The following is a 57,223-nucleotide window of genomic DNA, read 5'->3' as shown; positions in this document are numbered from 1 at the left end:
CCTACGTGAGGCCGGTCTTCGTAAGAAGGGTCGTGGACAGGATAAAGGAGACAGGGGCAGGCCCGTTCCTTACCGATACCAACACCCTTTACGTTGGTACGAGGGGCAATTCGGTCGACCACCTGAGGACCGCCATAGAGAACGGCTTTGACTTCGCCGTGGTCTCGGCCCCGCTTATCATCGCGGACGGCTTAAGGGGAGAGGCCGGGACGCCGATAAGGGTACAGGGACGCCACCTCGATGAGGTAAGCATAGCCAGAGAGGTCGCGGCGGCTGACGGGCTTGTGGCTATAAGCCACTTCAAATGCCACGAGCTTACCGGCTTCGGCGGGGTTTTGAAGAACGTAGGCATGGGATGCGCGAGCCGCGAAGGGAAGCTCACACAGCACTCGAGCTGCGCCCCGGTGGTAGACCCCGATGGATGCACCGCGTGCGGGGACTGCGCCTCCGCCTGCCCCTCTGACGCCATAGAGGTCGGGGCCGCGGCTGTCATAGACGACGGGGCCTGCATAGGCTGCGGCCATTGCATAGCCGTATGCCCGCAGGGTACGATAAACGTAAGGTGGAACGAGACCCCGGGAAGGCTTCAGGAGAAGATGGTCGAGCACTTTGAGGGGGCCGTGAAGGGCAAGGACGGAAGGTGCGTTTACTTGACCTTCATAAACCAGGTCAGCCCGGCGTGCGATTGCTACGGGCATAACGACGCCCCGATAGTCCCTGATATAGGGGTGCTCGCCTCAACGGACCCGGTCGCCATAGACCAGGCCGCGGCAGATCTGGTGTGCGCGGCGGAAGGATTCAGGGAGACGGCCCTCGCAAGCGGGCACGCCCCCGGAGGGGACAAGTTCAGGGGCGTACACCCCTTAATCGACTGGGAGGTCCAGCTCGAGTACGCGCAAACCAGGGGGCTTGGGTCGAGGCGATATACACTTGCCGGGGTCTGAAAGACGCCTGCCATATCAAAACGGGGTCATAAGATGGCTGTCAAAAAGATAGGCGAGTTGCTGGTCGAATCCGGCCTTATAACCGAGGAACAGCTTGCCGAGGCGCTTGCCGCGGGCAAGGACCATAAGGGCGTAAGGCTCGGCGCCATACTGGTCAAGATGGGCTACGCGACAGAGATAGACATAGCCCAGACCCTCTCTTACCAGATAGGGCTGCCTTTCGTGGACATGTCCTCCTCTACGGCAGACCCTGAGACATTGAAGCTCGTAAACGAGAAGCTCGCCAAGCAGTATCTCCTCGTCCCGCTCTTCCATGAGAAGAAGGTCTTGAGGGTGGCGATGACCGACCCGTTGAACCTCAACGCCATAGACGACCTGAGGTTCTCTACAGGCATGGAAATACAGCCCTGTGTTGCCACCATCTCCGACGTGACAGCCGCCATCGCAAGGTACTATCACCTGAACGAGCCCATCGAGGACCTCATCGGGGACCTCAAGAAGGACAGGCTCGTGGAGATAATACACGAGACAGAGTCGAACAGGGACCTCTCCGAGCAGGTCAAGAAATCGACCGCCCCGCCCATCATCAAGATGGTCGATTCGATAATTATCCACGGGGTCGACAACAGGGCGAGCGACATCCACATAGAGCCGCAGGAGAAGACCGTAAGGCTCCGTATAAGGGTCGACGGCATAATGCGGGAGACGATGCAGCTGCCGAAGTGGGTGCAGGGGCCTGTCGTATCGAGGATAAAGCTCATGGCCAAGATGGACATCGCCGAAAGGAGGGTGTCGCAGGACGGCAGGTTCAAGGTGAGGCTCGGCGAGAAGAGCATGGACGTGAGGGTCTCTTCACTGCCGACCCAGTACGGCGAGACCGTCGTCATGAGGCTCCTTGACTCCAAGACGTCCATGGTAGACATAAATACCGTCGGGTTCCTCAAAGAAGAGCTCGGAATGGCGCTCGACGTAATAGAGCGCCCCCAGGGCGTGGTGCTTGTAACCGGCCCCACGGGCTCCGGCAAGACATCGACCCTGTACGCGATGCTCAGCCATATAAAGAAAGATGAGATCAACGTAATAACGATAGAGGACCCCATCGAGTATGAGCTAAAGGACGTGAACCAGGTAGCGGTGAACGAGAAGACCGGGCTTACCTTCTCATATACCCTCAGGTCCGTCTTGAGGCAGGACCCTGACGTCATCCTCGTCGGCGAGATGAGGGACAATGAGACGGCCATAATCGCGCACCAGGCCTCTCTCACGGGGCATCTGGTATTTTCTACGCTCCATACAAACGACGCTGTCTCTTCTATAACAAGGCTCAGGAACCTGGGTATCCCTTCGTACATGGTGGCGACGGCCCTCAACGGCATCGTGGCCCAGAGGCTCGTGAGGATGATCTGCCAGTTCTGCAAGGAGGAGTACACGCCCACGGAGCAGGAACTTAAGAAGGCCGGGGTCAAGTGGTCCGGCAAGAGCAAGCTTTACAGGGGCGCGGGCTGCAAGGTCTGCGCTGATACAGGGTACTCAGGAAGGACAGGCATCTTTGAGGTGCTTGTCGTAAACAACAAGATAAAGGCCCTCATCGCCGGCGAAGCGCCGGAGCAGGAGATATTGAGCGCCGGAATAGAAGCCGGGATGCAGCCCATGCACATGGACGGCCTTAAGAAGGTCGCCGCCGGGATAACCACCCTCGAAGAGCTTGCCAGGGTCATCTACATGGGCAGGCACGCTGAGGGGAAAGAAGGGGTCTGCCCGGTCTGCCTTAAGGCGGTGCCAGCGGAGGCCAAGGTATGCCACTATTGCAAGGCCCCTATGGCAACGGGCTGTTCCTGCTGCGGCAGGGAGCGGCAGCCGGACTGGATAGCCTGCCCATGGTGCGGCACAAGGTTCGACGCGGCCGGGGAGGCGCAGTGCGGTTCCGCTTAAGGTCTCGCGGGCATGTCCAATCGGCTTGACCTTTCACCACCTCATCGATAAACCATCCTGATATCCTTTTTTTGCCAGAGACCTTCCGAAATTTTGAATTTGCGAAAAAGTTATACCTGTGCTATTATTTCGACTCATTTTAAAAAAATACTAAACCACAAAAGCGGCTGCTGGATCACGCGAAATGCTGAAGCTCGGACTGAAAAGCCTTATTATGGCCCTTCTCCTGCTCCTTCCAGAGGCCTCCCTGAGCGAGGAGTTTGCCTCTATGGACCCGGCCCCTGCCGACTGGCCCAACTTTGAGTATAAGAAAAAACCAGGGGAATTGAAGAAGAACAGGTACGGCCTCATAGACCCTACCCCTGACGTCATATCCCTTCAGCACCTCCCAGTCGATCAATATGGCTTTGTCGACTGGGCAAAGGCCATCGAAGACGGACTCATCTCGCCCAAAGAGACGATCGACGGCTCTCTCCCAAGGCTCAAGGCCGGCGACAAAGAGGAGTTCGACGGGGAGATCCTCATAAGGTCCAAGATGTCATTCATGCCGGATGTCATATTCCCGCACTCTGCGCATACGGTATGGCTCAACTGCTCCACATGCCATCCGAGGCTCTTCAAGAAAAAGGCCGGAGCAACTCGTATCTCCATGGCCGGGATATGGAAAGGGCGGTTCTGCGGCAAGTGCCACGACAAGGTGGCCTTCCCGACCAGGAACTGCTTCAAATGCCATTCGGCGGTGAAAGAGGCAAGGCAATAGGCGGTACCTTCCATCAAGGAGGTCAGCGTGTCCTTCGACGACCTTTCAAAAGAAGAGCTTGTAACGATACTCGAGCTCATCGAGCGTTCGCAGAAGTGCTCGAGCACCCATGGCCTGAGGGAGCTCATCCTCAAGGCAAGGGAGCTTTTCGAGGCGGAGTTCGCCGTATGCGGCCTTGTCGAAGCCGGCCTGCCGCACGTGAATGCCTTTGTCAACGGCAACTACCCGGAAGAATGGGTCGAGCGCTATTCCTCTGAGAACCTTCATCTGCACGACCCGGTGGTCCGGTTCCATTCCAGATACGCCATGACCCAGCTCTGGTCCGACGTCTTCAGGCACTACGAAGACCCCGGGGCCAGGGCCTTAATAAGGGACGCAGGAGATTACGGCCTGAAGTTCGGCATATCAGGGGCCATATACGTGCCCGTTGCCGACCAGGTCGCGATCTTCAGCTTCTCCGGCGAAAGGGACAGGTTCACAAGCCGCCACAAGAGGATAATAGACATACTTACCATGCACTTCAGCCGGGCCCTTGTAAATTCGGTTAAGCCTGTTGGCGCCGTTCCTCACTGGGACGTGCCCTCGTTAGGTTTTCAGATGAGATGACCTGCTAAAAGGAGGGAAGCTGAGATGGAGTACAAGGACTTCTCCAAAAGAGAGCTTGCCGAGATACTGGACATCATACAGGCATCTCTGGCATGCAGGACCGAGACAGACGTCATCGCCGTGACCGGGAGGATAAAGGAGCTTGTCTCGGCTGACATGAGCGTTTGCGCGCTCGGTGAGACATCTACAGGCAGGCTCCTCAAGGTAGCCAACCACAACTGGCCGGGCGAATGGGCGGGCATGTATACTTCAGAGGAGCTATATAAGGACGACCCGGTCTTCCTTTTCAATTATGAGTCTTCCAGGCCGTACACCTGGGCGGAGGCGATGCGCAGGTACCCGGAGAAGCCTTACGCCGACCTCATGCACAAGGCCTCCGAGTTCAGGCTCCGGTACGGCATATCCAGCGGCATAAGCTCGGACGGCCCAAAGGGGAGCATATTCTCCTTCGCAAGCGACCAGGACAGGTTCAACCCGCACCACCTCAAGGTACTCGACATCGTGACACCCCATGTCCACCTGGCCCTCGTAAGGATCTGCGGCATCCAGTCAAGGGCGGAGGTGGATATATCGGTGAGGGAGAAAGAGGTGCTCGGCTGGATGAAAGAGGGGAAGACGAACTGGGAGATATCGGTCATACTCAGCATAAGCGAGAGGACGGTCAAGTTCCACGTTCAGAATATAGAGAGGAAGCTGAACGCCGTGAATAAAGCGCATGCTATAGCGATCGCCCTTGATAGCGGCCTGGTAGTATAGCAGGCCGAGTGCCGAATCTGCGGCGTCGTCTTCAAGATTCGTCACTGCGGCGTACAAGGTGAGTACGCCTCGTCCCTCATTTCCCGGCTCCTTGCGTATTGGCCTTTTTGAATAGCCTGAATATGATCTGAGTCCTTCAGCGATCTGCCGGTCATCCACTCATAGTACTCCGGCCTTTTTATCGAGGCCTCGGTTTCGAACCTGCGCCAGTCGAGCATGCAGACCGCGGCCTTTACCCCGTCTGGCATCGTTATGAAGCTTCCGACGGCCTCAACCGGAAGGCACGCGAGCCTCAATATCCTGTAGCACCTGTTGTCGACCACCATCGCGGAGTATCTTACGCCGTTCATAAGGTTCCAGTGATAAAGGCCCTTGTAGAGGAGAAAAGTGATGTTCGGCTCGCAATTGCTCGAGCGGAACTCTTTTTTGACGCAGAGCCTGGTTATTTCGGCGACCTCCGGGGTGCGCTCTATGCTGGCCCCCTCAGGCATGAGGCACGCGAATTCCTTGTCTATCATGAAGGGCCTTGGCGCCTTTATCATCCTCAGGCTTCCTACCGGCTCCATGCCGGGGCCCAATACCCCGATCGTCTCGGAGAAGCTGTCGTAGCTATCGACCTCGACCCCGTTCGGGTCTTCAGGGACCCACTTGAGCTCCCCGGCGAAGACGTCGTGCCGGAGCCTCCACACCGCCGCGAACTCCTCTGGCGCTGAGACCTTCTTGACTACAAAGCCCGATTCCTCGAATAGTATATCCATGCCCTGGTTTTAACAGGCAAAGGGCATGCAACGTAACTGACTAGGATATCAGTTTTTTTTTAACCGGCATAGATGTAAAATATAAAATTTAGCCCGGAAGGCCCCTGTACCAAAGTGCAGGGGAAAGGGGATGGCGACCGGCTGTATAATATGGACCGAAAGCCATTCCATGCACGGACGGATCGGTTCCTGAGGCAGTCGCGAAATAGCCTCTTGAGAGGAAAGGCAAATACTACCCGGATGATCGCACGATGAACGCTGATCCCTCAAAAGAGCGGAACGACTTGCGCTCGCGCTTCAAGGCCGGAGGGCCGGTGCGGTTGTGCAAGGAGGAGATACTTGAGCTTATCGTCTCCTATGCCGCTCCGAGAAAGGACCCAGTGGCCGCTTCAGCCCAGCTGCTTAAGAGGTTCAGGAACTTAAGGGGCGTCATGGATGCCGCCTCTGATGAGCTTAAGGGCGCGGCCTGCCTTGGGGATAACGCGGCCATCTTCATAAAGCTGCTGAAAGAGGCAGCCGGGGCGTACCTCAAGGAACGAGCGCTCGGCAGGAGCGTTGAGACCGATCCGGCGGGCCTCCTTGATTACTTGAGCCTGACGCTTTCAGGCGAGAGGGTCGAGAAGTTCCTGGCTGTATACCTTGGCCTTAAAAAAGAGGTGGTCGCAGTCGAGGTGCTCCACGAGGGGACGATAAACCAGACCGTGGTCTATCCCAGGAAGGCGATAGAAAGGGCCTTCAGACATAACGCACACGGCGTCATTTTCGTACACAACCACCCGAGCGGGGACCCGACGCCATCGGGCATGGACAGGCAGCTTGCGAAGGTGCTGGACAGGGCCGCCGCCGCCGTAGACCTTTTTGTCCACGACCATCTCATAATAGGCAGGAACAGCCGCTTCAGCGCCCGTGAGCACGGCTGGATGATGGGCTATCCTCTTCACCACAGGGCGGCAAGCCCTTGAGAGGCTCAAATATGTTCATTATTGCAATTGCGAGTAACTTTTTTACGATGAAGCAATCTCTAGGGAATTCTGAATAATGTCTCACAATGGGATTTAAAATCCCTCGCCATGAGATTTTCAAGCTTACGTCCTATGCCAGGCTGAAAGCGCGATATCAAATGGAAGCGATGGATATTCCCGGTCCCCCTCTTTCCTAAAGGGGGGTTTATAATCCCCCTTAGTCCCCCTTTGGAAAAGGGGGAGATTCAGCCGACTGTTTTTCGAACCTGCCGCCTTCCAGGCGGTAGTGTTCAAATAAATCATGGCCCGCCTTGTTTGATCCCGAGTGTGTCTACTACCGCTTTGAGAAGGCTTGAGACCGAATAGGGTTTCTTAAGAATGACGTGCCGCCTGGCTTTAACCGGAGGCTCTTCCTTCTCGATATGGTTGATGGTCAGGATGACCTTTATATCAGGGTTTTTCTCGCGTACCTCTGCCGCGAGCTGCAACCCGCTCTGGTCGTCGAGCACAACATCGCTCAGGAGGAGTTCGAACGCCCCGTCCTTTTTTTCCATGGCATCTAAAGCTTCCCTGGCGCTGGCTGCCGTTGTGACCATGAAGCCGTGCTCCGCAAGGGCCACGCTCGTGAACTCCCTGGCGTGTTGTTCGCCATCTACCAGGAGTATCTTTTGGCCTGACCCGCCGGGGAGCTTCGGTGGGGGCGCTTCGCCGCCGCGCTTTTTTGTTATAACAGGAAAATATATCTTGAAGGTCGCGCCCTTGCCGTGCTCGCTCGATACGGTTATCCAGCCGTTGTGCTGTTTTACGATGCCGTAGACTATAGAGAGGCCGAAGCCCATCCCCTTGCCCGCCTCTTTGGTCGTGAAAAAGGGCTCGAAGATCCGGGGGATAAGCTCTTTTTCGATGCCTGCGCCCGTGTCGGCCACCGTAAGGCATATGGCCTCGCAAGGGAGCGCCTCCGGGATGGCAGCGGCCTTCTTCTGGTCTATGATGACGTTCTCGGTCGAAATCGAGAGTCTTCCGCCTTCGGGCATGGCGTCCTTCGCGTTTACGGCGAGGTTCATCAGCACCTGCTCCATGTTGCCCTCGTCGGCCTCGATAAGGCATAAGTTGGGCGCGAGGTTCGTCGAGATGATGATATCCTCGCCTATTATGCGGGTTATCATCATGAGCAGGTCCTCGATGAGCTTATTCATATTCAACGGCACGAGCTCAAAGGGCTGTCCGCGGCTGAAGAGCAGGAGTTGCCGGGTGAGCCTGGAGGCGAGCAGGACCGATGTCACTATGCCTTCGAGCTTGGGGTAGAGTGGGTCTGTCTTTTTCATATCCTCAAGGGCGAGTTCGGCGTTGCCGCGGATGGAGGTAAGTATGTTGTTGAAGTCGTGCGCTATGCCCCCGGCGAACCTGCCGATGGCCTCCATCTTCTGCGACTGGCTCAGGCGGGACTGTATCATCTCCCTTTCCCGCTCCGCGCGCTTCCTCTCGGTTATGTCCCGGATCATGGCCGTGAAGTGGATGATGCCGCCCAGGGTGAAGTTATTGAGGGCCAGCTCAAGGGGGAAGACCTCTCCGTTCTTCCTTATGCCCTTGTATTCCATTATCATGCCCTGTATCTTGCTATCGCCCGACTCAAGGAACCTCTTCAATCCCTCCTTGTGCGCCCTTTTGTAGCGATCAGGGATAAGTATGGTCACCTCCTGGCCCACGAGCTCGTCCCTGGTGTAGCCGAATATCCTTTCGGCGCTTTCGTTGCAGTCGATGATCCTGTCCTGGGCGCTGGCGATCATTATCCCGTCAAAAGCGGTATTGTGCACAAGGCGGTAGCGCGCCTCGCTCTCCTTCAAGGCCGCCTCCGTGCGCTTCCTTTCCGTTATGTCCTCGCCGGAGCTTAGCGTGCCCGTGACCCTGCCGCTCTCCTTTAGTATTATATTGTGCCAGAGGACCGTCCTCTCGGCGCCGCTCCTTGTGAGCACAGGGTTCTCGAAATACCCTTCAGACTCAATATCCCCTGAAATAAGGTGTGAGAACTCAAGGAAGACCTCTTCCCTCAGCCTTCCCGGTATGAAGTTGTCGAACCAGTTCCTGCCAAGTATCTCGTCCTCACTCCAGCCGAGCACGTCGCAGCCTTTCCTGTTGATGAGCTCTACCCTGCCGTCCCTGTCAAGGACGACGACGATTACGCCAGCTACCTTGAGATAACGCTGGAACCTGTCTTTTTCCCGCAGGAGGGCCCGCTCCGCCTCGCGGCGTTCCTTTATGATATGAAGAAGCGGGCGAAAGATGAACAGGAACAGGACCGGGGATAGTATGATGATGTGCAATGGTACGTCAAGCAAGGCGATATAAGGCGGGGAAACGCGATCTTTAAGCAGATGGAGTATTATCTTCACGCAAAGTTCGGAGAAGAGGATTGAAAGGATTATTACAGTCAGGATACCCCATGGCGATTTGTACAGCTTGAGCTCTGGTATTACGCTCTTTCCCCTGTTTCCGTCTCTGGGCCTATTATCGTCCATTGCCGGTCCTGGCTCGGTATTTGAATTTGGGGCGCGGCTATCCCGCGGAACGGAAGGCGTTCCTGCTCCCCCATACTGAATATTCTTTATTTCTTGGCTTTCGTCAAGCTTGACAGGTTCAATTTGGCGTGTAAATTTATACAATAACCCGTTTTGACAGCCTAAATCCCTTTCCATAATCGGAAAAACAGGAGGTAAGCGTGAAGAAAACAGTTTTTTTAGCGCTCTCGGTAATGCTCGCGCCCGTTGGCGCTCTCGCCTATCCGAACGGGACCCCGTTTTACTTGACCGATACCGGACCCTTTTGCGCCTCCTGCCATTCAGCGGCAAAGGCCGAGTACATGCCTGAATTGCCGCCCGAGGCAGCCAGGGCAGAGCTGCCGGAGACGAAGCACTATAGCCTTGTGCGAGCGCCACTTCCGCCTTCGCCCTATATAGAGCTTACAAAGGAGCAGAAGGATGAGGTTATCAGGATAGCGAAGCTTATAGACTCAAAATCTTCCGTAACGCTCTCGGCGCCGGGGGAGGTCAAGGCCGGGGAAGAGCTGACCGTCACTGTAAAGGTCAGGGGTGGCAATGGCCCGGCGGTCTGCCTGATGCTGGTCGACAGGGCCTTGAGGTTCCAGGCAAGGCCCGTGGCATCAGATGGCTGGAGGATAATCGGCGAGCCGGAAGTGGTGGGCCAGGACGGCAAGATACAAAAGGGCTGGCTTGAAAAGAGGGGCAAGGGGCTCCCGAGGGACTTGAACTATATAACCATAGAGAAGCAGCAGTTCGATCCGGGCAGGGACCTTTTCCCGGAAGGCACCGTAACGTTCAGGCTCAAGGCGCCGGTAGAGCGCGGGGCTTACACGATGGCCGCGGCATTCCTGTACGGAACGGAGAACGCGGAGACCGCGGGCTTTTTCCAGAGGCCTTCCGGGCGCATACTCTTCTCAGAAGAGCTTAATATACGGGTCGAATGAGGACGGGACGGTTATTTTCAACGCGTGTTGATTTTTTTGTTTACAACCAGCCCCAGTTTGGGTAAATTGTCTGAATTAACCGGCGCGACGCAAAAGCTCTTTTAACCCTGGCTTTAATATAGGCCAGGGTTTTGTGAATGTTGCCTTTCTGGCGCGGCTTCCCGGGTTATTAGTCTTGTCAATCGATCCTTTCAGGTGTTAACAGTTGGCTGGCCCATAGTATGATCCGCTTTAAGGGCTGGTTTGACAAGACTTGTCTGTACAGCTATGATTGTCCTATAATTTCAGCTATCCTTTTCGGTACAGCCGTTAAGGATTTTTTTGTAGAAGGGAAAATATATGCGCCTACTCGTTCGAGGTGAAGTAGGCCCCTTGGAAAGGAGGCGGATCGCACCTTTCAGGGGGGTTTAAAAAACCATTCGTCAACGATAGCAAGTCAGAAAAAAACATTTAAAACAGAAGGAGAAAGTAAAAAATGAAAAAGCTCGGATTCGCTCTCGTAGTAGCCCTGTTCGGTTTCTCAACCCTCGTCGTGGCCTGCAAGAAGCAGGAAGCGCCGGCCCCGGCTCCCGCAGCCCCGGCTGAGCAGCAGCCCGCCGCCCCTGCAGCCCCGGCTGAGCAGCCTGCCGCTCCCGCGCAGCCCGCTCCCGCCGAGCCCGCGAAGTAAGAGGCTTCAGGCGGCGTATCAGCCGCCTTGTTGTCAAGGTCAAAGAACCGGCGGACCGGAAAGGGCGCAATCCCTTACCGGCTCCGCCGTGTTTTTTTTAGCATGCTGCTGAAAAAGTCCATCTGCATCGTTGGCTTCAGGAGCTTCTACTACGGCGTACCAAAGAAGTACGCCTCATTCATCAAAGCCTCGCAAATGGAGCATTTGAACAGCCTGACAAAATCTGGTTAAATCCGGCCGTTCCCATACAGGCGGCAAATGCCGCGCTAAAGGAGGGAGCCGTGGATGAGGAAGGTGTATTCATAGCTACTTCCGGCTGGCAATACGGGCACTGGATAGGCCCGTTCTATCCTGAAGATATCCGCAAGACCAGGCTCTTCGATCACTACTCCAGCCGCTTCAATACCGTCGAAGTAAATAACACGTTCTACAGGCTCCCCGAAGAAGAGACCTTCACGCACTGGAAGGAAAAAAGCCCGGAGGGCTTTATCTTCGCCCTCAAGGCGAGCCGCTTTATAACTCACGTCAAAAGGCTTAAGGACCCGGAAGGGCCTGTCAGGAACTTTATCGAGCGGGCTGATATCCTCGCAGAGAAGCTCGGTCCCATATTATTTCAGCTTCCGCCAAGGTGGAACGTAAATACCTTAAGGCTCGGCGCTTTCCTCGAGGCGTTGCCAAAAGGGTACAGGTTCGCCTTCGAGTGCAGGGACCCGAGCTGGTTCGACCCCGGCGTCTACGGTCTTTTAAGGGAAAGAAACTCAGCCTTTTGCATCTTTGATTTCGACTTTTTGCTTTCGCCCCGGGAGGTCACGGCTGACTTTATCTACATCAGGCTCCACGGCCCTGCCGGAAAGTACAGGGGGCAGTACACCGACGAGGCTTTAAAAGATTGGGCCCGGTTCATAAGGGGTTGGAAGAAGAAGGTCAAGGCCGTATACTGCTACTTTGATAACGACGAGGCAGGGTACGCGGCTACCGACGCTTTAAGGCTTAAAAAGATGCTGGGGCGCTAAGAGAGGTCAAAAGCGCCCCGCGCACACTATCCGGCGTGTAAAAACCTAACGGACATTTCCCAGGCAATCCCCGTTCCATACCTTCATGCCCTTGAGGAACTGAACGGATTTCCTCGCCGCCTCTTCAGGCCTCAGCGGGTGCGCGTAGAGGTCCAGGGTTATGAAACCATGATACGAGTTCTTCTGGAAGAGCGAGAGGATGTGTCGGAAGTCCATCTCCTCTGCGCCGGGTGTAGTCTGTCTCCTCCCTTTTATCTCCTCCAGACGCACGTGGAAGATCTTCCCTTCGAGGAGGTCGAGCGTGGATGCCGGCTCTTCGCCGAGCAGGTGGCTGTGCCCAAGGTCCAGGTTGGCGCCGAGGGATGATGAGCCGATCTCGTTTATGAGGCAGACAAGCTCGGAGCTCGACTCGATGAGCAGGCCCGGCTCGTACTCAAGGCCCACGAAGACCCTTTTTTCCTCGGCGTACCTGACGATGCTCTTAAGCGACTTCTTAAGGAGCTCTATGCTCTCCTCCGGCGTGGTCTCCGGCTGAATGGGCCCGGAGGTGACGCTGACGTTCGCGGAACCGAGATGCCTGGCGAGGTCCACGCATCTTTTCGTGTAATCGACCCGCCATTCCCTTATTTCGCGGTCCGGGTCTGTGAGGCACGGCTCGAAAAGCGGATCTCCGTGGCCGGACTCCGAGTAGCCGCGCACGGTATTGGCGTTTATATTCGATACCTTTATCCCCGTCCTTGAAATGGCCGTTTTGAGCTTTCTTATGTCTGCTTCCTTTACGTCGTGCATGTACAGATGTGGTGTGTCGGCCAGAAGCTCCACGCCCTCGTACCCGGCGGCGGCTATCTTCTCCACCGCCTCGACTACCGAATTCCGTATAAACGCATTCGTGCTGAATGAGAACCTCATGTGTGCACTCCGTTATGTTGCGCCTCTTTCGTGTATTGAAAGAGCATGTGGGACTGCTCGTAGAACAGGTGCTCGTCAACCCCTATCGGCGCCTTGAAAAACGAGGCGAGCTGCCGCATTATCCCGGCCTCACCCCTTCTTTTCGCCAGCTCGGAGAGCCTGGCGAGGTCGAGGACCAGAGGGGCCGCGAGCATTGAATCATACCCCTGCCAGGTGAACTGAAGTGACATCTTCGTTCCCAGGAAACCTCTGAAGTGGATAAAGTTCCAAGCCGTCTTCTGGTCGTCGAGGGATGGGACGTACTCGATGTGCACCTTTGAATGGGGGGTGTAGCCCAGCGACTTGGAGAGTATCCCGTCCTTGCTGATTATCTTGGACTCCCTGTTCTCCGGGTCGCTTAAGACCTTGCCGTCCATGTTGCCCAGGATATTGAAGCCCTCCCATGAAAGGACGTCGAGGTTCCTGTACATGAACATGGGTATAAGGGCTGATTTGACCAGTGTCTCGCCTGTCTTGCCGTCATTTCCCATGACCGGGACGCCGGTTTTTTCGGCGAGCTCTATGAGCGCCGGCAAAAGGGCGGCGTTGGACGGCGTAAAGTTTATGTACGGGCAGCCTTCAAGTATGGCGGCGTAAGCATAAAGCGTGGAGGCCCGGACTTCCGTGGACCGGTCATCCTCGATAGATGCCTTGAGCCCGGCAAGGGTGGCGTGGGCAGGGCAGGCCTCGATCGGCGGCTCGGTGGAGGCGAGGTTCACTACTATCACGCACTGAAGCGAGTTCCGCTCCCGGAAGCCGTTTATATCGCCCCTTAGCCGGTTGACCTGGGCCGCGAGCGTCATCGGCTCCTCCGCGCCGGCAGATAAGGACTCTATCGTCTTCCCGCAGTTGGTCGTTATGCCGCGGCATATGTTCCGGGAGATTTCCATGAGATCTCCCTTAATGTGCGGGAGCAGCTCTTCAGAAGGGAGCTGAGAGCTTTTGAAGAAGTTGCAGGCGCTCTCAAGCGGCGTGGCGGACCTTATCTCCCACCCGCCGAAGGCCATCTCGGCTGGATCGGCAAGGGCGAGGCCTGAGAACTCCGGCAGGCCGGTGACCATGCCGGTCCGTCCCGATATGCCTTTCCTGATGGCCAACGCGCCAGCCATCACTACGGTAGCGATATATCCGGAAGCGCCGATGAAGAATATGCCTGTCTTACCCATGATGACGAGGCGTCTCTATGAGATCGGGGGCGTGGAAGGCTGTGTTTCCGGCCTGAGCTTGATAGAACCCTTCCATCGTATGCTTATCGGATCGCCTGGATATGGCAGAAAGCATCTTCTTCCTCCTTGGGGAAGGCTCGATAGAGTCCGGTTTTATAAGGTGTACTCAGATCAGGCTTACGGAAGTGAAAAGCGCGTCTCGGAAAAGTTTTCCCCTATGAGGATTCTATGGCAATAACGATGTTTGTCAAGACGCGTTAAAGACAGATCCAGCGGGGGTGAGACGTATTGGAAGAAATGGACGGGCTTGACGGGAAAATCAGGGGGCGCGGAAGCTTCCGCACCCCGGAGATAAGCTTCAGGCGTTGCCTTTTTCAAGGTTCTTTACCATGTCCGTGAACATGTCGCCCTTGATAGTGGTCTGGTCTTCGCACTTGGGGCACTTTACGACAGCGCCGTCCTTGAGGTCGCGGGCTTTTTTCTTGAAGACGTTCTGGCAGCTCGGGCAGGTTATGTCTATCGTCAGGTCAGCCATTTTTAAAGCTCCTTCGCTTGAGTCTTATTTAGATTATTACCATAACTGCCCATGTAAAGGCAATATGGAAGGGAAGAAGAGTGGGCAACAAGTCAAGCGGGTCAACTAAAAAGGGGTCAGGCGAATTCGCCTGACCCCTTGATTTTAATGGTGGCCAGGGAGGGAGTTGAACCCCCGACACGGGGATTTTCAGTCCCCTGCTCTACCGACTGAGCTACCTGGCCGCTAAAAAGGAACAAATAAAATAATATTAACGCCTCCGGTTGTCAAGGCTAAATTGTCGGTCGTCTTTAGTTATGCTGTTTGGGACCTGGTAACAGGAAAGGGGCGGCTCCTGGCGACGAAAGGGACCATGCTCACGTCCGCGCTCATAGAAAAGCTGCTGAACCTCAACCGGATAGACCCGATAAACGGACCTGTCCACGTGCTCGTGAAAGACTAATTAAGGTCCCCGAGCGCGTGCTGAACGATTGAGAGCACCGCCACCGCGGCGGTCTCGGCCCTTAATATGCGCGGGCCGAGGCCCACTTTCCTGAAGCCTTTCGTTTCAGCCTCGCGAGCCTCTTCATTGGAAAGCCCGCCTTCGGGGCCAACGAGGACCGCGACTTTAAGAGCGCCATTCGCCGCAGCAAGGGTATCTTTTAACCCGGCCGCGCCAGTCTTCTCCCAGAGCTGAAGCCTCAGGCCGTCTGAACAGCTTTCCAGCGCCACCTTGAGGTCAGGGGCGAGCCTTATCTCCGGCAGCACGCTCCTTCCGCACTGTTTCGCGGCCTCGATGGAGACCTTCTTCCACCTGTGGAGCCTTGTCCCCGCCCGCTCGGCCTCGACCCTGGCGACCGTCCTGGGCGTCTGGTAGAAGCAGACCTCCTTCACTCCAAGCTCTGTCGCCTTCTGCACTATGAAGTCGGGCTTATCGCCCTTGATGAGGGCCTGAAGGAGGACGAGCGAAAGAGGGCTTTCCTTGACGGAGTCTGCGAGACCCTCAATTACAACGACCGCCGAGCTTTTGCCCAGCGTATCTATAACGCCTGTAAGCTCAAGCCCCCTGCCGTTAAAGAGCCTGACGGATGCGCCCCTGTCGAGCCTCAATACCTTGTTGAGGTGGTAGAACTCATCGCCCGTAAGCTCCACTTCCGTTGAGCGTTCGTCCATCTCTTCTACAAAGAACCTTCTCATGGACGGTCCTTCGGGCTTAAAAAGACAAGGGCGGTCCACTCTTTTGAAGAGTAGGCCTTCACGAGCCTCATTCCCTCTTTTGAATATGCCTCGGCTACTTTTTCTTTTTCATGGGAGAGTATGCCTGAAAGGATGAGCCATCCGCCGGGGCTCACGCGGCCGCTTATCGGACTGGAGAGCTTGATAAGCTCTTTGGCGAGTATGTTGGCGGCAACAACCGCGAAGCGCCCCTTGACGGACTCAATGGGTGTCCCGCTGATCGTGACTTGGGCCCTGTTGAGCCGGGCGTTCTTCCTCGCAACCTTAAGCGCTACCTTGTCTATGTCTGTGCCTATGGCCTTTTTGAAGCCGAGCTTTTTGGCCGCTATCGCCAACACCCCTGTGCCGGTGCCGACGTCAAGGATGTGCGGCGCGGCAGGCAGTTTCTTGTCCTGCGAAAGCCAGAGGATGGCCGCCAGGCACATCCTGGTCGTGGCGTGGCCGCCTGTGCCGAAGGCCATGCCAGGGTCTATTCCGATTATCTTTTCCCCGGGCTTTCTCCTGGATTTATTCCAGGTGGGTTTTACGACGATTGTAAGACCCTTGCGGCTGACCCTCACCGGGCGGAGCCCTTTTTTCCACTTCTCCGACCAGTCGGTCTCCTTGAGAAATGACGTCGCAACCGACCAATCGATCCTGCCGAGCCGTTCGCTTACGTCCTTAAGTTTTTTTTCGGCGCCTTCCGGCAAATAGGCCTTTAGCGCCGCCACGGTAGAATCGTCTGCCTCTTCAGCGGTCTCATCCTCCCAGCGGCTGAAGGAGACGAGGCGGCCTGAGGCTTCGGCCTTTGTCTCTTCGAGCACTCCGGGGCTTCCGGCAGAAATGAGAGCCGCTGAGGCGGCATCTTTTGCGTCAGCCGGGCCAGTCGCCCGTATCTCTATCCATCCAGCCACCTGGCTTACGACCTCATGTTCATGAACTGGAGGCTTATGTCCATGTCCTTCGCCTTGATGGTCTGGATGGCCTCCTGCAGGTCGTCTATCTTTTTGGCGGTGACCCTTATCTGGTCGTCCATTATTTGGGTCTGGACCTTGAGCTTGCTATCCTTTACGAGTTTTGTTATCTCCTTGGCCTTGTCGGAAGGTATGCCCTGGAGGACCTTGATGACCTGCCTCTTCATGTTGCCTGAGGCGTCCTCCACCTTTCCGTATTCGAGCGATTTAAGGGCTACGCCGCGCTTTACGAGCTTTGTCTGCAGTATGTCGATGACGTTCCTGAGCTTGCCGTCGTCATCGGCAAGTATCGTTATGTCGTCCTTCTTCTCCCATTTTATCTCGCTCTTCGAGCCCTTGAAGTCATAGCGCTGTTGCATCTCCTTGATGGCCTGGTTCACGGCGTTGTCGACTTCCTGTATGTCTGTTTTTGAGACGATATCGAATGACGGCATCTTTACTCCTCCGTTTTTTATTTTTATTTCAGGGGCCGCACTACCTGGGCGCCCTTTGGCGGCGTGAACTTGAAGAGCTTGTCTTTTAAGGGCTCGTTGGTCTTTATATCGTTGAGCTCTATAATGGTCTCTGTCCCGAAGTTGTCTGCCACCGAACTCCTTTTTATAAGGAAGCTTCCCTTGTCCACGTCAAGGAGAAGCGCCTTTAAGCTGGGCTCTGCCTTTTTCGGGGTGAGCTTAAGCCTGTAGAAGCCTTCCTCGGAGCCCGCGAGGGCTATGTGGAAGTCCCTGTTGAGCTCTCCCACGCCGGAGAGGAAATCGGTAGCCATCGAAGAGGCCGCGCCCGCGATCTTTTGTTCAATGACCTGGTTAAGATCGCTCTGGTAGAGCCAGAACGTCCTGCCGTCGCTCACTATGAGGTCGCCTTCGGGGGAGGCGTACTCCCAGCGCATCTTGCCGGGCTTCTTGAACCAGACCCTGCCGCTCGAGAGCTGTTTCTGCTTAAGCCCCTTTGAGGATACCTCCTGCGTAAAAGAGGCCTGCACGGTTGAGATCGCCTCGTAGGCCTGCTGGAGCCTGGCGACTATCCTTGAAGCCTCATCAGCCGCCGCGATAGAGGGCGCAATGATGATGAGCGAAAATATGGTGATAAAGCTCTTTATCATGTGGGTTTACGCAGTAGCACTTCCCTTGGGCGGCTCCCCTGGGCAGGGCCTACGACGCCCTCCTTCTCCATCTTCTCTATTATCCTCGCGGCGGTGTTGTAGCCTATTCTGAACCTCCGCTGTACATACGATGTCGATATCATCTCAAGGGTGGCGGCGAGCGCCACCGCCTCGTCGTATCTCCTCAGGAACTCTTCGCCCAGGTCGGCGTCCTCGTCTATGAGCGCGCTTTCGTTCTCTTCTATGACTATCTCCTCGTATGCCGGGGCGCCCTGCTTCTTCCAGAAATCCGTCACACGTTTTATCTCGGTCTCTGAAACGTAAGCCCCGTGTATCCTCTGGAGCTTCGAGGTGCCCGGCGGCAGGAAGAGCATGTCCCCCTGCCCGAGGAGGGTCTCAGCCCCTCCGGCGTCTATGATGGTCCTCGAATCGGTCCTTGAAGGCAGCTGGAAGGCGATCCTCGCGGGGAAGTTGGTCTTGATAAGGCCCGTGACTACGTCGACCGAAGGGCGCTGTGTCGCTATCATAAGGTGTATTCCAGATGCCCTCGCCATCTGTGAGAGGCGCACTAGGCATTCCTCGACGTCTTTCCCTGATGTCATCATGAGGTCCGCAAGCTCGTCTATTATGACGACTATGAACGGCAGCTTCTTCTCGTCTGATTTGTTGGCGTCCTCGACCATCTGGTTATACTTCTCGATGTTCTTCGCGCCCTTCTCGGCCATGAGCTTATATCGCCTGCCCATCTCCGTTACTATGCTCCTTAGCGCACCTGCCGCCTTCTTGGGGTCGGTTATGACGGGGGTAATAAGGTGGGGTATGCCCTCGTAGGCCGAAAGCTCGAGCATCTTGGGGTCGACCATGAGGAAGCGCACATCCTCCGGAGTCGCCTTGAAAAGGAAGCTCAATATCATCGCGTTTACGGATACGCTCTTCCCTGTGCCCGTCGCGCCGGCTACCAGAAGATGTGGCATCCTCGCGAGGTCCGCCACATATGGAGCGCCGGAGATGTCCTTGCCGAGGGCGAGCGAGAGCCTTGAGCGGCTCTTCGAGAAGGCGGGGCACTCCATCATCTCACGGAGCATTATCATGTCTCTGGTCTGGTTCGGGACCTCGATGCCTACGACCGCCTTGCCCGGTATGGGGGCTATTATCCTTATGGACATCGCCTTCATCGCGAGCGCGAGGTCGTCAGAGAGGTTCGTTATCCTCCCGACCTTTACCCCGGGTGCCGGCTCGAACTCGTACATCGTTACGACCGGCCCCGGCCTTACCTCAAGCACCCGCCCTTCGATGCCGAAGTCAAGGAGCTTTTTCTCCAGCACCTGCGAGTTCGCAAGCAAAGCCTTGTCATCTATAGAGCTGCCCTTTTTGGGCACCGCGTCGAGGAGCGAAAGAGGGGGGAGCATGAAGCTGCCCTTGGGAGGCGTGAACTCGAGCGCCTCTTCCGGCTCTTCCACCGGCCTCTTGTTATGTATCTTCGGGGCGATGATGGCCGGGGCCGCCGCGCCCTTTTCCTTCTCTTTAGGCTTCTCCTCCGCCGATCTTACCTTCTTCGGCGCCGGTTCGTCTTCAGGTTCTTCTTCGACGTCGGCTTCATCTTTCCTGCCCGAGCGCGCCTTGTCCATAATGGCCTTGAAGACCGAGACGGTCGGAGGGAGCGCCTTCAGGGCTATCTGTATGACGGATAGCCCTGTTGCGACGAGGAACGCTATGAGGATGACGGCTGAAAGGAAGATGATCGAGCCCGTTGCCCCGACCAAATCGGCAAGAAGAGAGCTTAGGAACGCGCCGGTAAAGCCGCCCGCCTCCCCTGTGGATGACAGGAGGCTTAGAAGAGACGAGGTGGAAAGGACAAAGAGGATGAAACTTACCGGGACGACTATCCTGAACCGGAAAAAGCGCCTCAGCATCAGGCCAACGGAGAGCAGGGTGAGGATGAACGGGAAGACGTAAGAGGTATATCCGATGGATTTCAGGAAGACGCTGGAGAGTATATCCCCGAGAAAACCGCCCCAGTTGGATTCACTGCCATATGAGAAGAGGCTGATGCCTGAATACATGGCAAAGGCGAAGAGGGCAATGCCCAATATCTCCTGCATGATGCCGTTATCTTTTTCCTGTTTTGGGTTGGCTTTGGCCATTATGGTCCGGGTAAAGTCATTTTTGAAGTTCGCTTAAAAAACGAACGAGTTTGGAAGGCAATTTGCTTTTTGACTTAATAGTACATTCCCAAATTCTAATTACTTGCCAGCCTCGACTTATCAGTTCTTTCGTAACAAGGCGATCCCTTTTTTTGTTTCTTTTCAATTTGTCATTCCAATATTCGATGTTTGAGGCGGGTTTTGTATTACGACATTTATGTCCATGCCAAAAACAGCCGTCCGCAAAAATCACGATTTTCTTCTTCGGAAAGACGAAATCAGGGCTGCCAAAAAGAATGTAATTCCTTCGCCATCCTCGTATTTTGAAGGTTTTGAGAATTTCTATAAGCGCAAGCTCTGTTGAAATATTGCGCTTTGATTTTACAGCCCTCATTATTTGAGAACGCTTAAGTTTCGAGATTCTCTCGGGCATTTTTCTTGTAAACAGTGAACCAAGTTTTATCGAAGCCGATATTTTTGAGAAAAGCTTCTTTATTTGTTTTTTGAGGTGTTTTGATTTTTATTATTGTGCAATCATCTGGCACATCTTCAATGATTGTGAATTGTGAGCCATGCGGCTGCCATGTGAAAATATGCTTTTTGCTGGCTTTTTCATAGCCCTCAAGATTATTCCGTTTATTCCGTTTCCAAAAATATAGTTCAGGGTCATAGCGTATTGTCTCGAATTCGAATATAGCCAGTTCATCCAAAAAATTAGACTTGATTAGCACTACTGTCCTTAAGTGCTTATGAGTTTTCCTTATGCCTGAAACGCGCTCATTCCAAATTGATAGAATTTGTTTGCCTAAATCGTTTTCGTTGATTTTGTCGAAATTGCGTACTCCAAAAGAAAAGGCCGGAGAATTCCGTCCGGAAATCAGGCGTATTCTTTTCTGTTTGGCAGGTTTTGCCGCTTTAACGGTTTTTGCCCCCCATGCGCAGGCATCCAAAACCACATCGTCCAATCCGACGTTAGAGGGTTTCCAAATTGCGCCTATGCAAGTTGCAAAAATTTCTTCCCACTCTGCCCCTTCCAGAACGGGCTTTCCTTTTGTGGCAAGCAAATATACGAGTTCTTTTGCTAATTTATACGGAAAATCTGTTGGAAACTTGTTTAATGGGAAAGGCGGCGGAACCTTAAAAACGGTTCTCAATCGCGGTGTTTTTTCTTCTGCCATGGGTTTCCTTCGATGAGTTCTTTTTAATTAAATCCAGTTCGTTTTTTAGTTTGTGCCAAACGGATTCTAAAACAGCTTTAACGACATTTACCGGCACAGAATTCCCTGCTTGCTTTCTGACTTGCGAATCCGGGACGACCGTTTTAAAAGAATCAGGAAAGCCTTGCAATCTGAGCATCTCCCTCGGCGTCAATCTACGTTCGCCATTAACTAATAAATAATTGTATGAAGCTCCAGCTCTTAAGGCACATGAAAAGGGATACGAACTTATATTGCCAGCCTTGTTCTCATGCCATATCGCAGGCTTATATTTTGATTTGTGCATGGTTTTGCGTTTTAGTAGAATTTTTTCAGAAGCAAAATGCTTTGGATGGACATTTGTTTCCAAGATGTCAGATAGCGGCGTGAAAAGATAATGTTTTTGAGGCCATGTAAATAAAACAGGCGATCTTGGCTTGTAAAAACCCACTATAAAGACTCGCTCTCTTTTTTGAGGTAAGCCGAAATCAAGCGCATTTAAAACTTTATAATCCACCTCATAATCTAATCCCCTTAATGTTTCCAGAATTCTTTTCAATGTTTGACCATTGTTGTGATTCACAAATCTTTTTACATTTTCCAAAATAAAAGCTTTTGGCTTTTGTTCTTTTAAGATTTTGGCTATTTCGAAGAAAAGGGTGCCCCTTGCATCGTCGAAACCTTTCCCGTTGCCGATAATGCTGAACGGCTGACAAGGAAAGCCTGCAAAAAGAATTTCATGTTCAGGGATGTCTTTTGGGTCTTTTTTTGTTATATCCGGGAAGGGGTTGTCGCCAAAATTCGAGGAATATGCAGTCCTGCAATGCGAATCGATTTCGCAAGAGAAAACGCATTTGGCTTTGATGCGGTGGTTGCGAAAAAACTCGTCCGCAGCGATTCTAAAGCCGCCGATTCCTGCGAATAAGTCGATGAACCTTATTTTAGGTTTCATAAACTTTTGAACTGCTTGCTGAGCGTTATGCTCTGATATTGATAGGACGAGCCTATCCTGGGGCCATAGACCTTGTCCGGCACCTCGGCCATGCGCTCGAAGAAGAGCTTGCAGAAGGTCTGCCCGTCGCCGATCATGAACGGCACGTCGTGCGCACGCACCTCGAGGACCGCTTTCGTGCCCTTTACCTCGCCCTTGCCGCCGAAGCCGAAGCCCGGGTCGAAGAAGCCGGCGTAATGGGTGCGAAGTTCTCCTGAGCCCGCTTCATAGGCGACCATCTCGGCTGCGTACCTGGGGGGTATCCTTATCTTCTCCTTTGACGAAAGGATGTAGAACTCCTCGGGTTCGAGTATGAGCGTACCTTTGCTGTTCCGGTGTATCGGTTCCCAGAAGTCGGCGATGTTGTAGTGGTTCTTCTTGGTGAGGTCTACGACGTGGCTGTTCTTCTTGGATTTGTACCCGATTATGCCATCCGGGTTGGCCCCGCTCAAGTCTACCGACATAAACAGGCCCTTCGACACCTTTATATCTTCCTGGGCGAGGTGGTCTTCGCCATTGAAGAGAAGGCGCGAGTCCTTGTGAAGCGCTTTAAGCTTCGAGTCCGTAAGCGCGCACTCGCCGCGTATGAGGCGGAGCTGGACGAGCGAGAGCCCTTCCTTCACCTTGATGGTAAAGGACCTGGGCATGACCTCGAGGTAAAGGCCGCCCTTGTAGCCGCAGGCTATGTCGTCGAACCTGGGGTTCCTGTCGGTCAGCACCCTGGCGAATATATCGAGGCGGCCTGTGGTTGATTTCGGGTTTGCCCTGCCGCGTACGTCCCTGGGCAGGTTTAATTCCTCTATGAGGGGAACGAGGTATACGTGCCCACGCTCAAGGATGCCGCCGTTAGAGATGTCGGTCTCGTACATGACGAGGTCCGAGCCGTAGACGTCATGGGTGTGTATCCTTTCCATGACGCCGTTCTCTTCGGGCAGGAAGCTCGATATGAGCCTGTACGCCTTTGGCCCGAGCCTCAAGTCCATGCTCGCGGGCTGGACCTGCGCTTCTTCGATGGGGAGGCCCATTGAGGCGACGTGCTTGCGGGCTATGGCCCTGGTTATAGTCTGGCAGCTGAATACGCCCTGTTTTTTTTCAGACATAAGTGCGAATATAATACAGGAAAAAGGCAGAGATGAAAAGTTTTTTTAACCTGTGGCCGCCATCCTCTTTTGTATTTACCTTTCAGCCGGCAATATGTTACGTTTAAACACAAATTGGAACCTCCGCCTCGCAAGCCGATAAGATGAAAGAAAGACGAAGCTACTCCATATACCTGTCCCTCATCGCCGCCTTTTTGACCTTTGCCGCATATATTCCCGCGCTTGGCAACTCATTCATCAACTGGGACGATGGCGCCTATGTATACAGCAACCTTCAGATAAGGACTCTTGGGGCAGGTCTCATTAAAAGCGCCTTTACCGGGCCGATGGTCTATAACTGGCACCCGTTGACGATGCTTTCCCTTGCCGTTGACTATGCGGTCTGGGGGCTCGACCCTTTCGGCTATCACCTCACCAACGTTATCTTCCATGCCCTCAATACTTTCCTCGCAGGGATGCTCGCGGCTGCCGTCATCGGATGGGATAGAAGAGGGGCGGTCGCGGCATTCGTTACGGCGGCGCTCTTTGGGCTCCACCCTATCCATGTGGAGTCTGTGGCGTGGATAGCCGAACGGAAGGACGTCCTGAGCGCCTTCTTCTCTATCCTGGCCATCCTCGCCTATCTCGGTTACTTGAAAAAAGGATCAGGAAGGCCCTTTTACTATTCCCTTGCCTTTCTCTTCTTTGCGCTTGCTATCCTTGCCAAGCCCATGGCCGTGACCATCCCCGCGGTCCTCGTCATAATCGACTTCTACTACAGGCGGCCTTTGACAGGATTAATATCCATCATGGAAAAGCTGCCCTTCTTCGCCTTGAGCGCCTTCTCTTCCGTTGTGACGGTCTGGATCCAGGGCGTGGCGTTAACGACCCTTGAGGGGCACCCGCTATCGGCGCGCTTCTGGGTGTCTGTAAAGGGCTACGCGTTCTACCTTTACAAGATGCTCATGCCGACCGGCCTCGCGCCATATTATCCACGCAAGCTGCCTTCGGATGTATTAAGCCTTGAATACCTTGGCGCTCTCATCGTATTGATAGCCATAACGGCCCTTGTGTTATTCATGGCAAGGAGCAGGCGGGGCCCTCTGGCGGTGTGGCTGACCTATCTCGTTACCCTGCTGCCTGTGATCGGCCTTGTGCAGGTAGGGGGGCAGGGTGCCGCCGACAGGTACTCCTATATGCCGTCGATAGTGATATTCCTCTTTACAGGCGCTGTCATCTCATCTGTCTTTGAAAGAGGCGGAGCAAAGAGGGTCGTAACCGCCTTGCTCTTTCTTTTAGTGGCCGCCATGCTCTCTTTCCTTACCATAAAGCAGATAGGCATATGGAAGGACTCTGTGACCATCTGGTCATATGAGATAGAGCGGTACCCTGCAGAGGCCCCCCTGGCCTATATAAACAGGGGGTACGCCTACGATGATAATAAGGAGTACGCCAAGGCGATCGGAGATTATACGTCAGCCATTCGCCTCCGGCCGGACTACCCGGACACGTACATAGACAGGGGGCTTGCTTACTCGTCCATCGGAGACCAGAGGAAGGCTGTCGAAGATTTTACAACGGCTATCAGCTTGAGCCCTGGTTACGCCGAGGCATATTTAAACAGGGGCATATCGCTAAGGGCGCTCGGAGAGCCGAAGGGGGCTCATGAGGACTTTCTCAAGGCGATAAGCCTTAAGCCGTCGTTAGGGGCGGCCTACTACCAATTAGGCGCCTTCTATGGGGATATGGGAGATTATGAAAGGGCCCGTGCCCTGCTGAGAAAAGCCGACGAACTGGGCTATCGATAGCCGGGTAGATACTGTTGTTGCCGGTCAACCTTGCCTGAAGGTTTTTATTCAGGCCTCACCCGGTGAGGGGGCCGTCTGTAAACCTCAGCCCGGCCCTTGAGATGCCGTAGAACTTCCTGGTCCAGACCACCTCTGCGGTCCGTTCCATCTCAAGCTCCCTTACAAAGACGCTCACGTTATCGAAGCTGTCAAAAGGCAGGTATCCCATCATCTTTATGCCGAGCCCGGTATGGGACAGGTCCACGGTCTTGACCGGTATCCTTACCTCGCCCCTCAATATGTCGCAGAGTTTCTGGGTTGGCTGTCTGGAGAGAATCCTCCTGTCAGGCTCGTGCGCTTTTGTCACGAAGCCGCAGTGAGGGCAAGGCATGCGCGGTTCTCTGGCGGTAGTAAAAAAAGGGTTCTCACACTTCGGGCAATTGAGCCTGTTCATGTTCGATACCTCCCGCGGTAAGCAGTCGCCGGCCATCCGTTCGCGTGAGAAAAAACAGCCTATATATTATTCGGCCGGGCAGGCCGTGTCAACAACTTTACGAGAGGGGATTTATCCTCTGAAAACAGGCCATTTTATAGCCGTATCCCTTGACTTTTCAGGTTCACTCTGGTAATCCTATCCTTCGGAAAGGCCCAATGAGAAAAAACCTTGAGGGATTGAAAAAAACGCACGTAATCGTGCTCGTGGTGCTCCTTTTCGTGGGCATCGCCGCGGTTTTCGGCGATAAGGGCGTACTTGAGCTCTACAGGGTCAAGAAGGAAAGGGACGGGATACTCGCGTACAACAAGGGCCTTGAGAAAGAGAACAGCGGCCTTGAGGAGAAGATAAGGCTCCTTGAGAAGGACAAGCGCTATATAGGGCAGATAGCAAGGAAGGAGCTGGGCAAGCTGGGCAGGAACGAGATTGTCTATAAGCTTGAAGAGCCGAAAGCGGCTTCCACCCGGCAAGAAGGCGTGAATTGACCCGCCGTAAACAACTCGCCATCAATAACCAGAGATGAAAAAGAAGATAAAGACGGCAGGCATACAGCTTGCGGCAGGCCCTGACAGGGAGAGGAACATCTCAAAGGCCGCGATGCTGGTCGAGTTGGCGGCGAAGGAGGGCGCGAAGGTAATAGCCCTGCCTCAGCTCTTCAGCTCGCCATGGTTCCCTGCCTCTATCGACCAGAAGAACTTCTCTTACGCTGAAAAAGAGGACGGCCCGACCGTTACATTCCTCAAGGAGGCGGCCACGAGGCACAATGCCGTTCTCGTCGGCGGGGTCTTCGAAGAGGATAACGGCAAGTACTTCAACACGGCTTATGTAGTCGGCCCTGACGGCATCATCGGCAAGTACCGCAAGGTGCATGTGCCCCAGATACCGCTCTGGGAGGAGAGGGCGTATTTCAGCCCCGGCGATCTCGGCTTCCCGGTCTTCGATACCCCTTACGGCAAGATAGGCGTCCAGATATGCTGGGACGTATTCTTCCCGGAGGGTTGGAGGATACTGGCGTTGAAAGGGGCGGAGCTTGTGCTGGCGCTCACCGCCTCGGCCTTCGAGCATTCGTACAGGAAATGGGAGAGGGCCATAGCCGCCTCTGCCCACGCCAACTCGTTTTTCGTCTTCAGGGTGAACAGGGTCGGCAAGGAATACAAGCATGAGTTCTACGGAAAGAGTTTTTGCTGCGGGCCTGACGGAGAGATGATAGAGAAGCCGAGCGGGGCTTCCGAAGGGGTGGTGCTCGCCGAGATAGACCTGGGCGAGGTGTCAGCCGTCAGGAGCGAGTGGGTCTTCCTGAAGGACAGAAGGCCCGGCGAGTACGCCAGGATAACAGAGGCAAAGGGATGAGGGCAGGTGTTGCGGGGATAGTCGCGGGCGCGATAGAGGCCGCGAGGGGCGATGGGATTGTAACGGTAGAGAAGCTGCCGGAGGTCCTTCTCGACAGGCCGAAGAAGGAGGAGTTCGGCGATTTTTCGACTAACATCGCGATGCTCCTGGCCCCGCTTGAGAAAAAGCAGCCCAGAGAAATAGCAAAGGCCGTTGCCGAGAGGATCTCCGCCCATCCGGACGTGGAAAAGTGCGAGGTCGCTGGTCCCGGCTTTATAAATATCTTCCTCAAGAGGACCTTCTGGCTCTCCATCCTTGAGAATATCATCGGGAAGGGCGCCCAGTTCGGCAGGAGTGATGCCGGGGGCAGGAAGAAGGTCCAGGTCGAGTTCGTAAGCGCCAACCCCACGGGCCCGCTGCACATAGGCCACGGCAGGGGCGCGGCCGTGGGCGATTCTTTAGCCCGGATATTAAAGGCCGCGGGGTACGAGGTCACAAAAGAATATTATATAAACGACGCCGGAAGGCAGGTGTATACGCTCGGCGAATCGGTCCGCCTCCGCGTGGAAGAGCTTAAGGGGCAGAAGGTCGAGTTCCCGCAGGACTACTATAAGGGCGAGTACATAAAGGATATCGCAAAGGAGTACCTCGCGAAGTACGGAGAAGGTGGAGCTGGCGCGCCAGGCTACAAGGACTACGGCTCTGCGGCGATGCTCGATATGATAAGGCGCGACCTCGAAGCCTTCGGCATCACCTTTGACGTCTGGTTCAGTGAAAAGAGCCTTGATGACACAGGCAAGGTGGCAGGCGCCATAGAGGCCATCAAGGAGAAGGGGTACATATACGAATCCGAGGGGGCGGTCTGGTTCAGGACGACGGATTTCGGGGATGACAAGGACAGGGTGCTCATAAAGGCCGACGGCGAGAGGACTTATTTCGCCTCTGACATAGCCTATCACAGGGACAAGGCCGAGCGGGGCTATGACGCCCTTGTGAATATCTGGGGCGCAGACCACCACGGCTACGAGGGCAGGATAAGGGCGGTGATGCGCGCCCTCGGCTACGACGACTCGGCGCTCAAGGTCATCTTCATACAGCTTGTGGCCCTTCTGAGGAAGGGCGTGCCGGTGCCCATGGGCAAGAGGGAGGGCGAGTTCGTAACGCTTCGGCAGGTGATGGACGAGGTCGGCTCTGACGCGTGCCGCTTCTTCTTCTTGATGAGGCGGCCTGACGCGCAGCTCGACTTCGACCTTGAGCTTGCCAAGAGCCAGGCACCTGAAAACCCGGTCTACTATGTCCAGTATTGCCATGCCCGCATAAAGAGCATCATCGGCTTTGCCGCTGAAAAGGGCATAAGAGTACCTGAACATTTCGACGCGAAGCTCCTCTCAAGGCTCGACGGCAAGGAGGAGACGGAGCTCATTAAGCGCCTTGGCGCCTTTGAAGAGCTGGTCGAAAGAAGCGCCTTCGCCATGGAGCCCCACAGGATAACTTTCTACCTTATGGAGCTTGCGGGCCTCTTCCATCCTTATTACAACAAGACCAGGGTCGTAACCGACGACCCGGAGCAGACCGGGGCGAGGCTCCTTCTTTGCAGGGCGGTGGCGACGGTTGTAGCCAACGGCCTTGCCCTCCTCGGTGTGTCAGCGCCGGATAAGATGTAGACCGGCGCGCGCTGTCAAATGCGAGTGTGGCGTTGTAATCCAGGCATTTAAATCCCATAATATTGTTCTCCTCTTTTCTAAAGAAGGGAAAGGGTCTGAACCTCCCCTCCCTCGATGAGAGGGGATCGAGGGTAAGAAGGGTCCTGTCCTTAGACGTCTTCCCATAAAGGGCTTTTTCGCAGATTCCACTGTTTTTTCCGATAATAGGGTTGACAAAGAAACCGCCAGTTGTTACTATGACTGTCTTGAAAGATTGAATTGATGAGACTACTGCGGGGTGGAGCAGTCCGGTAGCTCGTCGGGCTCATAACCCGAAGGTCGCAGGTTCAAATCCTGTCCCCGCTACCAAATTCCTGAGGCCGTAATTCCTTTGAAAATAAAGGGGTTACGGCCTTTCTGCTTATGGGGTTGCGCGTCGTTCTCTACCCTCTTTTTCACCCAGCGTAACCAAATCGTAACCGTTTTCAAGGACAGCGACCGCCTTGACCATGTGCGACGGCGCAAGGTGCGAGTACCGAAGCGTCATCGTAAGGCTCTTGTGGCCAAGGAGCCTGCTCACGGTCGTAAGGTCAACCCCTGCCATCACGAGCCAGCTTGCGAAGGTATGCCTTAGGTCGTGAAAACGGAAGTCATTGATCCCGGCTACCCGGAACATCTCCTTGCCGCATTGAGGACAATTGCCCGGGCTCTCTTCCCCGGATTTTTGCCGCTCAAAGCTACAGGCCGAACACTTGTCCCATTCCGCTTTCCTGCAGGCCGATGAAAAAGACCGCTTCAGGTCCCTGAACCTCCTGCCAGCCTTGTCCGTGAAAACATAGGGGCTGTTGATGTGCCGCACAAGGCCCTGGAACACGCCCTTCAAGATCTGGTTGATGGGAACCTCGCGTCGCTCGCCGTTCTTGGTCCTGTCGAGGAGTATGAACCCGTGCTTCAGGTCAACGTGCTTTCCCCATTCGAGGGAAAGTATCTCCTCTCTCCTCATGCCGGTATTGAGCGCGGTTATCACGATAGGCTTCAAGTGCGGCTCGCAGGCGTTTATAAGTGCCTGCCCTTCCACCCTTGAAAGGAACCGTAAGCGCCTGTTGTTCTCCGGCAACAGCTTGACCCGGCGCACGCGCTTCAAGACCTCTTCTTCAACCAGATCCCATTCAACGGCCTTGGTGAACATCGCCTTCAACGTCTGAAGGTACCTGTTTGCCGTCGAGACTGTCCTGCCGGAATCGGTAAAGCCGCGGTAGTAGAGCTCAACCGTGCGCGTCGTGAAATCCTTGAGCGCGAGATTGCCGAACGCCTCGATGAGGTACTTGACATGAGTTTTCTTGTCCTTGTAGGCCCGTTGCCATTCTGCCCACTTTAGAACCTGGTTCGCGAGGTCGCAAAAAGGCGTTTTCCCGTCGATCTTAGCTGACGAGCCGAGCTGCCTTTCCTCCAGCTCGATTAACCTGTTTGCGTGCTTTCGCTGAGCGAGCTTTTTATTCTCAGTGCCGGTGGATTCGAAAATCCGCCGGTTTCCTATCTTGAAGGACATCCACCAGTGCGGCGAGTCCTTTCGTTTGTAGAGGCCCATTTGCCTATACCTCCTTTCCGGGCCTTCTACCTGCACGGCCGACATTATACACCCTTTTCTGATCCTTTAGCCAGTCGAGGATCTCCTTTTCCTCAAACCGCAGGAGGCCGTTTATCTTGAAGCACGGGATCTGCCCGAGCTCTGCCCATTGGTAGATGGTGGATGGCTTTGCCTGGATGAGCACGCAGATTTCTTTAACGCTGAGAAGTTTCATCCCTTGCGACCCGCTCCTTTTTGAATTTGGAGCGTTTTAGCTCCATATCTGCGTATTACCGCCAAGTCCCCTTCCCCTGCTCTTGCTTATGCATTTTTTCCATCGAAAACCTTAGCCCCAAACAAATCGCTGTATTGAAAAATATTTAATAAATTCAGGGGTTTTCTAAAAATTGAACAAAAAAAGTAATATATAAGTAGGAGTAGAAGAGGCTATAGATACCTGAAGGAGGGAATTTATGGAGGAACACACGGTAATAAATGCCACGGGAAGGCCGGATCAGGGTCTGGATGGGGCCGATAAGCCCGCTGTCCCGGATAATGCAAAGATGAGTACGCCCCGTGAAACGCAGGCTGCAAATAAGGAGGCGCCCTCATTCAGGAGGGAACTGCTCAATGAACTACTCTATAGGAAGGTCATGTATGAGGACATCAGAACTTATAAGCTGTCGAACACGGATATAGAATATCTTTTCCTCTCTGATATTGTTACCAAGCGCGAGTATCTAAAATTGATTCAAGTAATCGGCTTTTCGAGGAGGACGGCCTACAGGAAGTGGCGGAAAGCAGCAAGAGAGAGCTTGAAGGATTTTGATTACAAGCCTTTCCAAAACTTGAGAATGGTGTTGCTAATGAGCGGCGCTAAAGCTGAGGCCGATAGGTTGAAAGCTTGGCTTGATATAAGGTGTGCTGGAGGCATACCAACGCGAGAAATATTTCGCTCCATAACGGATTATGTGGTCGACCTACTGGGCAGAGTTCGCGCAGATCTCTACAATAAGAAGACCCTTCGCACCAAGGAGGTCGCTAAAGTGCTTGGCGTAAGCACTAGACATATACGCCGGCTGGCGCAAAAAGGAAGGCTGAGAAAAGAAGGGCGAGGCGTGTTCTCAAAAGAACATATTGCCGAGTGGAAGCGAGACCAAGGTCCGCATGGAATGACAGATGGCACCAAGAGCGGACCAGAGCCCTCCCAGCGCGCGCCAGAGTCCGTTTGATGTGCCAATGACGCAAAAAGCGGACAGTTCGACGGGTCTATTTATCCCAAAGCTCAATCTAAGTCCGCCTGAGGTGTCAAATGGACTAAAAGGCGACATGAGGATGTCACTTTGGAGTCAACTTTAGACCGGAAAGCGACATGAGGATGTCGTCTTCGAGTCCAATACGCGGTCATCGTGTCCGCATTATGTGCAAGTTGACCAAAAATGGAACCTATGTTCCTCTTGAGTCCACTGTTGACCAAAAGGGGAACTGAGTTCCTTTGTTAGTCAACTTCTGAATGGAAAGTGATGCGACATCTTGCTGGTTCCAACTGGGCAAAAAGCGAACCAATGCTCGTTATTGGGATAAGGAGCATGATTTGAAAAGTCGCCTCGATATCCGACTGGAGATCAAACGATGCGAAGGAAAGTTAAAGCTCTCTACCACAAATGCTCATTTTCAACATTGTTCAGATAATAGACGGTCTCCGTCATTAATTTGCAAATAAGGTCAAAAACATATTGCATGAAAAGCGCTTAACCATGTATGATAATTAACTAATTAGCTCACACAATGGGATTTAAAATCCATCGCCTTCCAGGCGACAAATTCAGTATGATTTACGATGGACATTACCGCAGAGTCGCCTGGTAGGCTTGATGTAGTGAGGCCCCATAAGAGTTCCCTTCACCTTACCAAGATGATATGATTATGAGTTAATAAGGTGTCCAAAGTAAGTAAAGAAATCAGAAGTCGTATGATGTCGGCCGTTCGATCCAAGAACACAAAGCTTGAATTGGAAATGCGCCGGCGTCTCTTTGCTATGGGCTTTCGATTTCGGCTGCATCGGCACGACCTGCCTGGCAAGCCGGATATGGTCTTCCCTAAATACTCTGCGGTTATCTTCATGCACGGATGTTTTTGGCATCACCATGGGTGCCACCTTTCGCAGATACCAAAGACACGGCGTACCTGGTGGAAGGAGAAGCTTGAAGGAAACCGCTGTCGAGACAGGGATACCATTCACAAACTTAAAGAAATCGGCTGGCGTGTCCTTGTGATTTGGGAGTGCAGCTTCCGACGGCCGGGCGTCGTCAGGGGAGAAAGTCTGGACAGAATAGCTATTCGTGCTGCAGAGTTTTTAAAGTCACGTCAGTGTACACTTTCCATTCCAAGATCGCCTTACAAAGGTAGCTATCCTAAAACGGAGAAAAGGTGAAGCCGATGGCGGAAAATACATCTAATAATAAAAACGGATTCAACAAGATCCCCTTCCGCATGCATCCAAGAGTGTTTGCTGCACTGGGTGCCGATCTTGTCACGAATGATGTGGTCGCCGTAATTGAATTGGTTAAGAATTCATATGATGCGTTTGCCGGTAACGTTTGGATTAGATTTTGTAATGATCCCAATGAAGGTGACTATCTCGAGATCGAAGATGACGGCAACGGGATGAGCAGGTGGAGCATCGAAGATGTATGGTGCCTCGTTGCAACCCCGTTTAAGGAAAAGAACCCGTTCGTAGAGAGTGATAAAAAAATACGTCGTGTTGTCGGAGAAAAGGGGCTTGGACGACTTTCCGTTGCTCGTTTAGGGAACCGCTTAAACATGTTGACTCAAGCCAAGGGATCCGATTGTTGGGAGGTAACCGTTAATTGGTCGAGCCTTGCCGAAGGAGATGATATTTCTGCCTGCTTCGCGAATTGTCGACAGTATCCGGAAAACACGCCATTCCGCATTTCCGGAACTCGATTACGGATATACGGGCTTAATGGACAATGGGATAACGAGAAGATTGCTGACCTTGAAGAAAATCTTGCACGCCTGATTTCGCCATTCGCTGACATAGTGGATTTTAAAATTTTTTTGTTGAGGCATGGAGAAGCAGAAACGAATACGGTCAAAATTGAAGCGCCTTACTTCCTCTCCAAGCCGAAGTATAGAATCACGGGTGAGGTTGACAATAATGGTGCTGTAAAATGTACATATAGATTTAATCCTATAAAAGAAGGCAAAAAGAGAAAGAGAGACCTACACCTGACATGGAAGCAGGTTCTTGACAGCATTCAGGATAGCACACGCTTGAAATTTGACGAAAAGAAACCGATTTGCGGTCCCTTTTCCTTCGAAATCCGTGCATGGGACATCGGAGCTGAAGATACCCAGGAGATAGCAGACAGATTCGATTTTCAAAAAAGTCAGGTCCGTAAAACCATTCGTACGCACAAGGGTATTTCCGTGTACCGTGACGGCGTTCTTGTTCTGCCAAAATCCGATAATGCTCGCGACTGGCTGGGGCTCGACTTGAGGCGTGTCAGTAGAGTAGGTGAACGAATGAGCACAAGCCAACTCGTTGGCTATGTTTCAATCTCTGCCGAAAAAAATCCTGGAATCCGAGACACCAGTGACCGTGAGCGCTTGGTATCGAGTCTTGAGGTGGCAGAATTTGAAGAGCTTCTTGCAGCAATTGTCGGTCTTCTCGAAAATGAACGTAATGTGGAGCGCATCAAGCCAGAACGTGAAAAACCGATGGAGGACCTGTTTGGGGAGCTGTCTACCGAGGGGCTGCTTGCCGAGGTCATAGCCCTTGCCGAGGAGGGTGCTCAGGCTACCGAGGCAGTGCCTGTCCTACGTGCTTTCAATGCCTCCATTGATTCCGCACGCAAGGCTATTCAAGAACGTTTTGTTTATTACAGCCGAATGGCTACAGTTGGTACGATAGCTCAAATGCTTGTTCATGAGATAAGGAACAGAACAACTGCTTTCGGAAGTTTTCTTGAGTTTATCAAGAGCAGATTCGGGCCGTTTAAGGACAAGGATCTCGCTGGAGAGTATAGTTGCGCTGACGATGCCGTTAACTCGCTGGAAACACTTGCCGATACGTTTTCCCCGCTGGCAAGTCGATCTTTCAGACGCAGAAAGCGCAATTCCGTCCTGGAGGAACGCATACGGGAGTGCCTTACACTCCTGAGTGGTGAAATCAAACGAAATAACATTAATTATCATGTGCCTGACACAGCGACCCATGTTGAGGTAGACCCCGGTGAACTCGATGCGATTTTATTGAATCTTATCACCAACGCATCCTACTGGCTGAGCCAGGTTCCAAAGGAGAAACGTAAACTTGAATTTCGGCTTGTAATCATCAATGAGGATACGCGTGTCAGGGTATGGGTTCACGATACCGGACCAGGCCTGCATGAAGATGATGTCGAAAAGGTCTTCTGGCCTGGCGTTACCAGGAAACCCGGCGGAATCGGCATGGGGCTTACCGTCGCATCGGAGTTGGTGGCGCAATACGGTGGTCGCATGTCTGTTAAACACCCCGGGACAATAGGCGGAGCATCTTTTGCTTTCGATCTGCCGCTGAAGGATACACGAGAAGGTAGGAGGTAAAAGTATGCGTCTGTTGTTTATAGATGATGAACCGAAAAGCGTTGAACCTGTCATCAGTAATCTTAAGACAGATGGTAGCATTAGCACGTGTCAAATAGATAACTTTTCGCAGGTTGAAGAAACCATGGATCGCTTTAATCCAGATGTAGTTATTCTGGATCTTGTTGCAGGCGGATTTTCTTCAGAGCCCAAAGCCCCTGGAGTTGATGTTTATGATCAGATTTGGAAAAACCGCTTTTGTCCGATTATTGTATATTCGGCGCATCCTGAGCTTATTGAAGAAACCAAGGAAAAGCATCCTTTTGTAAGCTGTATTAAAAAAGGAAGTAGGTCCGTTTCTAAATTAAAAGCCAAGATTGAAGAGATGCGCCCTCATGTTGTATCTCTGCATGAGGCTGAAAAGCACATTCTCAAGGAATTCGCACTTGCTCTCAGGGAAGTAGCTCCTTATGCATTCAAAGCTTTTACAGACTCTACGAAACGAAGTGATGCGATTCAAAGGTCTGGTAGAAGGCGTTTGGCCGCGTTGATGGATGACCTCTCCAGACATGGAGAGAAGCTGGCAAGCTGGGAGAAATATCTTTGCCCCCCAGTCAGTGCAGATCCCAAGCTGGGTGACGTTTTGAGAAAAGCAGACGGTTCTGCCACAGACTCGTCTTCATTTCGTATAGTCCTGACTCCGTCATGCGACATGGTTTCATCACCAGGCCGTTCGCCGAAGGTTGAGAATGTGCTGGTTGCCTGTTGCATACCCATCAAAGAAGGTTTGCAAAAAGTCGGTGCTGAGATTTCTGCAAGCCCATCTATAAAAAAAGATGCTAAGAAAAATCTGAGTAAAACTGTTTTGTCTCAGGGTTACTTCAAGACAATAATCCCATTTCCTGCATTACCAGATAGAATTCCTTCCATGGCTGCCTATTTGCAAAAGTTGGAACTGATTCCTCTAAATAATATAGGCCTCGAGAGCAAGCCTTATCTAAGGATAGCGTCAATTGATAGTCCTTTTCGGGAAATGATATCATGGGCCTACATGCAGAACGCGTGTCGACCGGGATTGCCTGATCGGGATTTGGAGGCTTGGTGCGAAGAAATTATAGCGACATAACTATGAGAGTAAAAGAGAGGATGTCTATTAAAGCCATTGATTTTTTTTGTGGTGCAGGCGGGATGACTCGCGGCCTTCTGGACGCGGGTATTAACGTCATTGCCGGGTTTGACAAAGACGAAAGATGTTGCTCCACATATGAATATAACAACTCTGGCACACGGTTTGTCCACACTGACATAAAGAAAGTTGATGTGAAGGAATTGAAAAGGCTCGCACGGACAGATTCTTTTCGGGATATGCTTTTTGCCGGATGTGCTCCGTGTCAGCCATTCAGTCAACAGCGCAAGGGTAAGAAGCGTTTGCAATCTGCCACACTGCTGAGCGAGTTCGGCAGATTGGTCGAAGCCGCCTTGCCTGGGCAGGTTCTTATCGAAAATGTTCCGGGGATTGCCAAAGTTCCAGGGAATAGTACTTTTCGTAGGTTCTTGAGACTACTTGAAAGAAATGGATATCAGTACGTTTACGAAGTGCTCGATGCGAAGCAATATGGCGTGCCTCAAAATCGTCGCCGCTTGGTTATGATTGCTATGAGAGGCATTAAACCCTCGTTGCCCAAACCGAAATACGGACCGTCACTTCTGCCATTCAAGACGGTTTATCAGGCGATTTCTCATTTTCCTCCCATCAGAGCAGGGGAATGCCACCCAGGCATTCCAAACCATGTGTCGGCTTCGGTAGCCCCTTTGAATATGGAACGTCTCCGTAATACGCCACATGATGGCGGCGATAGGCGAGTCTGGCCGGAACATCTCCGGCTCGAATGCCATAAAAAGAACTATGAAGGTCACACGGATGTGTACGGAAGAATGGCATGGAATGCACCCGCCCCTACTCTGACAGGCCGATGTCACAGCATTTCCAATGGAAGATACGGACATCCGACTCAGGATAGAGCGATTAGTCTGCGCGAAGCTGCCGCTCTTCAGTCATACCCTGATGGATATGTTTTCTTAGGTTGTAACACGCATATTGCGCTTCAGATTGGAAATTCGGTTCCGGTTCGGTTGGCGGAAGAACTTGGCAAGCAAATCCTACAATTACGTAGCAGGGGGAAGCTCCAGCTTGTCGAAACTACTACATACCCAGCTTTTCCATAGGACATGCTGTGTTCTGGCCTTTAAAAACTTGCAAAACGTGGTGACTGCTACACCGATATTTCTCATAAAGTAATTCTTATCAAACAATCCCCTTGCCTCATAGATCTATTACAAAACAAAAACTCAGATACCTTTATCGACATTACATTGCTGAAGTTTGCATGGCGCGATTTTTTCCGCCATATCAACATATTACCTCCGTAGGGCCCAAATTTGTCCCATTTCCCTCGAAGAATGAGGGGGCAAATCGTTAAAAGGGACAAATTTAGCCCATTTCTCATCACATTATAGAAACAGCGGCTCTTTTGCTAAAGCAGATACTTGATTGTTTGTTCCTGAACGTTGTAGAGAGCATCTGCCCAGGCGATTTTTAAAAAAGTAGAGACCGTAGAGCACCTCGCCAGAAAACGATACGGACTGAATCGACTGCTTTTTAGATTTTACGAAGCATGCTTCGGATCTGAATCTCTTTCCCGCATTTTTAAGATTTTCTCGCCAGCAGCCAACCAATTCTCCATCTCCCGCGGTAATACATACTTGGAGATCAAATCTCCTCAAGAGTTGCGTATGGCAACTTAACGTTTCAGTAGGCCTCGCCGAAACCGTTTTTTTTTAAACTGTCCCTCAATAAAGGGGTAGTGCGTTCAAAAACGGTTTTATCGGGTTTTTAACGACATAACATATAAGACTTTATATGTTGACCGTATAAAAATTTGCCGGGACGCCATGAAAACGGTTCTACGGCTCCCTTCAGCGCGTCTTTGTTCTAATCATCTATCACGGTGGACGGTATGGTAAATACAAAAATTGCAGAGTTGGTTCAGACTGTAGCCGAGCTTGACCAGTCTTCTCGGCAGGCTTTTGTGGAAAGCCTTTTCAGTGCGTTTGGTGAAAAAGACCGTTCCCGCTTGGTTCAGTGGGTTTGCCATTATGCCTATCCCAGGACCAGGTGGAGCAAGGTGGAGAGGTGGATGGAGGGGCAGTTCAGGCGGGATATGAACAAGACTCCCCGAAAGACAGCTTTTATAGCTGTCAGTTATTTCAGGATCAACCCGAAGATGCTGCCGTTCCTCATAAAGACAGCGCAGAGGGTCAAGCTGAGGGTTCGGGCGAGAAGGCGCTTACACCCAGAGGAATTTGCGGATTTGAGGGAGGCTGGAGAGGTATGACGTGGACCCTTCAGTGGTTTGGCGCGTTTGGTGCTCTTTGGCGTTTCAGCGGTTCAGCGTTTTGGTTAGGGTGGCGATGTTTCTTGATGCAGTGCAAATAAGAAGCCGCCCGGCGATTGAGGGGCGTACAGAAAGGGAGGATTGATATGAGGAGCAGTCTCAAGGAAAGGGTGGCGCGTCTCGCAGGGCATGTAAGCCGTCTTGAAGAGGCGTACCAGAGGCACTTTGTTGAAACCCTGTTCGAATGTTTTAGCGAAGAAGAGCGGCTTAAGCGGTTTGAATGGGTCAGCCACTTGGTATATCCAAAGAGCAAGTGGCTTAAAATTAACAACTGGATGGAAGAAGCCTTTACGGAAGACATGAATAAGACTCCGATGGGGGTGGCCTATATGTGCTGTCAGGTCTTTGGGATCGATCCAAATATGATTTCTTTCCTCATAAAAACTGCTCAGCACGTCAAACAGAGGATAAGAACTAGACAGCGTAGACACCCAGAGAGATTTGCAGGCTCGGAGACCGTGGAGGCCTAAGATTCGCCCCCTTCAGCGTGTTTGGTGCGTTTGGCGTTTTGATGGTTCAGTGGCTTGCTTCTTAGGTGTCTCGGATATCTTGCAGGGAAAGGCCGACAGCGATTGTAAATGTATTCAAGGCAATGTTTTAGCTTGAATGCCCGGTCCTACCCGGAAAGTTACCAGTGTGTCCAGGAGCGGACTCTTCTTTATTTCATACTTCCTCATCAAAAACTCCCTGGAAAAGACCTTTATCTCGGCCAGACCGAAAAACTCAGCGAAGCCTTCAAGACTACGGAAGGCGTAGCACCTGCCGACTGTTTTCTCGCTGGTTGCGTAGGGGCGGTCAGGGACTTCCGCAAGGGCCATGGGAAAGGCCTGAATAAACTTCTCCATATAGAATTCTGGCGGCCTGAACTCACCGCCGTACTTATGAAGGAGATAAAGAGTGTAGAGGAATGAGCGTTGCACGATGGCAAGGTCCGGGTAGCGGTCGCGGTACGCCCAGTTGAATGTCTGGGTATAAGTCCTGAAGAGCTCCAGGTAAACGCCGCCCATGCCACTTTCCATAGCAAGGCGGCACTTTTTTGTGAGGATAAACCTGTCTCTGTACTTCCTGATCAGCCCGGCCATGCCGGCCACAATCTTAACGGTGTGTAAGTCAAAAAAATCAGGCTCCGTGTTTATTCCGCCCAAGAGAGCCTGATCCGGATACATCTCCCAATAAGCCCTAGCCGCCTCCTGACAGAACTGCCTCGGCAAGTTACCCTTAGCCGTGGCCTTAAGTCCGTCCGTGCCTATTGCGTCGGCGAGGAGAGAAAAGAGCTTCACGACAGGCGCCTCAGGCTGCCGGTCTAGCTCTTCGGCAAAGAAGGCAATGCCAGGAGAGGAAAAAGGAAAATCCAGAAACCTGTGCATCTGTTCAGGCGACAGGCCGGAGAATTCAACGAGGGGTGTCAGGTTCCTGCGTTCCATGACGCGATTGGCAACTGCCTGAGCCTCGGCGAGAGAGCCTGCCGGACGGTCAGCGAATTCCTTCCTGATTTCCTCTGATATTTCCTGCGCCCCTGGAAGTAGCGACTTGGTGGCCAGTCCAGACATACAGCACTTCTTGAACTTTTTGCCGCTTCCGCAGGAACATGGGTCGTTTCTGCCTGCTTTCATGCGTCCCTCATGTGTTTTCGGAATATTGGTTTTGTTGGTTGCCGTGATTCATAATTGAGTAGCATAAAGACTTAACTGCTTTATAGTCTTCAATTACAGAAGATTCGCCATGTCGCTTTTTTAGCAACCATGTAGCCAACTAGTCAATACGGTCAAGTCTGGACTGTATGAGAATGCCTTTAGGATTGTGCAGACGCTGTCTGCAATTTCTCATTATTATTAAGTGAGGCCCGGCGTTTTAGGTGTGGGCTGTTTTGCCGTTTACAATTTATCCTTGCCAGGAATCGAAGGGCGGCTCTCTATTAAAGGGTCAAAGCGGTCCGCCTGCTGGTTCGCCCAGGTAAGCCATTTGTCGAGTTCGCTCCCCGGCTCAATGCAGCCGTTCTTCCGGATGGCATCATCCTTTACTGCTTGGATGTATTCCCGAATCTGTTTGCTCCTGTACCAGTTCTCGGTCTGATTCAGAAGGGTCTGAAGTCGCGCTTCCTCTTCCCGCTTTCGTCTGGCGATCTCCTCCTGTCGGCGTTGCTGTTCCTCTCTTCTACGCGCCTCTCGTTCCCTTTCGATAGCTCTAGTCCTTAGCTCCACAGCGGCCTTGATAAGCCCTACTATGAAGTCATTAAGGCAGTCCTCAAGTTTTTTCTTTTCGGAATCAGCCCAATTCTTACGGGGACATCCCCATGTTTTAATCTCAAACGTTAGTCTTCCGGAAGGATTGTGGCTGAATTCGAATTCATTTGCCCAAGGCCTGTCTTTCCTCTCGGTCGGCGAAAGCTTTCGCTTTGTTTGCTTGAGAAACTCCAGCAAACCGAACTCTATCGTCTCTCCAAGAACAGACACACAGGTCTTATAAGATTTACTATAGGCGTATTGGTCTTCAGCCACAACGGAGATACGAAAGCCTCTTGCATCGCATGCTTTGATCAAGGCGTTCATGATGCGTAATGCGCGGGGTAGGCTTTCCTTGCTGACACGCATATTAAGGCACTTATCGCCGTAACCGTTCAAAAGACCTTTGTCGGAACTAAATCTAGATGGTTCTAAGTTTTCAAAGTACTCCTTGGTTTGAGCAACGAGTGGGTGTGGAGACCTAAGGATGGAAGAAACATGTATTCGGTTTCTCTCGTCTCTTTCAAAAGCTATTTTTTCTTCGGCCTCCTTATATTGTTCCTCGTCAATAGGGCGGTCATTCTCTTTTTCCAGCGCTATATGGAATTCAATATTTTCGTTTCCCTCAAAAGGCGGTAGGGGAGGCGAAGGGGCAGCCTTTCCAAACTCCTTCTTTTGCCAATAGCCGACAGGGGGCACGGGGATATTCAACTTTAGACATCTTTTCCTGAGCCCTACATCCGATACTCCATATTTCTTGGCAAGCTTGACCATGGGCTCGGACCAAACCTGCTCGTATAGATCCTTTCTGGTAATCCGTATTTTTTCTTGCATATAAAAGACCCCTAACTAACGATTTAGTAGACCCAGGGTAAAAAACCCGAATGGAAGAATTCGAATTTGCATTATATGCGGACTGAGCAGGCCTTAGAAAGAGAAAGAAGGAATCTCCAGAGCAGACGTTAAAAGGCGGGAGTTGACAGGTAATTCGGAGCAGACCACGACATTATCTTAGCATGGCCCTCAGAATTTTCACAGTGAGCTTGATTTTTTCTTCATCAGCTTCCTTGATAAACTTCATCAGGGATTCCTTTATTTCCTTCTGACTCCCTTCATGCCCAAAGTCAAAAAGTTCCCACATCTCTACACCCAGCGACCTTGAAATCTTTATGAGCATCTCCAGGGTAGGGTTTTCTGTACCCCTCTCCATGCGGCTGAGGTAATTCGGGCTTGTCTCGGCCTTTGCCGCAAGTTCTTCCTGGGATAAGCCCTTGTTTTTTCTAAGCTCTTTGATCCTGAGTCCTATCAACCTTTTTTCGTGCATTTTCATATCCTCGATATTTACCTTTTTTCGAATAAAAATGAATATCCTATTGGGAACTTTTTATTGACAAAAAGGTTCCCAATAGGTATAAATTATTCTTATTGATGTTGTTTTTTAGATATAAATGTGCCTGCAGGACATTATCTGAGGGCTCTGATGGAGATGTGCTGTTTTTATAACCAGCGCAGTATAATCAATTTGGTTTTTGTTATGGGTAAAAACATGGAAGATGTGCGTAGAAAAATCCTCGTGGTCGATGATGAGGAGATGATCGGCAAAGCGCTCAGGATAATCCTTGCGGAAGAAGGCGCAGTGGAATACGCCAGAAATGGCAGGGAAGCACTTGCGAGGAGCGCTGTTACATCCTATGACGTATTGATCGTCGATATGAATATGCCGGTAATGAACGGCATGGAGTTTTACAAAGAGGCTGTAAAGACCCTTTCCGGGATAAAAGAGAGGATTATCTTTTTCACCGGGTCTTGTGAGGAGGATTATTTCTCCTTTTTCAGGAAAAATAATCTGAGATTTATGGAAAAGCCTTTGGAGCCGAAGGAGCTTAAAGATCTTGTTCGACAGATACTGGAGAGTAAAGTATTGACCGAGCTATAAAAAAGTAAAAACGTCTGCCCAGGTTTTTCATCTAAGAGTTCGACCTTCTCCCATAGCTGCCCTTGCCAAACAATGTTGACTAAGTTAACCGTAAAAACCCGCTCTACTTTGAGCGACGGCTTGAATTCCGATAACGAAGGTAATATCATTCAGGAATAAGTTGGAGGAGGTTCAGATGGGTATCGAATGCAAAACCCCTGAAGTCGATATTGAAGACGATAAAATGCTCATGAATATTCTGGGTATCCTTCAACCAGTGGATACCATAATCATCAACACTGATCATTGCAAAACCCCAGAAGAAAAGGAATTCGAAGTATATACGGTTCTTGTCAGACACGGCAGATCTAAAGAAGATGCGGCAAGGTTCGCCCAGGCCATGGCCTGGGGTGATGAGTAGCAGCCGCCCCCAACTCCCACTGACATAATTTTTTAAATCAAAAGGTGCTCGATAAATATCGTCCTTAACCGTGAAGACGGAAGGTGGTTTTGTATTACTTGCCGCCGTGCATGGAAACACTTGGCGGCAGACCGTGATATAGAGGCCTGGATCGAAAGGAGCATGAATGGATGAAAAGCACGCAAAATATCTGACTTTTATGGAAAGGCAGAAACGTGAAAGGGAAGAACGAAAGCAAACTCTTGATGGGACAATTCTCCTGTCATTACAGTGTCCACGCTGTAGAAATGTCTGGAATGACTATTTATTGCATGTAGAGTCTTTTACGCCTCCGGTATGCCGTGCCTGTAATGTCCATCCGGTATTACTTTTAAATGTTTGCTGGCGGCCTGACATTTCGGAAAACCGGTCACGGGGAGGGGCAAGAAAGTCTAAAGACGAGCAAAAAATACCTGAGCCGTGAGCTATATTCCAAATAGGATATTTGGCAAGCTCTCTCATATACTGAAGGGCCTACGGCAGCCGGTATGTCGTAGCCCTTGTTTGCCCCTCCCTGATAACGAGACCCGCGTCTATTAATGGCTTGATAACCTGGCTGACGCGCGCCCTTGTAACGGAGAATGCCTTTTCTATATCAGGAGCTTTGACGCGGCCTCTGTCCCTCAGAAAACGCAGGATGTCCTCCTGCCGTTTCGTAAGCAACATGCGCGGTGCGGCAATCGCTATCTTGAGCGAAAGTATGCGCTCCTTTACCGTGTTCAAAGTCTCAACTACACCCTCTGCGACGTATTCGAGCCAGTAGCTTAGATCGTCATCAAGATCCCTGGCCTGTTGGATCTTCTGGTAATAAAGTTGCCTCTTCTGCTCGAAGTACTCGTCAAGGGCAAAGAGATGATGGGTATCAAAGCCTCTTGAGTAAAGGAGCCATATCGCGAGCGCCCTTGAGATGCGGCCGTTACCGTCAGCGAAGGGATGGATTGAGACAAGGCGGTGATGGACTATGGCGCCTACGATTACAGGATGCAGGGTTTCCGACTCCTTGGAATTTATCCATTCGAGCAGCTCCAGCGTGAGCGGGCGGGCCTTATCCGGCGGAGGGGGCGTATAGACAGTAATGCCCCTGTGGTCGACTATCCTGTTTTGACGGGTCTTGTAATGTCCTGATTGTTCGTCAGGCAGAACCTTGCGCGTGAGAACCCCGTGAAGGCGCAATAGGTCAGACTCCTTTATGGGAGCCTCAGCCTTCTTGTTCCAAACCCAATTCATGGCTGCAAGGGCGTTTAGTATCTCCTGCCTGTCTTTGGCTTTTGCCCCGATTTCCTCTCCGCGGGCGATGGCCTCCACCTCTGCAAGCGTCAGGGGGTTCCCCTCGATGGCCGTGGAGGAATGGGCCAGCCTCGCAGCGGTTTCTCTCTGAAGGGTCGGCAGCCACGGAACATCCACCACAGCCGAGTTGACCCAAGCCCGGGTTTCAGTGGCCAATGTAACCAGGCTTAAGAGCCGCGGACTTATGTCGAAACTGGGCTTATACATTTTAGGAATATAGCGTTATGCAAAATTTACGTCAAGGTTTTTGTAAAGTGCTTTTTTAAAGAGGATGGATTTGTGGGTTCCGGTAAGCTCTGCCGCGCAGTCAAGACTTACAAGTCTATGGGGATGATGCCGTAGGCAAACCTGTACGGATCGATATTGCCAACCAGAGTTTTCCTTGATTTATTATACAGAGAGTGAGGTATGCTGGTAACAAGGCGTTCGATATCACCATACTTAGACGAGGTATTGAGGTAATGGATAAGGGAATGATCCTTCGGGCTGCTTTCTGGAGCGGGCGAATGACATACAAAAAATGGCGCGGGATTATCGGTAAAGGGCCTGAGGAACACATGCGGGTTTTTGTCCAGTCGTTTCTCCATTTGCCAATGGACTGGCTCCGTGAAGAGCTTGGCGATGAGAAGTTTATAACTATTTGGCCCGAAGTGAGGAAGGGGTTTGATAAAAACATACCACTTGAAGCATCGTACCTTGACGCTTGGGACGCGATATGGGGCGTGATTGCCGCCGGGGATTCCCAGTATCCAGTAAGCGCCGAGGTGGCGCGCCTTCCAAGGATGCGTCGCGCGGTTTTAAAGACCGTGGTCTGCAACCCCGGTATAAGCGTCTATGGCCTCGCCAAGAGGCTGCGGCGCGATTACAGCAGAGTTTTGAAGGATGTCCGCCTTCTTACCGAAATGGGCGAAATCGAGATAAGGCCAGACCCTCAGTCGAGCAGAAAAGCAAAACGTCTTATTCCGGCGCGCTCGATAAATGCCGCCCTGGCAGGGCTTACACATCAGTAAACAGTTGTTGTAAGGCGATGACAAAAACTCCCTATTCCAGCCACTCGACAAAGAGGCTCCTGGCTCAAATCAGGAGCCTCTTTCCCATAGGCAATTACGATCAACAATCTCTTTGAATATTTCTCGTCACACCCTTACAGCCGTCCCATAATAGACGACCTTCGAGACTACCCACTTGGAGCCCTGCTCTTCGTAACTCCCGGTGGTCATCTTGAGATCAATGATGGCATTTGCGCCAATCTGAATCCCCTGCCGCATGATATCAGCCAGCGCCTCTTTTTCAGCCTTCCTGAACCCTCTGTCGGTCGACGCAGCCGTTGCCGAGATGCCCGTAACATTCCCAATTGCGCTTTTTACCGCCTTGTCCGGTAGGCTGGTTGAAGTCACGACGATTATCCTTTCCCGGAGATTCCTAATTTCATCGTCAAGCTCTGTAGTCTTGTTGCTTCTTCCAAGTAAACTGAAAACAATTAAAGCGACGAACAATACCGCCGCTACCAGAAGAACATCCATATTTATCCTCCTCCGCTGTTATTTACCCTGAAGCACGTTTTTCATTTTTTGTTGCAATTTTGCCAATTTTGGAATATAAATGTGGGTACCATTTTTCAACCATATGGTATTTTGAATAGATACTATACTATCAAAATTTGATAGTATAGTATAATGGTATTATTTCGCGCCTGTCAAGCTTCAAATTTCGCTTTCTGGTGGTCGATGCTACTTATAAACCTAAAGGCTTTGATAGAGCGGAAAAGCGCCGTGGAGGGACGGAAGATCACCTATCGGACTATCGAAGAAGCTACCGGCATTAAGAAGCTCACACTTACAAGAATAGCCACTAACCAGGGCTACAACATTAAACGCAAGGACTTGGAAAGACTCCTGATTTATTTTGACTGTGAACCCAATGATTTGATGACGTTGATAAAGGGCAAAAAGCCTAAAAAAGGATAAAGTATGCTAAGGGAATCCCCTCGGGACGAGGAACTGAGGCGCTCATAGTTCGAAGTGGATGTGCCAGTTTTTTGTATATCAAGGCCTGATTAAGATAAAGATATGGCGAAGGCAAAGATAAAGATTTTAGAATATATCAAGGCTCTACAGCCAAGGGTCTATCGAGGTTTGCAAATAATTGAATGTTTAACGAAGCCGATACCTGCCGAAAATTTGTAGTTCCCAAGCTAGTTGAGGCTGGGTGGGATAACGACCCGCACTCCTTTACGGAGCAGAAGACCTTTACTGACGGCAGAATCGTAGTTGCCGGAACCAGGGTAAGGCGTCGCCCCCAAAAGAGGGCTGACTATCTCTTGCGATATACTCGCGACTTCCCTTTGGCTATCGTAGAAGCCAAGGCCCATTACAAAGCTCCTGGCGATGGACTACAGCAGGCCAAGGACTATGCTGAAATCCTCGGGCTGAAGTTTGCCTATTCGACCAACGGCCACGACATCATAGAATTTGACTATTTTAGCGGCAAGGAGCTTCAGCTTAAGTCATTTCCTACGCCCGAAGAGCTCTGGAAACGTCTTCGCATTGGCCATGGCCTTGATGAAGATTCAACCGCCAACCTGCTTCTTACACCTTATGACCATTCAAGCGGGAAAACTCCGCGTTATTATCAGGATATTGCTATAAACAGGGCTGTCCAGGCGGTTCTACAAGGCAAACGTCGCATCCTTTTGACCATGGCCACAGGCACTGGAAAAACGGTGGTTGCCTTTCAGATATGCACGAAGCTCTGGAACGCCCGTTGGAACCGCACAGGAGATTACCGCCGCCCTAAAATCCTTTACCTCGCTGATAGAAATATTCTGGTGGACGATCCAAAGGATAAGACATTCGCGCCCTTCGGCGATGCCCGCTGGAAGATAGAAAACGGTGAAGCGAATAAGGCCCGCGAGATGTACTTTGCTACTTATCAGGCTATCGCGAGAGATGACCGAAGGCCTGGGCTTTACAAAGAGTACTCTCCGGATTTTTTTGATCTCGTCATCGTAGATGAGTGTCATCGCGGCAGCGCAAGTGATGAAAGCAACTGGCGGGAGATCCTTGAGTATTTTAAAACAGCCTATCAACTTGGCATGACGGCCACACCCCTTTGCGACGACAACAGGGACACCTACGGTTATTTTGGCAATCCCATATATCAATACAGCCTCAAGCAGGGGATAGAAGACGGTTTCCTGGCTCCCTACCGTGTCCACCGGGTGATTACGACTTTCGATGCTGCTGGCTGGCGTCCCAGTCAGGGGGAGCTTGACAGGTATGGCCGTGAAATACCTGACGGAGAATACCACACAAAGGATTTTGAGAGGGTTGTTGCTTTGCGGGCTCGTACCGAAGCTATGGCAAGACATTTGACAGAGTTTCTGAGAAAAACAGACCGCTTTGCCAAGACGATAGTTTTTTGCGTTAACCAGGAACATGCAGATGAAATGCGCCGCGCTCTTAATAACCTGAATGCAGACCTTGTTCAGCGGCATCCTGACTATGTATGCAGGGTTACCTCTGATGAAGGTGATATCGGGCGCGGATACTTAAGTAAATTCCAGGAGCTTGAGACAAATACGCCGGTAATACTAACAACATCACAGCTACTTACCACAGGGGTTGACGCACCGACCTGTAAAAATGTCGTCCTTGCCAGGGTAATCAACTCCATGACCGAGTTCAAACAGATAATAGGCAGGGGCACTCGCGTCAGGGATGACTACGGGAAGCTCTACTTCAGCATCGTTGATTACACTGGGAGCGCAACAAGGCTTTTTGCCGACCCTGCCTTTGACGGGGAGCCTTCGCTTATAAGCGAGCAGGTGGTAGATGAGGCCGGACAGGTAACAAAAGAAGAGGTTACCGAGTCAGAGGATATCTTGGATGAAGGAATAGTTATAGATATAAAGCCTCCTCTCATCACAGAGCCGCCCACTGCAGAACCGAAAAGATACTATGTTGATAATGGTTTTGTAGAGGTTACCACCCATCTTGTTTACGAACTTGACCCTGATGGAAAACAGCTCCGTGTTGTCAAGTTCACCGACTATGCCGCGGAGAAGGTCCGAATGCTGTACCCGAATGCTGCTGAGGTGCAGACATTATGGGCCGACCCTGTCCAACGCTCAGAAATCATAGCAAAACTTGAAGAGCGGGGGATAAACTTCGATGACCTGGCTGAATCTGCAAATCAGCCTGACGCTGACCCGTTCGATCTCCTTTGTCATATAGCCTTTAACTCGCCGCTACGCACAAGGCGGGAGCGGGCCGACCGGTTGCGTAAAGACAAGAAGGACTTCTTTGACCAGTTCGGGCCTGAAGCAAAGGCCATACTTAATGAGCTTTTGGAAAAATACGCGGAGCACGGCACGGCTCAGTTCGTTATCCCTGATGTTCTCAAAGTACCGCCAATATCGGAACATGGAAATACTTTGGAGATTGCCGCGATGTTTGGCGGGCCGGAAAGATTGAGGGATGCCGTAAATCAAATGCAAACGCTTCTTTATGCGGACTAAAGTTTTACTCATGAATATTTTTGTAAATGAACAAAATGATAGGAGGTATGTATGAAGGAATTACCAAAACACGCAAAACAATTCCAGTTCGATGGTAAAAATTACCAGATTAAGGTATCTAAGGGTGATATAGATGAATATATTATTCGGGCTTTCATAGAAGACAAGCCGGCGAATGGCTATTCTTATCATGTTGATTTTACGACAAGATATGATCTTGAGCAACAGATCGGTTATGATGCTGTAAGTCATCTGATTGATCAAGCAGAGTCTGACGTTAGAAACAAAATTTGGGAAAAATACCTGAGAGCTATAGCGGAAAATGCCAAGAGCTAAGGACAGCAAACAGCCATTAACTACCGCCCAGCAGCTTGGCAGTCTCGTAAAATCCGCCCGTGACATAATGAGGAAAGACAAGGGGCTGAATGGCGATCTTGACCGTCTGCCCATGCTTACCTGGATCATGTTCCTCAAATTCCTTGACGATATGGAGAGCATCAGGGAGCAGGAAGCTGTTCTTTCGGGCAAAAGGTTCCGTCCAGCCATAGAGCCGCCTTACCGTTGGCGCGACTGGGCCTCAAAAGAGGACGGGATTACGGGCGATGAGCTTATAGCATTTGTAAACAATGATGAGGCGATGCGTCCGGACGGGAAGCGCGGCCCGGGTCTTTTTTCCTATCTCCGTACTTTGCAGGGCGCAAACGGGGGAGACAGGCGCGATGTTGTAGCGACGGTATTCAAGGGCACCGTAAACCGCATGATAAATGGCTATCTGTTGCGGGATGTAATCAATAAGGTCAACGGCATCCATTTTACATCTTCCGATGAGATACACACTCTTGGACACCTTTATGAGTCAATGCTCAAGGAGATGCGGGACGCCGCCGGAGATTCCGGCGAGTTCTATACACCCCGTGCGGTTGTCCGTTTTATGGTTGATGCTTTAGACCCGCGTCTCGGTGAAACAGTTCTTGACCCGGCGTGCGGCACAGGCGGATTTATAGTGGAGGCGTTCAATCATCTCGAAAAGCAGTGCAAGACGGTTAAAGACCGCGAGTTATTGCAGACCGGAAGCATTCGTGGAGGAGAAGCAAAAAATCTTCCATATCTCCTTGCCCAGATGAACCTGCTTTTGCATGGCCTTGAATCCCCGCAGATAGACCCTGGCAACGCACTCCGCTTTCCTCTTAAAGAGATAGGGGACAAGGACCGCGTCGATATCATAATCACCAACCCGCCTTTTGGCGGTGAGGAGGAAAAGGGCATACTTTCAAATTTTCCTCCGGAGAAGCAGACCGCCGAGACAGCGCTTCTTTTTCTTCAGCTCATCATGCGTAAGCTCAAACGGCCTGGTTACGGCTCCGAATATGGAGGGCGGGCAGGCGTGGTCGTTCCGAACGGCACCCTTTTCGGGGATGGCGTCTGCGCAAGGATAAAAGAAGAGCTCCTCAAGGACTTTAATCTCCATACTATTATCCGCCTTCCAAACGGAGTATTCGCGCCTTATACAGGCATACCGACCAACCTTCTTTTCTTTGACCGTTCCGGCCCTACAAAAGAGGTATGGTATTACGAGCACCCCTTGCCAACAGGGAAAAAGAACTATACCAAGACCCAGCCCATCCAGTTTGATGAATTCAAGCCTTGCCTTGCTTGGTGGAAGAACCGCAAGAAAAATGAGCTGGCCTGGAAGGTGCCGGTCAAGAGTATCATTGAAAATGGGTTTAACCTCGATATCAAAAATCCGAACAGCAAGCAGGATTTTGAGCACATGCCGCCCGAGAAGCTGGTGGAAGATATCGTAAAGAAGGAAGAACGCATTCTGGAGATTATGGCTGAGATAAGACAGGTTCTGAAAAAGGGAATTTAGATATGGCAAAGAAAACCCTTACTCCAAAAAATCAAAAATTAGCCGGTTACAATACTGTTCTTAGCGGTGTAGCCGAGCTTCTTGAATCTGCCCGCCGCGCCTCTGCAAGGGCCACAAACGCCGTCATGACCGCGACCTATTGGGAAATAGGGCGTAGGATTGTGGAGTATGAGCAGAAGGGACGCATTAAAGCCGATTACGGAGAGCAGCTCATAGAAAGGCTTTCAGAGGATTTAACTAAGAGATTTGGGCGGGGGTTTGGCAGAAGGAATCTTTTCCAGATCAGGTCTTTCTATTTGGCATACGCCTCAATTGTGCAGACAGCGTCTGCACAATTAGATAGTTCTTTATCATTTCAAAAAAGTCAGACAGCGTCCGGCCAATTAAGCGATGAAAAAATGCAGACGGTGTCTGCACAATTTAGCCTATCTGAAATTGCACAACGCTTCCCTCTTCCCTGGTCTAATTATGTAAAACTCCTTTCTGTAAAAAGTCCTGACGCCCGCGCCTTTTACGAAAAGGAGGGATTGCGCGGAGGGTGGACCGTTCGCCAGCTGGAAAGGCAGATCGATTGCCAGTTTTATGAGCGCACGATGCTCTCCAGAAACAAGGCCGCCATGCTCAAGAAGGGAGGCAAACAGCTTTCCGGAGACATAGTTAACCCCGAGGAGGAGATCAAGGACCCGTTTGTATTGGAGTTCCTGGGGCTGAAGGATGAATACTCGGAGAACGACCTGGAAGCGGCCCTCGTCCATCAACTTGAAAGTTTCCTCCTTGAGCTTGGAGGTGATTTCGCATTTGTCGGCCGTCAGCGCCGCTTGCGTGTTGGAGATGAGTGGTACCGGGTAGATCTCCTCTTTTACCATCGCCGCCTCCGGTGCCTTGTGATAATAGACTTGAAGCTTGGCAAGTTTACCCATGCCGATGCCGGGCAGATGCACCTTTACCTCAATTACGCCCGTGAGCATTGGACCCATTCCGATGAAAACCCGCCTGTTGGCCTGATCCTTTGCGCCCAGAAGGACCATGCTGTGGCCCATTACGCCCTTGAAGGGCTCCCTAACAAGGTCTTGGCCGCCGAATACCGTACTGCCCTGCCGGCCGAAAAGACCCTTGCGGCCGAAGTTGATAAGACAAGAAAAATCATCGAGGAACGGACGGCATTGAAGACAGGCAGGAGGGCTAAGAGGTGAGTAAGGCTTGGCCTATGGTGCCGTTGGGAGAGGTTATCTCGCCAGTTGAACGTCCTGAAACACCTATCCCAGGTGTTGAATACCGTCAAATAGGTGTCAGACTGTGGGGTGAAGGTGCTTATGAGCGTGAAACAATCGACGGAGGGCAAACAAAGTACAAGACGTTTTCGCGAGTTGAGGCAGATGATATCATTGTGAATAAGATTTGGGCAAGAAACGGAAGTGTGGCGGTTGTATCCGAGCAACTTGAAGGTTGTTATGCTTCTGGAGAGTTCCCAATATTTACTCCTATTAAAAAAAAATTGGATTCAAAATGGTTTCATTGGCAGACTAAGACAAGGAACTTTTGGGAAAAGTGTGATGAAAAATCTCGTGGGACAAGTGGCAAAAATCGTATCCGCCCCGAACGGTTCTTAGAGATAGAAATTCCCCTACCCCCACTCTCAGAGCAAAAGCGGATAGTGGCGAGGCTTGAGGAACTGGCCGCAAAGATAGAAGAGGCACGCGGCCTCCGGCGACAAGCAGTAGAAGAGGCGGAGGCCTTGTTTGAATCAGCAGTTGGAGAAGCGTTTGCTGAACTAAATTTTGAACGGAAGCATCTGTCGAAATTAGTTTCAAAAATCGGTAGCGGCTCTACACCAAAAGGAGGTCGAGCTACATATTTATCAACAGGCATTCCGTTTATACGTAGCATGAACGTGAGAATGCGTAAGTTTCAGTGGGAAAATATAGCCTTCATTGATATAAAGACTCATGATTCCATGTCTAATACTAAGGTTAGACAAAACGACGTCCTTCTTAATATCACAGGAGCCTCAATTGGTCGTGTTGCTTGTGCTCCTTTAGATTTGATGGAAGCAAATGTTAATCAGCATGTTGCTATTATACGGCCAGACGAGTCTTTAAGTTCAAGATACCTAATGTATTGGCTTAGTCAGCCATTGATTCAAAGTTTTATCAATGATCAGCAAAAGGGGGCGACACGACAGGGATTCACTAAGGCTCAGATTGAGGCATTTGAAATACCTGTTCCCCCTCTTCCCGAACAACGCCGCATCGTCGCCTACCTGGACGGCCTACAGGCAAAGGTGGATGCGCTGAAACATCTTCAGGCTGAAACCACGGCAGAGCTCAACGCCATGCTGCCGTCTGTTTTAGATAAGGCGTTTAAGGGAGAGCTGTATTGATGTCAAATAATTAGCTTTAGGAGAAGTATTTTTTCTTACAAGGAGATTATAATGAGAAAACAAAATAACAACGTGACAGCCCAGTTGGCTACACATGGCGAAAAAATGATAGAAGTAAAAATCCGTTTTTGAACAAATAATATAGCCGAGGGCCAAGGGGAAGTAATACCAAAAAATGCTTGGGCAAGTGGTGTTGTCAGAATGGAGCCAAATGAACCGCATGGAATCAGGCCACTCAATCCGCTACAGTTTCATACTTTAATGGATTTGCCAGCCACAATAGAAAAGGTTTTAATAAAACATGGGATAGTACTTCTTCAAAGCAGGAAGATGAAAAAGTATTTTAAATAAATGACACGCGACCCATTTTATAAAAAAATAATTGAAGGACTTAACGGCCAGTTAGACCCGGAACTTTTCGAACAATGCGCCGCTGACCTTCTGAGGGCTGAATGGCCGACTTTGGTTCCCATTCGAGGGGGAGCAGATGCAGGCATGGATGGGGCAGTCGCAGATGGGAAAGGGCGTCCTTTCCCATTGGTCAGCACTACATCAGTCGATGTAATTGGAAATCTTACCTCTAATTTAGAAACCTATATTTCCAAAGGAGGCCCTCGTCGAGAAGCGATTCTTGCAACATCACAAGCTTTGTCAGGGCAGAAACGCAAGAATTTAGAGGAGCGTGCAACCGAGTTGGGGTTTACGCTCATTCAAATTTACGACCAGGCCGCTTTAGCCGATCGGCTTTATCACAATTCCCATTGGTGCCGTGAGCTTCTCAATCTAACCGGGGAGCCGCCTGCCCTGTCTGTCGTGCCTGTCAGTTTTCGTCCTTTGATAGGCGATGCCCTCATTGGACGCGATGCAGACCTTTCGTGGCTGAATAACACTTCTGGAGATCGCGTATTGGTTGGTCAACCAGGCTCGGGTAAAACCTTCCTGCTTCACAAGTTTGCCAAAGACGGCGGAGGATTGTTTGCCGTAGCAGATGACAGGACATCTCTTGCCAGCGCGATAAGGGACGCCCAACCGAAAGCAATCATAGTTGATGATGCCCATATACGGAATGATTTGCTTTTGAACCTTCTGCAACTAAGAAGAGCGCTTGGTATTTCCTTCGATATATTGACGTCCAGTTGGCCAGGAGGCGTAGAGTCCATCAGGGGAATATTAAGTCTGCCTGATTCTCAAATCCACAAGCTTGATCTTTTGACACGCGACCACATTGTCGAAGTCATAAAAAATACCGGGATAGGAGGGCCTGTTGAGCTTGTAAGATCAATCGTGGATCAGGCTCAAGGTCGGCCAGGCCTTGCAGTTACCCTCTCTTATCTCTGCCTCCAGGGGGACGTTCGTAGAGTAGCCTTAGGCGACGCGCTCAGCAGTTCCATACGCACCTCTTTTGAGCCGTTGGTTGGAAAGGAAGCAACGGATGTCCTGGCGGCTTTTGCAATGGGTGGGGATTCCGGCATGACTATGGAAAGCGTTGCCAAGGGGCTGGAACTCACATCGATTCGGGTAAGGGCCATAACGGCTGGGCTTGCTTCTGGAGGTGTCCTGCGCGATATCGGCCGTGATCGACTTTCAGTAATACCAGCGGAGTTACGCTATCCTCTTGTCAGGGATGTATTTTACAGTGGCCCGACGTCATTAAATGCGGAGTACTTTATTGTTAACAGCCCAGACCTTGGAGATACCATTTTTACGTTAATTGGTGCAAAAGCGCGAGGCGCTATCATACCGTCATCAGACCTACTCGATTTACTGGAAAGAATCCAACCTCAAAGTGCTTGGGTGGCTTATGCATGGATGGGCCCAGAAGAGTCAAGAACGGCGCTGAGCCGACATCCTGAGATGTTGATAGAACTTTCCCATGCGTGTTTAGGTAATATTCCAGAATCTATTATTCCATTGCTTCTAAGTGCTGCCACTGGCGATGAGCGTCCCCTTAATTCAACAACGGACCATCCCCTTAGATTAATTGAAGATTGGATAAAGTCTGCATGGCCTGGAAGCAAAGATGTCATTTCAAGGAGAGCTCTGCTTCTTGATGCTATTTCAAAATGGTTATCAGGCGGTGGAGACGCACATGTGGGGCTTCATGCCTTAACATTCGTATTCCTGCCCAGATTTGACAGAGTCACTCAAGACCCGGGCTCTGGGATGTCAGTGACCTTCTCTCATGGGGTGGTCACTCCGCAGGATTTGAAAGGAATCGGGGATCTATGGTCAAAAGCCTTCGAGATAATCAGGGCATATGGGGAATCGAACTGGCCTCATATATTGACGATAATTCGCAATATTGCCTATCCAGGACCCAATGTCAGAATAGACCCTGAAGAATTTTATAAGATCGTGAAGACTATAGTCACCCAAATGATTAAAGATGTCATTAGCTTAGCACATGGGCATCCTGCCGTGCTCCAAAAGATTAAAGAGATCGCTGAAAATAAAGGGATAGAAATCGAAGTACCCCTGGATAAATATTTTGAAATTTTTTTTCCAGGAGAGAGAATAGAAGAAGATTGGGAGACTGAGCATAAGCGGCAGATGTCAGCAGTGGAAGAGTTATCAAAGGAATTGAGTAGTAAAGACCATGCGCTTGTTATAGAACTTATCGCAAAAGCCGAGGCTGAAGCCAAAGCCTCAGGTAAAAGCTGGCCGAGAATGACGCCACATTTATGCGGATTATTGGCAAAAGGAGTTAAACAAAGAATTCCTTGGATAAGAAAAGCAATAGAGGCCAACTTGCCTTCGGACCTTGTCGTGCCTTTCTTGCGAGAAGCAGTCAATGCCAAAGAAGCCGAATGGGAATCTATTTCCATCGAGTGCCTGGAGTCGCCTCAGTATAAATACGCACCGATTTTAATTTTTTTAACCATGACCTCACCGCCATCGGATATTCTTGATAAGGTCATGCACAAGCTGGAGGGTTTTGACCAGACCGTGGAAATTCTTTGTCTGAGGGGCGAGGTGCCTGAAGATACCCGCACTCTACTTTTGCGACATGAGAACGACTCAGTTGCGAGCAAGGCCGCCCTTGGGATTTGGCAAGCGATGAAGGATAAAGCTATCGGTTCCTTAGGTGAAGATTGGCGGAAGGCGATTCTCCGTTTGGAGGAAAACGATTACTGGCTGGGAGAGATCTTGGCTAAGGATTCGGCGCTTGCCCAAGAGTGGCTAATGACAAATTTATTTAACGAACGCTCCGTGTATAGGAATTTTTATGACGTATGCGACAAGGCGATCCGTTCACTTGATATTGAAGCGCGCAGGAAAATATTGGAGGCATTGCCGGACGATTTTGGTCATGCCGAGATTGCCGCCGACTTGGTAGGAGACGATCTTAGCTTATATAGATTATTGCTTTCAAAGAAGGTGTACAGCCGTATTCATTTAGCACCCATCAAATGGGAGCATGAGAAACCTTGGAGTAAAGAATGGGTGGAGAAGGCAAAGGTGGCTTTAAGCGCAGGGTATTCACCAAAAGATGTTGCAGATGCTATCCAGGGTTATAGTTGGTCATGGACAGGAAAAGAATCGGCTTTTTGGTCAGCATGGGTACATCGTTTTAGCGAGCTTTGCGAAAATAATGATCCTGGCATTCAAGAAATTGGAAGGGCGGGGAGTGCCTACACAAAGGCATATATGGAGCGTGCCCTGGAAGAAGAGCGGCGTGAAGAGATTTACGGACGCTAAAAAAATATAAGATCATTATGCCTTTGATCCGTTGCAAAGCAAAATTGCTTTAGGAGATCGGTGTTAGGGATGCTGAACTCATCAACGATGCTTCTACGCCTCATCATTTTTGCTGAGTCGTACTTGCCTTGATAGAAGCTTCAACTAATTTGTTACCGCAGTTTTGTTTTCCAGCCCTTACTGTTTGAAATATAATGGCGGTAAGGTCATAAATTGAAAGCCCGAATTCAACCTCGAAGTGCAACGAAGGGAGCAGCTACTTCGATTGGTTTTTTGAAGCCCAGGCATTTTCTGGGTCTGTTGTTGATTAAGAACTCGATTCTGGCGATCTGGTCGTCCGTTATCTTACTGAAGTCGGTGCCCTTGGGCAAGTACCACCTGATGAGGCCGTTTACATGTTCGTTTGTGCCGCGCTGCCATGAGGCGTAGGGGCGCGCGAAGTAGCACTTGATGCCTATTGCCGATGTAATGGCCTCATGCCTTGAATTCTCGGTGCCGTTATCGAAGGTCATGGTCCGTCTGGCCTTTGACGGTAGGTCTCCGAGTCTCTCCACAACGGCATTATAGGTGGCCTCCGCTGTCTTGGCGTCGAGCTTGGTAAGCATAAGATACCTGCTCTTGCGCTCCACCAAGGAGTTGAGGGCTGCAAGGCTCTTTCTGGAGACCAGGCTGTCGCCTTCCCAGTGGCCGAACTGGATGCGACTTTCAACGGCTTGAGGCCGCTGGTCTATGGGAACGCGGTTGGGTATCTTGGTCTTACGCTCTTTTCTGCCGATGCCTTTGTTCCTTCGCTTGCGGTGTG

52 protein-coding genes, 2 tRNA genes and 1 pseudogene (1 of these 55 cut by a window edge) are annotated in these 57,223 nt (G+C 51.3%); 31 read left to right on the top strand and 24 right to left on the bottom strand.

Annotated features, from left to right (window positions below; all coding sequences use genetic code 11):
* From A2V21_313325 to A2V21_313305, 5 genes are all read left to right on the top strand, one after another.
* On the top strand, positions 1–944 hold the 3' portion of the coding sequence (locus A2V21_313325; GenBank protein ID OIJ72610.1) for a 4Fe-4S ferredoxin. It extends 160 nt beyond the left edge of the window; 944 of the gene's 1,104 nt are visible here — the last part of the coding sequence; the start codon falls outside the window, past its left edge; its stop codon occupies positions 942–944.
* Between the two features lie 33 nt (positions 945–977).
* Complete coding sequence (locus A2V21_313320) at positions 978–2,876, top strand: hypothetical protein (protein OIJ72609.1); 1,899 nt, start codon at positions 978–980, stop codon at positions 2,874–2,876.
* Between the two features lie 184 nt (positions 2,877–3,060).
* A complete protein-coding gene (locus tag A2V21_313315; protein OIJ72608.1) occupies positions 3,061–3,636 on the top strand; it encodes a hypothetical protein in 576 nt (191 codons plus the stop codon).
* Between the two features lie 27 nt (positions 3,637–3,663).
* Entirely contained in the window at positions 3,664–4,242 is a 579-nt protein-coding gene (locus A2V21_313310) for a hypothetical protein (GenBank protein OIJ72607.1), read from the top strand.
* A gap of 24 nt (positions 4,243–4,266) precedes the next feature.
* Positions 4,267–4,998 (top strand): hypothetical protein, encoded by a 732-nt coding sequence (locus A2V21_313305; protein ID OIJ72606.1) that lies wholly within the window; start codon positions 4,267–4,269, stop codon positions 4,996–4,998.
* A gap of 41 nt (positions 4,999–5,039) precedes the next feature.
* Here the strand turns inward: A2V21_313305 and A2V21_313300 are convergent, their stop codons facing one another.
* Positions 5,040–5,756 (bottom strand): hypothetical protein, encoded by a 717-nt coding sequence (locus A2V21_313300; protein ID OIJ72605.1) that lies wholly within the window; start codon positions 5,754–5,756, stop codon positions 5,040–5,042.
* Positions 5,757–6,007: 251 nt separating this feature from the next.
* On the opposite strand from A2V21_313300, the gene A2V21_313295 reads away from it, so the two are divergent.
* Positions 6,008–6,718, top strand: coding sequence for a hypothetical protein (locus tag A2V21_313295; GenBank protein OIJ72604.1), 711 nt, complete (start codon positions 6,008–6,010; stop codon positions 6,716–6,718).
* A 123-nt stretch (positions 6,719–6,841) separates the two neighbouring features.
* Here the strand turns inward: A2V21_313295 and A2V21_313290 are convergent, their stop codons facing one another.
* A complete protein-coding gene (locus A2V21_313290; GenBank protein ID OIJ72603.1) occupies positions 6,842–7,021 on the bottom strand; it encodes a hypothetical protein in 180 nt (59 codons plus the stop codon).
* Positions 7,018–9,234 carry a hypothetical protein gene (locus A2V21_313285; protein OIJ72602.1) on the bottom strand — a complete coding sequence of 739 codons (2,217 nt, stop codon included), beginning with the start codon at positions 9,232–9,234 and terminating at the stop codon, positions 7,018–7,020. Before A2V21_313285 ends, A2V21_313290 begins: the two co-directional genes overlap by 4 nt.
* 200 nt (positions 9,235–9,434) lie before the next feature.
* Between A2V21_313285 and A2V21_313280 the strand changes: the two genes are divergently transcribed.
* The 4 genes from A2V21_313280 to A2V21_313265 all read left to right on the top strand — a co-directional run bounded on the left by A2V21_313280 (position 9,435) and on the right by A2V21_313265 (position 11,879).
* Entirely contained in the window at positions 9,435–10,199 is a 765-nt protein-coding gene (locus tag A2V21_313280) for a hypothetical protein (protein OIJ72601.1), read from the top strand.
* A 475-nt stretch (positions 10,200–10,674) separates the two neighbouring features.
* Entirely contained in the window at positions 10,675–10,866 is a 192-nt protein-coding gene (locus A2V21_313275; protein OIJ72600.1) for a hypothetical protein, read from the top strand.
* A 30-nt stretch (positions 10,867–10,896) separates the two neighbouring features.
* On the top strand, positions 10,897–11,097 hold the full coding sequence (locus tag A2V21_313270; GenBank protein ID OIJ72599.1) for a hypothetical protein: 201 nt from the start codon (positions 10,897–10,899) through the stop codon (positions 11,095–11,097).
* A gap of 50 nt (positions 11,098–11,147) precedes the next feature.
* Positions 11,148–11,879 carry a hypothetical protein gene (locus A2V21_313265; protein OIJ72598.1) on the top strand — a complete coding sequence of 244 codons (732 nt, stop codon included), beginning with the start codon at positions 11,148–11,150 and terminating at the stop codon, positions 11,877–11,879.
* A 45-nt stretch (positions 11,880–11,924) separates the two neighbouring features.
* Here the strand turns inward: A2V21_313265 and A2V21_313260 are convergent, their stop codons facing one another.
* The 12 genes from A2V21_313260 to A2V21_313205 all read right to left on the bottom strand — a co-directional run bounded on the left by A2V21_313260 (position 11,925) and on the right by A2V21_313205 (position 23,226).
* Complete coding sequence (locus A2V21_313260; protein ID OIJ72597.1) at positions 11,925–12,788, bottom strand: hypothetical protein; 864 nt, start codon at positions 12,786–12,788, stop codon at positions 11,925–11,927.
* On the bottom strand, positions 12,785–13,993 hold the full coding sequence (locus A2V21_313255) for a hypothetical protein (protein OIJ72596.1): 1,209 nt from the start codon (positions 13,991–13,993) through the stop codon (positions 12,785–12,787). Before A2V21_313255 ends, A2V21_313260 begins: the two co-directional genes overlap by 4 nt.
* 683 nt (positions 13,994–14,676) lie before the next feature.
* Positions 14,677–14,752 (bottom strand) — tRNA-Phe (locus A2V21_313250).
* Between the two features lie 214 nt (positions 14,753–14,966).
* Positions 14,967–15,704, bottom strand: a complete 738-nt coding sequence (locus A2V21_313245) for a hypothetical protein (protein OIJ72595.1) — start codon at positions 15,702–15,704, stop codon at positions 14,967–14,969.
* A complete protein-coding gene (locus A2V21_313240; protein ID OIJ72594.1) occupies positions 15,701–16,636 on the bottom strand; it encodes a ribosomal protein L11 methyltransferase in 936 nt (311 codons plus the stop codon). The genes A2V21_313245 and A2V21_313240 overlap by 4 nt, the downstream gene beginning before the upstream one ends.
* A 5-nt stretch (positions 16,637–16,641) precedes the next feature.
* Positions 16,642–17,130 (bottom strand): YajQ family cyclic di-GMP-binding protein, encoded by a 489-nt coding sequence (locus tag A2V21_313235; GenBank protein ID OIJ72593.1) that lies wholly within the window; start codon positions 17,128–17,130, stop codon positions 16,642–16,644.
* Positions 17,131–17,153: 23 nt separating this feature from the next.
* Positions 17,154–17,795, bottom strand: a complete 642-nt coding sequence (locus A2V21_313230) for an outer membrane lipoprotein carrier protein LolA (protein OIJ72592.1) — start codon at positions 17,793–17,795, stop codon at positions 17,154–17,156.
* Positions 17,792–19,939 carry a hypothetical protein gene (locus A2V21_313225; protein OIJ72591.1) on the bottom strand — a complete coding sequence of 716 codons (2,148 nt, stop codon included), beginning with the start codon at positions 19,937–19,939 and terminating at the stop codon, positions 17,792–17,794. The genes A2V21_313230 and A2V21_313225 overlap by 4 nt, the downstream gene beginning before the upstream one ends.
* A gap of 16 nt (positions 19,940–19,955) precedes the next feature.
* Positions 19,956–20,372 carry a very short patch repair endonuclease gene (locus tag A2V21_313220; protein OIJ72590.1) on the bottom strand — a complete coding sequence of 139 codons (417 nt, stop codon included), beginning with the start codon at positions 20,370–20,372 and terminating at the stop codon, positions 19,956–19,958.
* Positions 20,347–21,117 carry a hypothetical protein gene (locus A2V21_313215; protein ID OIJ72589.1) on the bottom strand — a complete coding sequence of 257 codons (771 nt, stop codon included), beginning with the start codon at positions 21,115–21,117 and terminating at the stop codon, positions 20,347–20,349. Before A2V21_313215 ends, A2V21_313220 begins: the two co-directional genes overlap by 26 nt.
* On the bottom strand, positions 21,077–22,087 hold the full coding sequence (locus A2V21_313210) for a DNA (cytosine-5-)-methyltransferase (protein OIJ72588.1): 1,011 nt from the start codon (positions 22,085–22,087) through the stop codon (positions 21,077–21,079). Before A2V21_313210 ends, A2V21_313215 begins: the two co-directional genes overlap by 41 nt.
* A complete protein-coding gene (locus A2V21_313205) occupies positions 22,084–23,226 on the bottom strand; it encodes a 2'-deoxycytidine 5'-triphosphate deaminase (GenBank protein OIJ72587.1) in 1,143 nt (380 codons plus the stop codon). Before A2V21_313205 ends, A2V21_313210 begins: the two co-directional genes overlap by 4 nt.
* Positions 23,227–23,369: 143 nt before the next feature.
* Here A2V21_313205 and A2V21_313200 point away from each other — a divergent pair, with 143 nt between their 5' ends.
* The gene (locus A2V21_313200; GenBank protein OIJ72586.1) at positions 23,370–25,013 is read left to right on the top strand and encodes a hypothetical protein; all 1,644 of its coding nucleotides are present in this window, start codon (positions 23,370–23,372) and stop codon (positions 25,011–25,013) included.
* A gap of 55 nt (positions 25,014–25,068) precedes the next feature.
* Here A2V21_313200 and A2V21_313195 read toward each other — a convergent pair whose 3' ends face one another.
* Complete coding sequence (locus A2V21_313195) at positions 25,069–25,446, bottom strand: hypothetical protein (protein OIJ72585.1); 378 nt, start codon at positions 25,444–25,446, stop codon at positions 25,069–25,071.
* 197 nt (positions 25,447–25,643) lie between these two features.
* On the opposite strand from A2V21_313195, the gene A2V21_313190 reads away from it, so the two are divergent.
* From A2V21_313190 to A2V21_313175, 4 genes are all read left to right on the top strand, one after another.
* Positions 25,644–25,970 (top strand): hypothetical protein, encoded by a 327-nt coding sequence (locus A2V21_313190; protein ID OIJ72584.1) that lies wholly within the window; start codon positions 25,644–25,646, stop codon positions 25,968–25,970.
* Positions 25,971–26,004: 34 nt separating this feature from the next.
* On the top strand, positions 26,005–26,835 hold the full coding sequence (locus A2V21_313185; GenBank protein ID OIJ72583.1) for a hypothetical protein: 831 nt from the start codon (positions 26,005–26,007) through the stop codon (positions 26,833–26,835).
* Complete coding sequence (locus tag A2V21_313180) at positions 26,832–28,478, top strand: arginine--tRNA ligase (GenBank protein OIJ72582.1); 1,647 nt, start codon at positions 26,832–26,834, stop codon at positions 28,476–28,478. The genes A2V21_313185 and A2V21_313180 overlap by 4 nt, the downstream gene beginning before the upstream one ends.
* Positions 28,479–28,749: 271 nt before the next feature.
* Positions 28,750–28,826: transfer RNA gene (locus A2V21_313175), tRNA-Met, on the top strand.
* A gap of 52 nt (positions 28,827–28,878) precedes the next feature.
* Here the strand turns inward: A2V21_313175 and A2V21_313170 are convergent.
* Both A2V21_313170 and A2V21_313165 read right to left on the bottom strand, forming a co-directional pair.
* On the bottom strand, positions 28,879–30,045 hold the full coding sequence (locus A2V21_313170) for a hypothetical protein (GenBank protein OIJ72581.1): 1,167 nt from the start codon (positions 30,043–30,045) through the stop codon (positions 28,879–28,881).
* Positions 30,046–30,049: 4 nt separating this feature from the next.
* Entirely contained in the window at positions 30,050–30,259 is a 210-nt protein-coding gene (locus A2V21_313165; GenBank protein OIJ72580.1) for a hypothetical protein, read from the bottom strand.
* A 238-nt stretch (positions 30,260–30,497) separates the two neighbouring features.
* On the opposite strand from A2V21_313165, the gene A2V21_313160 reads away from it, so the two are divergent.
* The 6 genes from A2V21_313160 to A2V21_313135 all read left to right on the top strand — a co-directional run bounded on the left by A2V21_313160 (position 30,498) and on the right by A2V21_313135 (position 38,539).
* A complete protein-coding gene (locus tag A2V21_313160) occupies positions 30,498–31,256 on the top strand; it encodes a hypothetical protein (GenBank protein ID OIJ72579.1) in 759 nt (252 codons plus the stop codon).
* Positions 31,257–33,966: 2,710 nt separating this feature from the next.
* A complete protein-coding gene (locus A2V21_313155; GenBank protein ID OIJ72630.1) occupies positions 33,967–34,635 on the top strand; it encodes a histidine kinase in 669 nt (222 codons plus the stop codon).
* Between the two features lie 4 nt (positions 34,636–34,639).
* Complete coding sequence (locus tag A2V21_313150; GenBank protein OIJ72578.1) at positions 34,640–35,740, top strand: hypothetical protein; 1,101 nt, start codon at positions 34,640–34,642, stop codon at positions 35,738–35,740.
* Between the two features lie 20 nt (positions 35,741–35,760).
* Positions 35,761–36,840: a DNA (cytosine-5-)-methyltransferase gene (locus A2V21_313145; GenBank protein ID OIJ72629.1), complete on the top strand. Its 1,080-nt coding sequence runs from the start codon at positions 35,761–35,763 to the stop codon at positions 36,838–36,840.
* Between the two features lie 791 nt (positions 36,841–37,631).
* On the top strand, positions 37,632–38,009 hold the full coding sequence (locus A2V21_313140) for a hypothetical protein (protein ID OIJ72577.1): 378 nt from the start codon (positions 37,632–37,634) through the stop codon (positions 38,007–38,009).
* Between the two features lie 146 nt (positions 38,010–38,155).
* Positions 38,156–38,539, top strand: a complete 384-nt coding sequence (locus tag A2V21_313135; GenBank protein OIJ72576.1) for a hypothetical protein — start codon at positions 38,156–38,158, stop codon at positions 38,537–38,539.
* Between the two features lie 114 nt (positions 38,540–38,653).
* Here A2V21_313135 and A2V21_313130 read toward each other — a convergent pair whose 3' ends face one another.
* The 3 genes from A2V21_313130 to A2V21_313120 all read right to left on the bottom strand — a co-directional run bounded on the left by A2V21_313130 (position 38,654) and on the right by A2V21_313120 (position 41,621).
* Positions 38,654–39,682 (bottom strand): hypothetical protein, encoded by a 1,029-nt coding sequence (locus A2V21_313130; protein ID OIJ72575.1) that lies wholly within the window; start codon positions 39,680–39,682, stop codon positions 38,654–38,656.
* Positions 39,683–39,943: 261 nt separating this feature from the next.
* The gene (locus A2V21_313125) at positions 39,944–41,125 is read right to left on the bottom strand and encodes a hypothetical protein (GenBank protein ID OIJ72574.1); all 1,182 of its coding nucleotides are present in this window, start codon (positions 41,123–41,125) and stop codon (positions 39,944–39,946) included.
* A 172-nt stretch (positions 41,126–41,297) separates the two neighbouring features.
* The gene (locus tag A2V21_313120; protein ID OIJ72573.1) at positions 41,298–41,621 is read right to left on the bottom strand and encodes a hypothetical protein; all 324 of its coding nucleotides are present in this window, start codon (positions 41,619–41,621) and stop codon (positions 41,298–41,300) included.
* Between the two features lie 150 nt (positions 41,622–41,771).
* Between A2V21_313120 and A2V21_313115 the strand changes: the two genes are divergently transcribed.
* Both A2V21_313115 and A2V21_313110 read left to right on the top strand, forming a co-directional pair.
* Entirely contained in the window at positions 41,772–42,227 is a 456-nt protein-coding gene (locus A2V21_313115; GenBank protein OIJ72572.1) for a hypothetical protein, read from the top strand.
* Between the two features lie 175 nt (positions 42,228–42,402).
* Positions 42,403–42,627 carry a hypothetical protein gene (locus A2V21_313110; protein OIJ72571.1) on the top strand — a complete coding sequence of 75 codons (225 nt, stop codon included), beginning with the start codon at positions 42,403–42,405 and terminating at the stop codon, positions 42,625–42,627.
* A gap of 513 nt (positions 42,628–43,140) precedes the next feature.
* On the opposite strand, the gene A2V21_313105 is transcribed toward A2V21_313110, so the two are convergent.
* A complete protein-coding gene (locus A2V21_313105) occupies positions 43,141–44,160 on the bottom strand; it encodes a hypothetical protein (GenBank protein ID OIJ72570.1) in 1,020 nt (339 codons plus the stop codon).
* 254 nt (positions 44,161–44,414) lie between these two features.
* Between A2V21_313105 and A2V21_313100 the strand changes: the two genes are divergently transcribed.
* Positions 44,415–44,963 carry a hypothetical protein gene (locus A2V21_313100; GenBank protein ID OIJ72569.1) on the top strand — a complete coding sequence of 183 codons (549 nt, stop codon included), beginning with the start codon at positions 44,415–44,417 and terminating at the stop codon, positions 44,961–44,963.
* A gap of 126 nt (positions 44,964–45,089) precedes the next feature.
* Here the strand turns inward: A2V21_313100 and A2V21_313095 are convergent, their stop codons facing one another.
* The gene (locus tag A2V21_313095) at positions 45,090–45,359 is read right to left on the bottom strand and encodes a hypothetical protein (GenBank protein OIJ72628.1); all 270 of its coding nucleotides are present in this window, start codon (positions 45,357–45,359) and stop codon (positions 45,090–45,092) included.
* A 321-nt stretch (positions 45,360–45,680) separates the two neighbouring features.
* On the opposite strand from A2V21_313095, the gene A2V21_313090 reads away from it, so the two are divergent.
* From A2V21_313090 to A2V21_313060, 7 genes are all read left to right on the top strand, one after another.
* Positions 45,681–45,920 (top strand): transcriptional regulator, encoded by a 240-nt coding sequence (locus A2V21_313090; protein ID OIJ72568.1) that lies wholly within the window; start codon positions 45,681–45,683, stop codon positions 45,918–45,920.
* A 182-nt stretch (positions 45,921–46,102) separates the two neighbouring features.
* Positions 46,103–48,472: a DEAD/DEAH box helicase gene (locus A2V21_313085; protein ID OIJ72567.1), complete on the top strand. Its 2,370-nt coding sequence runs from the start codon at positions 46,103–46,105 to the stop codon at positions 48,470–48,472.
* Positions 48,473–48,523: 51 nt separating this feature from the next.
* Positions 48,524–48,808 (top strand): hypothetical protein, encoded by a 285-nt coding sequence (locus tag A2V21_313080; protein OIJ72566.1) that lies wholly within the window; start codon positions 48,524–48,526, stop codon positions 48,806–48,808.
* A complete protein-coding gene (locus A2V21_313075) occupies positions 48,795–50,342 on the top strand; it encodes an SAM-dependent methyltransferase (protein OIJ72565.1) in 1,548 nt (515 codons plus the stop codon). Before A2V21_313080 ends, A2V21_313075 begins: the two co-directional genes overlap by 14 nt.
* Positions 50,343–50,344: 2 nt before the next feature.
* Positions 50,345–51,535 (top strand): hypothetical protein, encoded by a 1,191-nt coding sequence (locus tag A2V21_313070; GenBank protein OIJ72564.1) that lies wholly within the window; start codon positions 50,345–50,347, stop codon positions 51,533–51,535.
* Positions 51,532–52,722, top strand: a complete 1,191-nt coding sequence (locus A2V21_313065; protein OIJ72563.1) for a hypothetical protein — start codon at positions 51,532–51,534, stop codon at positions 52,720–52,722. Before A2V21_313070 ends, A2V21_313065 begins: the two co-directional genes overlap by 4 nt.
* Before the next feature lie 351 nt (positions 52,723–53,073).
* Positions 53,074–56,421: a hypothetical protein gene (locus A2V21_313060; protein OIJ72562.1), complete on the top strand. Its 3,348-nt coding sequence runs from the start codon at positions 53,074–53,076 to the stop codon at positions 56,419–56,421.
* Positions 56,422–56,648: 227 nt separating this feature from the next.
* Here A2V21_313060 and A2V21_313055 read toward each other — a convergent pair.
* Positions 56,649–57,223 (bottom strand): annotated as a pseudogene (locus A2V21_313055) (hypothetical protein).

This window comes from Deltaproteobacteria bacterium GWC2_55_46 (assembly GCA_001595385.3).
In the GTDB taxonomy this organism is placed as follows: Bacteria; Desulfobacterota; GWC2-55-46; order GWC2-55-46; family GWC2-55-46; genus UBA5799.
Note: the sequence above shows the minus strand (reverse complement) of the source record. Positions and strands in the feature narration are given on the sequence as shown.

Bases quoted from the DNA above. Each gene is read 5' to 3' on its own strand.
- A2V21_313230 (OIJ72592.1), bottom strand. From the start codon at position 17,795: ATGATAAAGAGCTTTATCACCATATTTTCGCTCATCATCATTGCGCCC.
- A2V21_313215 (OIJ72589.1), bottom strand. From the start codon at position 21,117: ATGGCAGAAGAAAAAACACCGCGATTGAGAACCGTTTTTAAGGTTCCG.
- A2V21_313295 (OIJ72604.1), top strand. From the start codon at position 6,008: ATGAACGCTGATCCCTCAAAAGAGCGGAACGACTTGCGCTCGCGCTTC.
- A2V21_313255 (OIJ72596.1), bottom strand. From the start codon at position 13,993: ATGGGTAAGACAGGCATATTCTTCATCGGCGCTTCCGGATATATCGCT.
- A2V21_313085 (OIJ72567.1), top strand. From the start codon at position 46,103: ATGTTTAACGAAGCCGATACCTGCCGAAAATTTGTAGTTCCCAAGCTA.
- A2V21_313305 (OIJ72606.1), top strand. From the start codon at position 4,267: ATGGAGTACAAGGACTTCTCCAAAAGAGAGCTTGCCGAGATACTGGAC.
- A2V21_313260 (OIJ72597.1), bottom strand. From the start codon at position 12,788: ATGAGGTTCTCATTCAGCACGAATGCGTTTATACGGAATTCGGTAGTC.
- A2V21_313275 (OIJ72600.1), top strand. From the start codon at position 10,675: ATGAAAAAGCTCGGATTCGCTCTCGTAGTAGCCCTGTTCGGTTTCTCA.
- A2V21_313080 (OIJ72566.1), top strand. From the start codon at position 48,524: ATGAAGGAATTACCAAAACACGCAAAACAATTCCAGTTCGATGGTAAA.
- A2V21_313195 (OIJ72585.1), bottom strand. From the start codon at position 25,446: ATGAACAGGCTCAATTGCCCGAAGTGTGAGAACCCTTTTTTTACTACC.
- A2V21_313145 (OIJ72629.1), top strand. From the start codon at position 35,761: ATGTCTATTAAAGCCATTGATTTTTTTTGTGGTGCAGGCGGGATGACT.
- A2V21_313205 (OIJ72587.1), bottom strand. From the start codon at position 23,226: ATGTCTGAAAAAAAACAGGGCGTATTCAGCTGCCAGACTATAACCAGG.
- A2V21_313185 (OIJ72583.1), top strand. From the start codon at position 26,005: ATGAAAAAGAAGATAAAGACGGCAGGCATACAGCTTGCGGCAGGCCCT.
- A2V21_313060 (OIJ72562.1), top strand. From the start codon at position 53,074: ATGACACGCGACCCATTTTATAAAAAAATAATTGAAGGACTTAACGGC.
- A2V21_313200 (OIJ72586.1), top strand. From the start codon at position 23,370: ATGAAAGAAAGACGAAGCTACTCCATATACCTGTCCCTCATCGCCGCC.
- A2V21_313100 (OIJ72569.1), top strand. From the start codon at position 44,415: ATGGATAAGGGAATGATCCTTCGGGCTGCTTTCTGGAGCGGGCGAATG.
- A2V21_313110 (OIJ72571.1), top strand. From the start codon at position 42,403: ATGGGTATCGAATGCAAAACCCCTGAAGTCGATATTGAAGACGATAAA.
- A2V21_313125 (OIJ72574.1), bottom strand. From the start codon at position 41,125: ATGCAAGAAAAAATACGGATTACCAGAAAGGATCTATACGAGCAGGTT.
- A2V21_313180 (OIJ72582.1), top strand. From the start codon at position 26,832: ATGAGGGCAGGTGTTGCGGGGATAGTCGCGGGCGCGATAGAGGCCGCG.
- A2V21_313150 (OIJ72578.1), top strand. From the start codon at position 34,640: ATGCGTCTGTTGTTTATAGATGATGAACCGAAAAGCGTTGAACCTGTC.
- A2V21_313320 (OIJ72609.1), top strand. From the start codon at position 978: ATGGCTGTCAAAAAGATAGGCGAGTTGCTGGTCGAATCCGGCCTTATA.
- A2V21_313105 (OIJ72570.1), bottom strand. From the start codon at position 44,160: ATGTATAAGCCCAGTTTCGACATAAGTCCGCGGCTCTTAAGCCTGGTT.
- A2V21_313155 (OIJ72630.1), top strand. From the start codon at position 33,967: ATGCTTGTTCATGAGATAAGGAACAGAACAACTGCTTTCGGAAGTTTT.
- A2V21_313210 (OIJ72588.1), bottom strand. From the start codon at position 22,087: ATGAAACCTAAAATAAGGTTCATCGACTTATTCGCAGGAATCGGCGGC.
- A2V21_313170 (OIJ72581.1), bottom strand. From the start codon at position 30,045: ATGGGCCTCTACAAACGAAAGGACTCGCCGCACTGGTGGATGTCCTTC.
- A2V21_313120 (OIJ72573.1), bottom strand. From the start codon at position 41,621: ATGAAAATGCACGAAAAAAGGTTGATAGGACTCAGGATCAAAGAGCTT.
- A2V21_313315 (OIJ72608.1), top strand. From the start codon at position 3,061: ATGCTGAAGCTCGGACTGAAAAGCCTTATTATGGCCCTTCTCCTGCTC.
- A2V21_313300 (OIJ72605.1), bottom strand. From the start codon at position 5,756: ATGGATATACTATTCGAGGAATCGGGCTTTGTAGTCAAGAAGGTCTCA.
- A2V21_313140 (OIJ72577.1), top strand. From the start codon at position 37,632: ATGGTAAATACAAAAATTGCAGAGTTGGTTCAGACTGTAGCCGAGCTT.
- A2V21_313130 (OIJ72575.1), bottom strand. From the start codon at position 39,682: ATGAAAGCAGGCAGAAACGACCCATGTTCCTGCGGAAGCGGCAAAAAG.
- A2V21_313090 (OIJ72568.1), top strand. From the start codon at position 45,681: ATGCTACTTATAAACCTAAAGGCTTTGATAGAGCGGAAAAGCGCCGTG.
- A2V21_313235 (OIJ72593.1), bottom strand. From the start codon at position 17,130: ATGCCGTCATTCGATATCGTCTCAAAAACAGACATACAGGAAGTCGAC.
- A2V21_313225 (OIJ72591.1), bottom strand. From the start codon at position 19,939: ATGGCCAAAGCCAACCCAAAACAGGAAAAAGATAACGGCATCATGCAG.
- A2V21_313245 (OIJ72595.1), bottom strand. From the start codon at position 15,704: ATGAGAAGGTTCTTTGTAGAAGAGATGGACGAACGCTCAACGGAAGTG.
- A2V21_313070 (OIJ72564.1), top strand. From the start codon at position 50,345: ATGGCAAAGAAAACCCTTACTCCAAAAAATCAAAAATTAGCCGGTTAC.
- A2V21_313290 (OIJ72603.1), bottom strand. From the start codon at position 7,021: ATGATTTATTTGAACACTACCGCCTGGAAGGCGGCAGGTTCGAAAAAC.
- A2V21_313075 (OIJ72565.1), top strand. From the start codon at position 48,795: ATGCCAAGAGCTAAGGACAGCAAACAGCCATTAACTACCGCCCAGCAG.
- A2V21_313115 (OIJ72572.1), top strand. From the start codon at position 41,772: ATGGAGATGTGCTGTTTTTATAACCAGCGCAGTATAATCAATTTGGTT.
- A2V21_313285 (OIJ72602.1), bottom strand. From the start codon at position 9,234: ATGGACGATAATAGGCCCAGAGACGGAAACAGGGGAAAGAGCGTAATA.
- A2V21_313135 (OIJ72576.1), top strand. From the start codon at position 38,156: ATGAGGAGCAGTCTCAAGGAAAGGGTGGCGCGTCTCGCAGGGCATGTA.
- A2V21_313160 (OIJ72579.1), top strand. From the start codon at position 30,498: ATGGAGGAACACACGGTAATAAATGCCACGGGAAGGCCGGATCAGGGT.
- A2V21_313220 (OIJ72590.1), bottom strand. From the start codon at position 20,372: ATGCCCGAGAGAATCTCGAAACTTAAGCGTTCTCAAATAATGAGGGCT.
- A2V21_313190 (OIJ72584.1), top strand. From the start codon at position 25,644: ATGAGAAAAAACCTTGAGGGATTGAAAAAAACGCACGTAATCGTGCTC.
- A2V21_313165 (OIJ72580.1), bottom strand. From the start codon at position 30,259: ATGAAACTTCTCAGCGTTAAAGAAATCTGCGTGCTCATCCAGGCAAAG.